Annotated in this window: 49 protein-coding genes (2 of these 49 running past the window's edge); 16 read left to right on the top strand and 33 right to left on the bottom strand. The window is 74.6% G+C overall.

The window, feature by feature from the left end; translation table 11 throughout:
- Both purE and O2W17_RS13430 read right to left on the bottom strand, forming a co-directional pair.
- Window positions 1-142, bottom strand: the 5' portion of a protein-coding gene (gene purE, locus O2W17_RS13435) for a 5-(carboxyamino)imidazole ribonucleotide mutase (RefSeq protein ID WP_331254302.1). Its footprint begins 383 nt before the window's first position; only the first 142 of its 525 coding nucleotides appear in the window; its start codon is at window positions 140-142; its stop codon lies off the left edge, out of view.
- A 16-nt stretch (window positions 143-158) separates the two neighbouring features.
- Window positions 159-1364: a 5-(carboxyamino)imidazole ribonucleotide synthase gene (locus O2W17_RS13430; RefSeq protein WP_269192922.1), complete on the bottom strand. Its 1206-nt coding sequence runs from the start codon at window positions 1362-1364 to the stop codon at window positions 159-161.
- Window positions 1365-1434: 70 nt separating this feature from the next.
- Here O2W17_RS13430 and O2W17_RS13425 point away from each other — a divergent pair, with 70 nt between their 5' ends.
- On the top strand, window positions 1435-1923 hold the full coding sequence (locus O2W17_RS13425) for a GtrA family protein (protein ID WP_269192921.1): 489 nt from the start codon (window positions 1435-1437) through the stop codon (window positions 1921-1923).
- Window positions 1920-2624 carry an acylneuraminate cytidylyltransferase family protein gene (locus O2W17_RS13420; RefSeq protein ID WP_269192920.1) on the top strand — a complete coding sequence of 235 codons (705 nt, stop codon included), beginning with the start codon at window positions 1920-1922 and terminating at the stop codon, window positions 2622-2624. The genes O2W17_RS13425 and O2W17_RS13420 overlap by 4 nt, the downstream gene beginning before the upstream one ends.
- Window positions 2625-2631: 7 nt before the next feature.
- Here O2W17_RS13420 and neuC read toward each other — a convergent pair whose 3' ends face one another.
- Together neuC and O2W17_RS13410 are read right to left on the bottom strand one after the other, a co-directional pair.
- Complete coding sequence (neuC, locus tag O2W17_RS13415; protein ID WP_269192919.1) at window positions 2632-3771, bottom strand: UDP-N-acetylglucosamine 2-epimerase; 1140 nt, start codon at window positions 3769-3771, stop codon at window positions 2632-2634.
- The gene (locus O2W17_RS13410) at window positions 3768-4817 is read right to left on the bottom strand and encodes an N-acetylneuraminate synthase family protein (protein WP_269192918.1); all 1050 of its coding nucleotides are present in this window, start codon (window positions 4815-4817) and stop codon (window positions 3768-3770) included. Before O2W17_RS13410 ends, neuC begins: the two co-directional genes overlap by 4 nt.
- 174 nt (window positions 4818-4991) lie before the next feature.
- Here O2W17_RS13410 and O2W17_RS13405 point away from each other — a divergent pair, with 174 nt between their 5' ends.
- Complete coding sequence (locus O2W17_RS13405; protein WP_269192917.1) at window positions 4992-5657, top strand: hypothetical protein; 666 nt, start codon at window positions 4992-4994, stop codon at window positions 5655-5657.
- A 67-nt stretch (window positions 5658-5724) separates the two neighbouring features.
- Complete coding sequence (locus O2W17_RS13400; protein ID WP_269192916.1) at window positions 5725-6243, top strand: hypothetical protein; 519 nt, start codon at window positions 5725-5727, stop codon at window positions 6241-6243.
- A gap of 64 nt (window positions 6244-6307) precedes the next feature.
- Here O2W17_RS13400 and O2W17_RS13395 read toward each other — a convergent pair whose 3' ends face one another.
- The 5 genes from O2W17_RS13395 to O2W17_RS13375 all read right to left on the bottom strand — a co-directional run bounded on the left by O2W17_RS13395 (window position 6308) and on the right by O2W17_RS13375 (window position 13303).
- Window positions 6308-9268 (bottom strand): AAA family ATPase, encoded by a 2961-nt coding sequence (locus tag O2W17_RS13395; protein WP_269192915.1) that lies wholly within the window; start codon window positions 9266-9268, stop codon window positions 6308-6310.
- Window positions 9265-10413, bottom strand: a complete 1149-nt coding sequence (locus O2W17_RS13390) for an exonuclease SbcCD subunit D (protein WP_269192914.1) — start codon at window positions 10411-10413, stop codon at window positions 9265-9267. Before O2W17_RS13390 ends, O2W17_RS13395 begins: the two co-directional genes overlap by 4 nt.
- Before the next feature lie 77 nt (window positions 10414-10490).
- Window positions 10491-11066, bottom strand: coding sequence for a PH domain-containing protein (locus O2W17_RS13385; RefSeq protein ID WP_269192913.1), 576 nt, complete (start codon window positions 11064-11066; stop codon window positions 10491-10493).
- 31 nt (window positions 11067-11097) lie between these two features.
- Entirely contained in the window at window positions 11098-12414 is a 1317-nt protein-coding gene (locus O2W17_RS13380) for an acyltransferase family protein (RefSeq protein WP_269192912.1), read from the bottom strand.
- 46 nt (window positions 12415-12460) lie between these two features.
- Window positions 12461-13303: a biotin--[acetyl-CoA-carboxylase] ligase gene (locus O2W17_RS13375; protein WP_269192911.1), complete on the bottom strand. Its 843-nt coding sequence runs from the start codon at window positions 13301-13303 to the stop codon at window positions 12461-12463.
- 280 nt (window positions 13304-13583) lie between these two features.
- Between O2W17_RS13375 and O2W17_RS13370 the strand changes: the two genes are divergently transcribed.
- From O2W17_RS13370 to O2W17_RS13355, 4 genes are all read left to right on the top strand, one after another.
- Window positions 13584-15212, top strand: a complete 1629-nt coding sequence (locus O2W17_RS13370) for an acyl-CoA carboxylase subunit beta (RefSeq protein WP_269192910.1) — start codon at window positions 13584-13586, stop codon at window positions 15210-15212.
- Window positions 15209-15544 (top strand): acyl-CoA carboxylase subunit epsilon, encoded by a 336-nt coding sequence (locus O2W17_RS13365; protein WP_269192909.1) that lies wholly within the window; start codon window positions 15209-15211, stop codon window positions 15542-15544. The genes O2W17_RS13370 and O2W17_RS13365 overlap by 4 nt, the downstream gene beginning before the upstream one ends.
- Window positions 15541-16149: a Maf family protein gene (locus tag O2W17_RS13360; protein WP_269192908.1), complete on the top strand. Its 609-nt coding sequence runs from the start codon at window positions 15541-15543 to the stop codon at window positions 16147-16149. The genes O2W17_RS13365 and O2W17_RS13360 overlap by 4 nt, the downstream gene beginning before the upstream one ends.
- Before the next feature lie 80 nt (window positions 16150-16229).
- Window positions 16230-17990, top strand: coding sequence for an acetyl/propionyl/methylcrotonyl-CoA carboxylase subunit alpha (locus tag O2W17_RS13355; protein WP_269192907.1), 1761 nt, complete (start codon window positions 16230-16232; stop codon window positions 17988-17990).
- 64 nt (window positions 17991-18054) lie between these two features.
- Here the strand turns inward: O2W17_RS13355 and O2W17_RS13350 are convergent, their stop codons facing one another.
- The 3 genes from O2W17_RS13350 to O2W17_RS13340 all read right to left on the bottom strand — a co-directional run bounded on the left by O2W17_RS13350 (window position 18055) and on the right by O2W17_RS13340 (window position 23896).
- Complete coding sequence (locus tag O2W17_RS13350; protein WP_269192906.1) at window positions 18055-20400, bottom strand: M66 family metalloprotease; 2346 nt, start codon at window positions 20398-20400, stop codon at window positions 18055-18057.
- 105 nt (window positions 20401-20505) lie between these two features.
- On the bottom strand, window positions 20506-22224 hold the full coding sequence (locus O2W17_RS13345; RefSeq protein WP_269192905.1) for a reprolysin-like metallopeptidase: 1719 nt from the start codon (window positions 22222-22224) through the stop codon (window positions 20506-20508).
- A gap of 268 nt (window positions 22225-22492) precedes the next feature.
- Window positions 22493-23896: an NAD(P)H-quinone dehydrogenase gene (locus O2W17_RS13340; protein WP_269192904.1), complete on the bottom strand. Its 1404-nt coding sequence runs from the start codon at window positions 23894-23896 to the stop codon at window positions 22493-22495.
- 116 nt (window positions 23897-24012) lie between these two features.
- Between O2W17_RS13340 and O2W17_RS13335 the strand changes: the two genes are divergently transcribed.
- The gene (locus O2W17_RS13335; RefSeq protein ID WP_269192903.1) at window positions 24013-24468 is read left to right on the top strand and encodes a gamma-glutamylcyclotransferase family protein; all 456 of its coding nucleotides are present in this window, start codon (window positions 24013-24015) and stop codon (window positions 24466-24468) included.
- Window positions 24469-24483: 15 nt separating this feature from the next.
- Here O2W17_RS13335 and O2W17_RS13330 read toward each other — a convergent pair whose 3' ends face one another.
- From O2W17_RS13330 to O2W17_RS13305, 6 genes are all read right to left on the bottom strand, one after another.
- Window positions 24484-25620: an acyltransferase family protein gene (locus tag O2W17_RS13330; RefSeq protein ID WP_269192902.1), complete on the bottom strand. Its 1137-nt coding sequence runs from the start codon at window positions 25618-25620 to the stop codon at window positions 24484-24486.
- 178 nt (window positions 25621-25798) lie between these two features.
- The gene (gene meaB / locus O2W17_RS13325; protein ID WP_269192901.1) at window positions 25799-26815 is read right to left on the bottom strand and encodes a methylmalonyl Co-A mutase-associated GTPase MeaB; all 1017 of its coding nucleotides are present in this window, start codon (window positions 26813-26815) and stop codon (window positions 25799-25801) included.
- Window positions 26815-29022: a methylmalonyl-CoA mutase gene (gene scpA, locus O2W17_RS13320; RefSeq protein ID WP_269192900.1), complete on the bottom strand. Its 2208-nt coding sequence runs from the start codon at window positions 29020-29022 to the stop codon at window positions 26815-26817. The genes meaB and scpA overlap by 1 nt, the downstream gene beginning before the upstream one ends.
- A complete protein-coding gene (locus tag O2W17_RS13315) occupies window positions 29019-30995 on the bottom strand; it encodes a methylmalonyl-CoA mutase subunit beta (RefSeq protein ID WP_269192899.1) in 1977 nt (658 codons plus the stop codon). The genes scpA and O2W17_RS13315 overlap by 4 nt, the downstream gene beginning before the upstream one ends.
- The gene (locus O2W17_RS13310) at window positions 30992-32281 is read right to left on the bottom strand and encodes an amidohydrolase (RefSeq protein WP_269192898.1); all 1290 of its coding nucleotides are present in this window, start codon (window positions 32279-32281) and stop codon (window positions 30992-30994) included. The genes O2W17_RS13315 and O2W17_RS13310 overlap by 4 nt, the downstream gene beginning before the upstream one ends.
- Entirely contained in the window at window positions 32278-33486 is a 1209-nt protein-coding gene (locus tag O2W17_RS13305) for a glutamate--cysteine ligase (RefSeq protein WP_269192897.1), read from the bottom strand. The genes O2W17_RS13310 and O2W17_RS13305 overlap by 4 nt, the downstream gene beginning before the upstream one ends.
- A gap of 129 nt (window positions 33487-33615) precedes the next feature.
- Between O2W17_RS13305 and O2W17_RS13300 the strand changes: the two genes are divergently transcribed.
- Genes O2W17_RS13300 through O2W17_RS13290 form a run of 3 tightly spaced genes read left to right on the top strand, consistent with a single transcriptional unit; the run spans window position 33616 to window position 36877 of the window.
- Window positions 33616-34425 carry a purine-nucleoside phosphorylase gene (locus O2W17_RS13300; RefSeq protein ID WP_269192896.1) on the top strand — a complete coding sequence of 270 codons (810 nt, stop codon included), beginning with the start codon at window positions 33616-33618 and terminating at the stop codon, window positions 34423-34425.
- Window positions 34422-35249, top strand: a complete 828-nt coding sequence (locus O2W17_RS13295; protein ID WP_269192895.1) for an NAD-dependent epimerase/dehydratase family protein — start codon at window positions 34422-34424, stop codon at window positions 35247-35249. Before O2W17_RS13300 ends, O2W17_RS13295 begins: the two co-directional genes overlap by 4 nt.
- Window positions 35246-36877: a phospho-sugar mutase gene (locus O2W17_RS13290; protein ID WP_269192894.1), complete on the top strand. Its 1632-nt coding sequence runs from the start codon at window positions 35246-35248 to the stop codon at window positions 36875-36877. The genes O2W17_RS13295 and O2W17_RS13290 overlap by 4 nt, the downstream gene beginning before the upstream one ends.
- A 134-nt stretch (window positions 36878-37011) precedes the next feature.
- On the opposite strand, the gene O2W17_RS13285 is transcribed toward O2W17_RS13290, so the two are convergent.
- From O2W17_RS13285 to O2W17_RS13270, 4 genes are all read right to left on the bottom strand, one after another.
- Complete coding sequence (locus tag O2W17_RS13285) at window positions 37012-37431, bottom strand: DUF805 domain-containing protein (RefSeq protein ID WP_269192893.1); 420 nt, start codon at window positions 37429-37431, stop codon at window positions 37012-37014.
- Window positions 37428-38318, bottom strand: coding sequence for a Gfo/Idh/MocA family protein (locus O2W17_RS13280; protein WP_269192892.1), 891 nt, complete (start codon window positions 38316-38318; stop codon window positions 37428-37430). Before O2W17_RS13280 ends, O2W17_RS13285 begins: the two co-directional genes overlap by 4 nt.
- 2 nt (window positions 38319-38320) lie before the next feature.
- The gene (gene upp / locus O2W17_RS13275; RefSeq protein WP_269192891.1) at window positions 38321-38944 is read right to left on the bottom strand and encodes a uracil phosphoribosyltransferase; all 624 of its coding nucleotides are present in this window, start codon (window positions 38942-38944) and stop codon (window positions 38321-38323) included.
- Window positions 38945-39008: 64 nt separating this feature from the next.
- Window positions 39009-40559 carry an HNH endonuclease signature motif containing protein gene (locus tag O2W17_RS13270; RefSeq protein WP_269192890.1) on the bottom strand — a complete coding sequence of 517 codons (1551 nt, stop codon included), beginning with the start codon at window positions 40557-40559 and terminating at the stop codon, window positions 39009-39011.
- 325 nt (window positions 40560-40884) lie between these two features.
- Between O2W17_RS13270 and deoC the strand changes: the two genes are divergently transcribed.
- The 4 genes from deoC to O2W17_RS13250 all read left to right on the top strand — a co-directional run bounded on the left by deoC (window position 40885) and on the right by O2W17_RS13250 (window position 45639).
- On the top strand, window positions 40885-41880 hold the full coding sequence (gene deoC / locus O2W17_RS13265) for a deoxyribose-phosphate aldolase (RefSeq protein ID WP_269192889.1): 996 nt from the start codon (window positions 40885-40887) through the stop codon (window positions 41878-41880).
- 6 nt (window positions 41881-41886) lie between these two features.
- Complete coding sequence (locus O2W17_RS13260) at window positions 41887-43341, top strand: aldehyde dehydrogenase family protein (RefSeq protein ID WP_269192888.1); 1455 nt, start codon at window positions 41887-41889, stop codon at window positions 43339-43341.
- Window positions 43338-44204, top strand: a complete 867-nt coding sequence (locus O2W17_RS13255) for an aldehyde dehydrogenase family protein (RefSeq protein ID WP_269192887.1) — start codon at window positions 43338-43340, stop codon at window positions 44202-44204. Before O2W17_RS13260 ends, O2W17_RS13255 begins: the two co-directional genes overlap by 4 nt.
- A 67-nt stretch (window positions 44205-44271) precedes the next feature.
- Window positions 44272-45639 carry a hypothetical protein gene (locus O2W17_RS13250; RefSeq protein ID WP_269192886.1) on the top strand — a complete coding sequence of 456 codons (1368 nt, stop codon included), beginning with the start codon at window positions 44272-44274 and terminating at the stop codon, window positions 45637-45639.
- Between the two features lie 66 nt (window positions 45640-45705).
- On the opposite strand, the gene O2W17_RS13245 is transcribed toward O2W17_RS13250, so the two are convergent.
- The 11 genes from O2W17_RS13245 to O2W17_RS13195 form a co-directional block, all read right to left on the bottom strand.
- Entirely contained in the window at window positions 45706-47214 is a 1509-nt protein-coding gene (locus tag O2W17_RS13245; RefSeq protein WP_269192885.1) for a DEAD/DEAH box helicase, read from the bottom strand.
- A 244-nt stretch (window positions 47215-47458) separates the two neighbouring features.
- Entirely contained in the window at window positions 47459-48157 is a 699-nt protein-coding gene (locus O2W17_RS13240; RefSeq protein WP_269192884.1) for an MgtC/SapB family protein, read from the bottom strand.
- Window positions 48158-48160: 3 nt separating this feature from the next.
- Window positions 48161-49231 carry an adenosine deaminase gene (locus O2W17_RS13235; protein ID WP_269192883.1) on the bottom strand — a complete coding sequence of 357 codons (1071 nt, stop codon included), beginning with the start codon at window positions 49229-49231 and terminating at the stop codon, window positions 48161-48163.
- 119 nt (window positions 49232-49350) lie between these two features.
- The gene (locus O2W17_RS13230; protein ID WP_269192882.1) at window positions 49351-50163 is read right to left on the bottom strand and encodes an ABC transporter permease; all 813 of its coding nucleotides are present in this window, start codon (window positions 50161-50163) and stop codon (window positions 49351-49353) included.
- Complete coding sequence (locus tag O2W17_RS13225) at window positions 50160-51059, bottom strand: ABC transporter ATP-binding protein (protein ID WP_269192881.1); 900 nt, start codon at window positions 51057-51059, stop codon at window positions 50160-50162. The genes O2W17_RS13230 and O2W17_RS13225 overlap by 4 nt, the downstream gene beginning before the upstream one ends.
- Before the next feature lie 16 nt (window positions 51060-51075).
- Window positions 51076-52362, bottom strand: a complete 1287-nt coding sequence (locus O2W17_RS13220) for a thymidine phosphorylase (protein ID WP_269192880.1) — start codon at window positions 52360-52362, stop codon at window positions 51076-51078.
- The gene (locus O2W17_RS13215; RefSeq protein ID WP_269192879.1) at window positions 52362-52787 is read right to left on the bottom strand and encodes a cytidine deaminase; all 426 of its coding nucleotides are present in this window, start codon (window positions 52785-52787) and stop codon (window positions 52362-52364) included. Before O2W17_RS13215 ends, O2W17_RS13220 begins: the two co-directional genes overlap by 1 nt.
- Complete coding sequence (locus O2W17_RS13210; protein ID WP_269192878.1) at window positions 52787-54067, bottom strand: ABC transporter permease; 1281 nt, start codon at window positions 54065-54067, stop codon at window positions 52787-52789. The genes O2W17_RS13215 and O2W17_RS13210 overlap by 1 nt, the downstream gene beginning before the upstream one ends.
- A complete protein-coding gene (locus O2W17_RS13205; protein WP_269192877.1) occupies window positions 54064-55314 on the bottom strand; it encodes an ABC transporter permease in 1251 nt (416 codons plus the stop codon). Before O2W17_RS13205 ends, O2W17_RS13210 begins: the two co-directional genes overlap by 4 nt.
- Window positions 55311-56891 carry an ABC transporter ATP-binding protein gene (locus O2W17_RS13200; RefSeq protein ID WP_269192876.1) on the bottom strand — a complete coding sequence of 527 codons (1581 nt, stop codon included), beginning with the start codon at window positions 56889-56891 and terminating at the stop codon, window positions 55311-55313. Before O2W17_RS13200 ends, O2W17_RS13205 begins: the two co-directional genes overlap by 4 nt.
- Before the next feature lie 291 nt (window positions 56892-57182).
- Window positions 57183-57671, bottom strand: the end of a protein-coding gene (locus tag O2W17_RS13195; protein WP_269192875.1) for a BMP family lipoprotein. It continues 573 nt past the right edge of the window; 489 of the gene's 1062 nt are visible here — the last part of the coding sequence; its start codon lies beyond the right edge, outside the window; its stop codon occupies window positions 57183-57185.

Here is a 57671-nt window from a genome sequence, read left to right as displayed (position 1 = left end):
GGTGGGCCGAGACGACGTGCGCCTCGTAGCCGATGCCGAACTCCGCCAGCGCCTCGGCGGCCGGCGCCATCATCGGCCAGTCGGAGTCGCTGCCCATCACGATGCCGACGACCGGGTGGTCGGCGGGGACCGGCTGGCTCACGGGGCCTCCTCGGCGCTCAGTGGTCGTGCTCGAAGGCGAAGGCGGGGTCCACGACCCCGTCGGCGAGATAGCGCGCGGCGGCGACCGCCCGGGCCCGCACCTCGGCGACGTCGTCGCCCAGCGCCGTCACGTGCCCGAGCTTGCGGCCCGGGCGCTGGGTCTTGCCGTACCAGTGCAGCTTCACGTCCGGCCAGTGCGCCATGAAGTGGTGCACGCGCTCGTCGAGCGCCGGCCCCGACCAGCCCTCGGCCGCCGCGGCACCACCCAGGACGTTGGCCATCACCGCGACCGGGGCGGTCATCGCCGTCGAGCCCAGCGGGTAGTCGAGGACCGCGCGCAGGTGCTGCTCGAACTGGCTCGTGCGGGCGCCCTCGATGGTCCAGTGGCCGGAGTTGTGCGGGCGCATGGCCAGCTCGTTGACCAGCACGCCGTCCGTGGTCTCGAACAGCTCGACGGCGAGCATGCCCACGACGCCGAGGGAGTCGGCGATCCGCACGGCGAGCTCCTGCGCGGCGGCCGCGCGCTCCTCCGAGAGGCCGGGCGCCGGGGCGACCACCTCGGCGCACACCCCGTCGCGCTGGACGGTCTCCACCACCGGCCACACCGCCACCTGGCCGAACGGCGAGCGGGCCACCTGGGCGGACAGCTCCCGAACCATCGCCACGCGCTGCTCGGCCAGCAGGGTGCCGTGCCGCTCCAGCAGCGCCGTCGCCGCCGCGACGTCCCGCACGACGAAGACGCCCTTGCCGTCGTAGCCGCCGCGCGGGGTCTTCAGGACGACCGGCCACCCGGCGGTGCGGGCGAACTCCTCGACGTCGGCGGCCGAGGACGCCTCCGCCCACGCCGGCTGGGGCTCCCCCGCCTCGGCCAGCGCCCGCCGGAGGACCAGCTTGTCCTGGGCGTGCACCAGTGCCCGCGGGCCGGGCGCGACCCGGGTGCCCGCCGCCTCGAGCGCCGCCAGGTGCTCGGTCGGCACGTGCTCGTGGTCGAAGGTGACGACGGTGGCGCCGTCGGCCACGGCGCGCAGCGCGTCCAGGTCCCGGTGGTCACCGATCCGCACGTCGGTGGCGACGAGCGCGGCCGACTCGTCGGGGCCGGCGGCCAGGACCCGCAGCGACTGGCCGAGGGCGACGGCGGCCTGGTGGGTCATGCGGGCGAGCTGACCGCCGCCGATCATGGCCACCACGGGAAGTCCGGTGTGCGGGTGCAGGGGCGCAGGCATGGTGCCCGAAGGCTAGCCCGGCGCCCGCGCGGCCCGAGCACCGTCCGGGTCCCTCCGTAGACTGGAGCCCGTGGCCTCCCTCGCGCAGCTGCGCCGGCTCCTGCGCGACGGCCCGAGCCGACTGATGCGGGAGCTCGGCGCCTTCGGCGTCGTGGGCGCGGTGTGCTTCCTGGTCGACGTGGGCCTGTTCCAGCTGCTCTACGCCCACGTGGGTCTGGGGGCGGTGACGTCGAAGCTGCTGGCCACCCTGGTCTCGATGACCCTCGCCTTCGTCGGGCACCGGTTCTGGTCGTTCGCCGACCGTGCCCGCACCGGCCTGCGCCGTGAGTACACCCTGTTCGTCGCGGTCAACGCCGCCGCACTGCTCCTGGGCCTGACCATCATCGGCGTCGTCCGCTACCCCCTCGGGCAGGACAGCGCCCTGGTGCTGCAGGGCGCCAACCTCCTCTCCATCGGGCTCGGCACGGTGCTGCGCTTCCTCGCGTACCGGCGGTGGGTGTTCGTGGAGGAGTCCGCGACGCCCCGGGAGCAGCCGCCCGTGGCCGAGCGGGTCCGGTGAGCGTGCCGGCGCCGCCGGGCCGGGCCGTCGCCGTCGTCCCGGCCCGGGCCGGCTCACGTGGCCTGCCGGGGAAGAACCTGATGACGGTCGGGAACGCGTCCCTGGTGGCCCGCGCCGTCCGCAGCGCGCGCGGAGCCGGTATCGAACAGGTCGTCGTCAGCACCGACGGGACCGACATCGCCGAGGAGGCCGAGCGGCTCGGGGCGACGGTCGTCCTCCGGCCGGCGGAGCTGTCGACCGGCAGCAGCCGGACGGTGTCCGCGTTGCTGCACGCGGCCCGGACGCTGGACCTGCCGGACGACACGACGGTCGTCCTGCTCCAGCCGACATCCCCGTTGCGCACCGCCGACGACGTCCGCGCCGTCCTCGAGCGGCACGCCCGGGGCGACGTGCGCACGACCCTCACCGTGACCACCGCCGACCACCATCCCTGGAAGCAGCTGCTGGTGGGGCCGGACGGGTCCGTCCGCCCGGTGCGCACCTGGCCCGATCTCGAGGCTCCGCGGCAGGAGCTCCCCGAGGCGCTGCGGATCAACGGCGCCGTCTACGCCACCGCCCTGGGCGCCATGCGCGCCGCGGACTCGGTGATCGTCCCGGAGGTGGCGGCGGTGCCGATGCCCGTCGAGCGGAGCGCCGACGTGGACACCGTGGCGGACCTCGAACGGGTGCGACGGGCGGCGCGCGAGCTCGGCGAGGACTGAGCGCCGCTCAGCGGTCGGCGAACCGCTTCTGCAGCGGCAACTGCCACACCGCGTCATCCCGCAGCAGGGACACGATGCGCCCGGCTGCCCCCACAGATCCGAAGTGCTCCTCCGGCGGCGTCGGCCCCTGTGCCCGGGCCTGGCGGACGGCAGCCGCGATCTCTCCGGCACGGGCCGCGACGTGCTGCACCGACGTCGCCGGGGACCGGCCGTTCTGCCGGGAGCCCACGTCGACGGCAGGGGTTCCGAGCACCGGCGCCTCCCGGACCCCGCTGCTGGAGTTCCCGACGATCACCTCCGCGTGCCGGAGCAGGGTCAGGTACGCGGGGAACCGCATCGACGGCAGCCGGACGATCCCCGGCCGCCCGTGCAGGCGCTCGAGCGCGGCCCGGACGTCGGGGGTGCCCTCGTCGTTGTTCGGGTCGATCACCACCCAGGAGCCTCCGAGCTCCAGGACGGCGTCCACGAGCTCCTCGGCCTGGCGGCGGTTGGTACCGACCTCGGTGGTGACGGGGTGCATGGCCACGATCCCGTACGGCGGCTCGGGCGTCCCGTACCGTTCGCGCACCGGCCCCAACGGGCTGACCGCCGCGACAGCGAGCGCATCGGCCTCCGGGCTGCCCACGACGAAGATGCGGTCCTCGTCCTCCCCCAGCTGCCGGACCCGGGCGCAGGCCGACTCGTTGGCCACGAAGTGGACGTGCGCCTGCTTGGTCAGCGAGTGCCGGATCGAGTCGTCGATCGTCCCGGAGACCTCGCCGCCCTCCACGTGGGCGACCCGGGTGTTGGTCAGGCTGCCGGCCAGCCCGCCGGCCAGCGCCTCGACGCGGTCCCCGTGCACGAGCACCATGTCGGCGGACTCGGCGAGCAGCAGCCGAGCGATGGAGTTCAAGCTGTTCGCGAGGACCAGCGCCATCGGCTCGTCCTCGACCTGGTTGGGCACGTGGTGGACGCGCCGCAGCCCGGCGCGCTCGATCTCGCGGACCGTGTAGCCGTACCGGTGCAGCAGGTGCATACCGGTGACCACCAGCGAGAAGTCGACGTCGGGAGCGTCCTGCAAGCCGAGGAAGACGTCGCGCATCTTGCCGAAGTCGGCGCGCGTACCGGTGATGCCGATGATGCGGCGGGCCCTGGCCGGCTCGCTCACCCGGCCGCCAGGTCGGCCCAGGACAGCTGCACGTCGGCGGGCAGGTCGCGGGCGGCCACCCGGCCCAGCACCGCGTCGTAGTCGACGGCCTTGAGTTCGCCGGTACCCGGGCGCTTGACCCACACGTTGTCGACGCCGAACGGCTCGCCGGCCGTCACGCGGGCGGTGGTCACCACGCACGCGTACGCGAAGTCGATGGTGGGCTGCTCCTCCGGGAGGATCTCCTTGCGTCCGCCGCGTGCTGCCGCCAGGACGTCCGCACCCTCGACCAGACGGCCGAAGTCGGCCGGCAGGCTGGAGATCGGGATGTCGGGCCCGGGCCAGGACAGGTCCGAGGTGAAGTGGCGCTCCAGGACGTCTGCGCCCACCGCCACCCCGCCGAGGCAGGCGTAGATGGACGTGGTGTGGTCCGACAGTCCGAGCACCGCGTCGGGGAACGCCTCCTGCAGCTCGGTGATCCCGCCGAGGCGCACCTTCTCCGGCGGCGTCGGGTAGAGGCTCGTGCAGTGCATCAGCGCGAAAGGAACGCCGGCGGAGCGGAGCAGCTCGACCGACGGGCGGATCGTGGAGACGTCGTTCATCCCCGTGCTGAGCAGCACCGGCTTGCCGAACGAGGCGATGTGCCGGACCAGTGGGTAGTTGTTGCACTCGCCCGAGCCGATCTTGAAGGCCGGGACGTCGAGACCGGCCAGACGGTCGGCCGCGGCACGGCTGAACGGCGTGGACAGTGCGATCAACCCGCGGTCGTGCGCGTGCGCGAAGACGTCCTTCTCCTCGGCGGCGGAGAGGGCGCAGCGCTGCATCATCGTGTAGATCGACTCGTCGGCGTTCCCCGGGACGACGTCGTTGGGGATCATCTCGTCCTCGACGACGTGCGACTGGAACTTGACGCACTCGACCCCGGCGTCGGCCGCGTCGTCGATCATGCGGTGCATCCGGTCGAGGTCGCCGTCGTGGTTGATGCCGAGTTCGGCGATGACCAGGGGACGGTGCCCGGGCCCGATCGCGCGGGCACCGATCGTCATCTTCGGGGCAGGTGCCGACATGCGCCCCACGGTAGAGGACGCGGACCTCCGGGCACGGACGCCGGGAAACGCCCGGCACACCGTGCCCCGGTGCCACAGCAGGCCCACCCGCCCCGGCCCTCCCGGCAGCGCGGCGGGGGCAGCAGCCGGCGCGCGCACTACGATCGGCCGCGTTCGCGGGAGGGGTGCGACCACATGGGCGAGACGGTGGAGGAACAGCGGCGCAACGATCTGCGCGAGCTCGTGCGCAGCTACGCGCGGGACCCACGCATCCGGTCGATCGCCGTGCTGGGCAACAAGCCGATGCTCCCCTCGCCCGAGCGGGCCGCGGCCGTGGACGGCTGCGACCTGGTGATCCGGGTCAACAGCTTCCGGCTCGACGAGGACGGCGAGCCGCCGAACTACGGCAAGCGGGTCGACGCGGTGTTCTTCCACCGCGGTCTGGTGGCCACGCGCTGGTTCTTCGAGGACTACCAGTACCGGCTGTACCTCCTGGTCGAGCCCGGACGCCTGCACTGGGAGCGCGAGGCGCTTCCGGACTGGTGGCCGAGTGATCTCGGCCAGGTCCACCTGTCCAACGCCGACCTGACGCTGCGGCTGTCGGACGCGCTGGGGCTGGACAGCCTCCGCGACGGCGTGTGGTCCACGACCGGCACCATGGCCGCGTTCTGGGCGCACGACGCCTTTCCCGATGCCCGCGTCGAGCTGGCCGGCTACTCGTTCATCGACGACCCCGGCCAGACCAGCTGGGAGCACGCGTCGGGCAGCGCGACCACCCTCACGCCGGAGCACCGGCTGGCTGCCGAGGCGCAGCTGATGCGTGGTTGGCTGGCCGACGGGCGCACCCGCGTGTGGGCCTGAGCGGATCCACGACGACGTGCCGAGGAGAGTTCAGCGAATGAGGCTGCCGCTGCCGCACAGGATCCGTGTGCGACTCGACCGGGCCCTCCGGTCCCGTGTCGACGAGGGGGTCCGGCCGCTGGTCGAGCGGGAGGACGACCTCTCCCGCCGGCTGGACGCGCTCGCCGCCCGTGTCGACCAGCTGGCCGACCGGGTGGACCGCATCGACCAGCTGCCCGCAGCCCTGGACCTGAAGGCCGCGGCCGTGGACCTGAAGAACGTCTCCGAACGCGTCGACCGGCTGGACGAGGTGACGGGCAGCGCGGAGGACCGGCTGCGGCGCCTCGACGAGCAGGCCACCTGGAACGCCCACCAGATCTCCCGGCTGGCGCCGCAGGCCGCCAGCTTCGAGCAGCGACTGGAACGACAGGCCCGGCCGGTGGTCGTGAACGCCGGTGGGAACGACGAGCTCTCGGAGTCCCGGATGCTGGTCGACGTGGTGCGCGAGGAGCACGCCCGCATCCGCGCTCGCCTGTCGGCCGTCTCCGCGTACGAGGAGCGCATCCGTCGCCTGGAGGACCGCGCCTTCCCGCCGCCGACCGGCTGACGCCCCTCCACCTCGGTGGGGCGTGCCGCCCGTTGCCGGCGGTCGTGGCCCCGCGGCTCCGCTCTCAGCCGGCCAGCCGGGACCCGTTGCGACCCGCGACGACCTCGAGCCGCGTGGGGATGCGGGTGCGCAGCTCCTCCAGGTGGCTGATCACGCCGACCGTGCGCCCGCCCCGGCGCAGCTCGTCGAGCACCGTCATCACCGCGTCCAGCGCCTGCGCGTCGAGGGTGCCGAAGCCCTCGTCGACGAACAGGGTGTCGATGCGCACGCCTCCGGTCTCTGCGGTGACGACGTCGGCGAGACCGAGGGCCAGTGCCAGGGAGGCCATGAAGCTCTCCCCGCCGGAGAGGGTCTTCGTGGGCCGCCGGACACCGGTGTACTCGTCGAAGACGTCCAGCCCCAGCCCGCCCCGGGCGCCGTGCCGGCCCTGCGCGTCGCTGTGCAGGAAGGTGTAGCGGCCGCCGGACATGTCCAGCAGCCGCCGGCTGGCCACCTCGGCCACCTGCTCCAGGCGCGCGGCGAGGACGAACGACTGCAGCCGCATCCGGCGGGTGTTGGCACCTCGGCCGTGGGCGAGGTCGGCGAGCGCGGTCACCTGATCGGCCCAGTCGCGCAGCTCGGCCAGCTCCAGCTCCGCGGCCGTCACCCGGCCGACGAGATCGGCCAGGGACGCCGTGCAGCGCCGCGCCTGCTCCAGCGAGGCCACCGCGTCCTCCCGGCGCCGGGTGACGCCGGCACAGCGGTCCTCCAGCGCGCCGAGATCGGGCTGCGGGGGCAGGTCCGCCAGTTCGGCGTCGGCCAGCCGCCCGCGCAGCACCGCGACCCGCTGGTCGTGCTCGTCCAGCTCCCGGTCCAGCCGGGTGAGGCGGCCGGGCTCGAGGAGGGCGGCCGCGGCGCCGAGCACGTCGTCGAAGCCCGCGGCCCCCGCCCGCTCCTCGGCAGCCCGGCGGGCGGTCCCCGCCTGGGCGCGCGCACGCACGTCCTCGGCCTCGGCGGCGACGACCACCTCGCACCGGTCGGCCGCCACCGACAGCCGTGCGACGCGGGCCGGGAGATCCGGGTCGTCGCCGCGCGCGGCGGTCAGCCGCTCGGACAGGTCGGCCAGCCCCAGGGCGAGCGCCTCGCGCTCGGCGATCCGCGCCCGGCGCTCCTCGCGGTCCGCGGCCAGCCGGGCGGTGGCGGCCTCCCGCTCACCGGTCAGCCGCTGCAGCGCGGCCTCGGCCGCGGCGAGCCCTGCGGCCAGCTCCGCGGCGGCTCGCACGGCGGAGGTCAGGCCGGCGACCCGCTCCGCCTGCTCCGGCACCGGGAGCTCCCCCGCGCGGGCGCGCAGCCCGGCCAGCTCGCGCTCGGCGGCGTCGAGCCGGGCGGTCGCCGTGGCGAGGGCGGTCTCCTCGGCGTCGGCTGCGGCCCGGGCGGCGTCCTCGTCGGCCGCGGTGACCCGCGCCCCGCCGTGCACCGCCGGCCGCGGGTGCTCGGTGGCGCCGCAGACGGGGCAGTCGGCGCCGTCCGCGAGCGCCGCGGCCAGCTCGGCGGCCATCCCGTCGAGCCGCCGGCCGCGCAGGTCCAGCCAGTGCTCGCGGGCGTCGGCCCACGCCTCGCGGCGCACCTGCACGTCCGCGCGCAGGCCCGAGAGCCGGCCCTCCAGCGACGCGGCGGCCCGGGCCGCCTCGAGCGCGCCCTGCGCGGTCTCCAGCGCGCTCCGCTGCCCCGGCAGCGCGGCCGCGGCGGCCCGCGCCCGGGCGAGCCGCTCCTCCTGCTCGGCGAGCCGGGCGGGGAAGCCGGCCAGGACCCCCTCCCCGTCGGCGCAGCGCTCGGCCAGCTCGGCCACGGTGCGGTCCAGAGCGACGACGGCCCGCTCGACGGCCGCCGCCCGCGCCACCTCCGGCAGCAGCGCCCGCGCCTCGGCCGCCTGGTCCCGCAGCTCCCGGGCCAGCGCCGTCGTGGCCTCCCGCCCCTCGGCGACCGGCAGCCAGGCGGTCACTGCCGTCGTCGACGCGACCGCGGCGCGCTCCGCGGCCAGCGCCGCCGCCCCGGCCGCCTGCAGCACGTCGCGCAGCGGCTCGGCCCGGCGGCCGGCGTCCCGCTCGGCGCGCAGGGGCGCGAGCGCCGGCTCCCGCTCGGCCAGCCTCGCCAGCTCCGTCGCGGCCTGGGCCCGCCGGGCGTGCCGCTCCGCCAGGGCCCGGGCGGCCGCCAGCTCGGCGTCGATCGCCGCCACCTCCGCGGCGGCCGCGTCGGCCCGGGCCCCTTGCTCCGCCAACCGCTGGGTCGCCCCCACGCGGACCTTCTCCACCCACGGCACGACCCGGGTGCCCGGACCTGCCCCGACGAGCTCCGGCGCGAGCTCCTCGGGCACGTCGACGTCGGCGATCTGGGCCACCCGGGCGACCAGCGTGCCCAGCTGCGCGCGCTGCGCCGCGGTGCGCTCGCGGGCCGCCGCGCGCTCCTCGGCCAGCCAGTCCTCGGCCCGGGCGAACCGGTCGACGTCGAAGAGCGTGCGCAGCAGCTCGGCCCGGTGCTCGGGCTCGGCGCGCAGGAACCGCGCGAAGTCGCCCTGCGGGAGCAGCACGACCTGGCAGAACTGGTGGACGTCGAGCCCCAGCCGCGTGCGCAGGTGCTCGGAGCCCTCGTCGATCCTCGTGCTGACCGGCTCCCACCCGCCGTCGGTGAGCCGGGAGACCAGCAGCTTCGCCTGCTCGGTGGCCCACCCCTCGCCGCGCTTCTTCGGCCGCTGCTGCTCCGGCCGTCGCACCACCCGCAGCCGCTCCGCGCCCAGGGTGAGCTCGCAGGTGACCTCCGTGCGCGTGGCCGCGTCGGCGTGGTCGCTGCGCAGCCGTTTCTCCTCGCCGCGCGCCCCGGGCACCCGCCCGTAGAGGGCGAACACCACGGCGTCGAGCAGGGTCGTCTTGCCCGCGCCCGTGGGCCCCCAGAGCAGGAACAGCCCGTCCCGGCCGACCTCGTCGAGGTCGACCTCGACCGTGCCGGCGAACGGGCCGAACGCGGTGACCGACAGCCGGTGCAGCCTCATCGGGCCGCCTCCGCGCGGTCCGCGGCACCGAGCGCACGGGCCAGCAGCTCCCGCTCCCCGGCGGTGGCCGGCACGCCGCGCACGTGGCTGACGAACTCGCCGGCGACGTCGAGGGCGCTGCGCCCCTCCATCCGCTCCTGGTAGCTCCCGCCCTCGCCCGCCGTTCCGGCACCCGCCCAGTCCAGGTGGACGCAGAACGGGAAGCGCGCCTGCAGCCGGCGCATGGGGTCGGCCGGGCGGGCCGGGTCGGTGAGGCGGGCGGAGACGAAGTGCTGCTCGGCGGCGGCGTGCGCCGGCTCGGCGAGCAGCTCCTCCAGGGTGCCGGTGAGCACCGAGAGGGGCCGGGGTGTGGGCAGCGGCAGCGCCCGGACGTCGGCCAGGCCCGATGCGTCGAGGTCGACCAGCCAGGCCTGCTTCTGCTGGCCCGCCTCCCCGAACGAGTAGGCCAGCGGGGACCCGCTGTACCGCATCCGCGGGGAGAGCGTCTGCGGCCGGTGCAGGTGCCCGAGGGCGACGTAGTCCACGCCGTCGAAGACCTTCGCCGGCACCAGGTCGACCCCGCCGACGCAGATGTCCCGCTCGCTCTCGCTGGCCACCCCGCCGCCGACGAAGGCGTGCGCGAGCACCACCGACCGGGCCCCCGGCCGCAGGAACAGATCGGCGCGCACGCGGTCCATGGCCTCGCGCAGCACCGCCTCGTGCCCGCGCGCCTCGGGCACGCCCAGCTCGTGGCGGGCCACCTCCGGCTCCAGGTAAGGGATGCCGTACACGGCCACCTCGCCGTGCTCGTCGGCGAGCAGCACCGGCTCGTCCAGCCGCGGCGTGACCGCCCGGACGTGCAGACCGGCCGCGCTGAGCAGGCCGGAGAAGGTGCCGAGCCGGCGTGCCGAGTCGTGGTTGCCCGGGGTGAGGACCACCCGCGCGCCGGTGGCCAGCAGCCGGCCGATGACGCGGTCGAGCACCCCGGTTGCGTCGGCCGAGGGCACCGCGCGGTCGTAGACGTCGCCGGCCACGACGACGACGTCGACCCGCTCCGCGGTGACGACGGCGGCCAGGCCGCCCAGGACCGCCTCCTGCTCGGCGAGCAGGTCCGTGCCGTGCAGGGTGCGGCCGATGTGCCAGTCCGAGGTGTGCAGCAGCCGCATGTCCGCAGAAGGTAGGGAGGGGGTCCGACAGAACCGTTCAGGCGCGCCGTGACGGACCCGTCACATCCGGTGCGCGGTCAGAGCACGCTGGTGGCCCGCCAGCCGTCCGCGGGCGGCCAGCCGTCCTCGCCGCGGAGGTAGCCGGCGTTCTCCTGGGCCCGCCGGTCGGCGTCCTCCTCGATCATCACGTTGATCAGCTGCTGGACGCCGTCGCTGTCGGGGATCTGCCGCAGCACCGTGGCGCCGCCGTCCCCCGCGGTCTCGATCGTCAGCGTGCCGGACCTGATGATCCGCTCCCACAGCGTCTGGGTGTAGGAGACGTCGGTGATCCGGGCGAGCCCGAGGTCGCGGCCGCGGCGGGTCAGGACGCCCTCGCGGAACAGCAGCCGGTGGGTGGTGATGACGTAGTGCGTCGTCCGCCAGCGCAGCAGGGGGACGACGACGAGGAACAGCAGCAGCAGGGCCGCCAGCACCACGATCCCCAGCCGGATCATCCCCTGCTGCGGCCCCGCGGGGACGAGCGCGGCGCCGAACGAGACACCACCGACGACGAGCAGGAAGCACACCACCGGCCAGAAGAGCGTCAGCCAGTGCGGGTGCAGGTGGCGCACGACCTCTTCGTCGTCGGCGAGGAGCTTGTCGGGGTAGGGCACCCTGCCAGGATGACGGAGGCGCCCCCGCCCGTCATGCCTTCGCGGCGTGTGTCGCCGCCCGGGTGCGGGGACGGGCGTCGCCGGGCCGGTCCTCCGACGTCCGGGGGCCGATGATCCGCAGCTTGCGGCGGGCCGGCTCCTCCACCCGCGTGTACAGCAGGTGCGCGAGCACCAGGGCCAGGGGCACCGACAGCACGGTGACGACGGACCCGCCGATGGTGGTGGGGCCGATCACCGCGATGGACAGCATCGCCGTCCAGACGATCTCGAAGACGCAGTAGTGCACCAGGTAGAGGGCGTAGGAGATGCGGCCGCCGTGCACGAGGACCCGCGAGCCCAGCCACCGGCTGCCGCTCCCGCGCGCGAGCGCCAGGGCACCGACCAGCGGCGGGAACAGTACGACCACGACACCCTGGTAGTCGCCCCCCAGCGCGGCGCCCACGCGGTCGGCGACGAACACCGCGACCAGGAGGCAGCCGGCGAGGACGGCGGCCACCTTCTCGGCCACCGGGCCCGAGCGCGGGTTCGTCCCCAGCCGCTGCACCGCCAGGCAGGTGAGTGCGCCGGCCGTGAACCCGGCCGCGATGCGGGCCAGCCACTGGTACTCGAAGCCCGCGGTCCCGGCGACCAGGTTGTGGACGACGAACGGCACCATGCAGAGCAGGGCCAGCGATCCGGTGACCGACGCCGAGGCCCGCCGGAGCCGCCACAGCCCCAGCGCGAGCACCGGGAAGGCGCAGTAGGCCAGCCACTCCGCGCTGACCGACCACCCCGGCCCCACGTACGAGGCGCCCGGGAAGTACGGCCGGTGCCACTGCTGCACCATGAGCAGCTGCTCGACCAGGTGCGGCACGCTCAGCTGCGGCTGGACCGCCTGGAACGACGGGTTGTCGTCGAACCACGACCGGGCCAGCAGCCACCCGCCGAACAGCACGGTCACCAGGGCGAAGGTCGGCCAGATCCGCGTGATCCGCGCCCAGAGGAAGACGTAGGCCTTGCGCGCGGAGAAGGACTGTCCCAGGTGGCCGGTGTAGTTCAGCGTGATGACGAAACCACTGAGCACGAAGAACAGGTCGACCCCGAGCCAGCCTGCGGCCACCACGGGAGCCAGCGGTGCGAGCAGCCCGGTGAAGGTGGGCCCCGGCGCGTAGCTCAGGTGCAGCGCCACCACCAGGATCGAGGCGACGAAGCGCAGGCCGGTGAGCGCCCGGATCTCACCCTTGAGCGGGCTGGTGGGCTCGCTGCTGGGATCCGGGAGCTGCGTCTGCCTGCTCTCCGGACGTTCCGATGGACCGAGCGATCCGCGCCCCCCGGATGCGGGCGTGGCGGGGTCGGCGACCGAATGCATTTCGAAACAGTAACGGGCGGGCGCGCCTCCGCACGGTGACCGACACTCAGGAGGCGCGGACGTGTCGCACGTCCCCGCTGGCGAGCGCCACCGTGCCCCCGGGGCTGTCGACGACCAGCCGGCCGTCCCAGTCGATCGCCCGGGCGGTGCCGACCAGAGCCGAGCCGTCGGGCATGGTCACCTCCACCGTGCGGCCGACGGTCGACGACCACGCCAGGTAGTCCTGCGCCAGCCCGGACACCACCGGATCGCCCAGCGCCTCGACCCAGCCCAGGTAGCGCCGCTCGAGGGCACGCAGGAAGCCCAGCAGCACCGGCGCCCGGTCGACGGTCGCGCCGGTGACCACCGACAGGGACGTCCCGGTCTCCGGGAGCTCGGCGGCCGTGGTCGAGACGTTGAGCCCCACCCCGACGACGACGCCGGCCGGGAGAGTGCCGCCCGCGACCGACTCGGCCAGGATGCCGGCCAGCTTCCGCCCGTCGCCGGCGAGCAGGTCGTTGGGCCACTTCACCGATGCGAGGACACCGCTGACCTCCCGCACCGACTCGGCCAGCGCGACCCCGGTGAGCAGGGGGAGCCAGCCGCGGCGCGCGGCCGGGACGTCCGGGCGCAGCAGGAAGGACACGGTCAGGCCGGCCCGCGGGGGCGAGGTCCACAGCCGGTCGAGGCGACCCCGTCCGGTGACCTGGTGCTCGGCGACGAGGACGGTGCCCTCGGGGGCGTCCTCCGCGGCCGCCGCGGCCAGCGCGGCGTTGGTCGAGCCGATCTCGGCGACGACCTCGACCGACCGCCACAGCCTGCTGTCCCGGCGGAGCGCCGTGTCGAGCGCCCGCGCGTCGAAGGCGGGGCGCTCCAGGTCCGACCAGCGGGAGGAGGGGGCATCGGGCACCCGATCACGCTAGCCACCGGTGCCCGGCGGCGCTGTCCGGCCCGGTCCGCCGCCCACCCGGACGGCGGACCGTCGGACTCCAGCGGGAGAGCCGGCCGGTGGCTCCCCTACGCTACGGAACCCGGAGCCCCGGCACGTCGGGGCCGGCACACGGGCACGGCACGGACGCGAGGGCCTTCCGGGCAACCGCGGGGCAGGACACGTGACCGGCCGGGTGGGTCACGGACGAGCAGACCAGCGGCGCGCGGACGCGGCCGAGGGGCGCCAGCGAGGAGGACACGTGAGCGCGGCTGAACTGGAGAGCGCCGGGGAGCACGTCCCCGACGACGTCGACATCCACACGACGGCCGGGAAGCTCGCCGACTTCGAGCGACGGGTGCAGGAGGCCCAGCACGCGGGCTCCGAGCGAGCCGTGGAGAAGCAGCACGCCGCGGGCAAGATGACCGCCCGCGAGCGGATCGACGCGCTGCTGGACCCGGGCTCGTTCACCGAGTTCGACGAGTTCGCCCGGCACCGGTCGACGAACTTCGGGATGGCCGACAAGCGCCCCTTCGGCGACGGCGTCGTCACCGGGTACGGCACGGTCGACGGCCGCCCGGTGGCGATCTTCTCCCAGGACGTGACCGTCTTCGGCGGGAGCCTCGGCGAGGTCTACGGCGAGAAGATCGTCAAGGTCCAGGACTTCGCCATCCAGGACGGCTGCCCCGTCATCGGCATCAACGAGGGCGGCGGGGCGCGCATCCAGGAGGGCGTGGTCTCCCTCGGCCTCTACGGCGAGATCTTCCGGCGCAACGTGCACGCCTCCGGCGTCATCCCGCAGATCTCGCTGGTCATGGGGCCGGCGGCCGGCGGGCACGTCTACTCCCCCGCGCTCACCGACTTCATCGTCATGGTCGACAAGACCAGCCAGATGTTCATCACCGGCCCCGACGTCGTGAAGACCGTGACCGGCGAGGACGTCTCCCTCGAGGAGCTCGGTGGTGCGCGCACGCACAACACCAAGTCCGGTGTCGCGCACTACCTGGCCGAGGACGAGGCCGACGCCCTCGACTACGTCAAGGCGCTGCTGTCCTACCTCCCCAGCAACAACCTCGACCCGCTGCCGGCGCTCGAGACGCCGCCGGTGGAGACCGTGCTGCCGGACGCGCTGACCGACGAGGACCTCGAGCTCGACACCTTCGTCCCCGACTCGGCGAACACGCCCTACGACATGCACACCGTCATCGAGCACGTCCTCGACGACGGCGAGTTCCTCGAGGTGCAACCGCTGTTCGCGCCGAACATCCTGATCGGCTTCGGCCGGGTCGAGGGCCGGCCGGTCGGGGTCGTGGCCAACCAGCCCACCCAGTTCGCCGGCACCCTGGACATCGACGCCAGCGAGAAGGCGGCGCGGTTCGTCCGCACCTGCGACGCCTTCAACATCCCGGTGCTCACCTTCGTCGACGTCCCGGGCTTCCTGCCCGGCACCTCGCAGGAGTGGGAGGGCATCATCCGCCGCGGCGCCAAGCTGATCTACGCCTACGCCGAGGCGACCGTCCCCAAGGTCACGGTCATCACCCGCAAGGCCTACGGCGGCGCCTACGACGTCATGGGCTCCAAGCACCTCGGCGCGGACGTGAACCTCGCCTGGCCGACGGCGCAGATCGCCGTGGTCGGCGCGCAGGGCGCGGTCGGCATCCTCTACCGCAAGGAACTGGCCGCGGCCGACGACCCGGACACCCGCCGCGCGGAGCTGATCTCGGAGTACGAGGACACCCTCGCCAACCCCTACATCGCCGCCGACCGCGGCTACGTCGACGCGGTCATCCCGCCGTCGCACACCCGCGTGCAGGTGACCAAGGCGCTGCGCGTGCTGGCCAACAAGCGCCAGACGCTGCCCGCGAAGAAGCACGGGAACATCCCGCTATGACACTGCGACCCTCCGGGCCGCACCGCGGCCAGTTGCCGTCCCCCGGCGGCGACGAGCGCCTCCGTCCCGCCTACGCGGACCCCTCCGGGGCCCACTCGGCGCGACCGGACCAGGAGCCGTCCCCCGCTTCACCACCGCTGCTGCGCGTCGTCAAGGGCGAGCCGACGGCGGAGGAGCTGGCTGCGCTGACCGTCGTGGTCGCGGCGATGTCGCAGCGCCGGGAGCGCCGCCGGCCGACGCCGGTGGGCGCCTGGGCCTCCTACGCCGACGGCCACCGGGGTGCCCTCGCGCACGGCCACGGCGGCTGGCGCGCAGCCGGGCGGTTCGCATGAGCGCCGACCGCCGGCTGGTGCTGGCGTCGGCCTCGCCGGCCCGGCTGTCCCTGCTGCGGCAGGCCGGTCTGTCGCCCGAGGTCGTGGTGAGCGACGTCGACGAATCCTCCTACTCCGCCCCGCGCGTGGCCGAGCAGGTCGCCCTGCTCGCCGCCGCCAAGGCCGCCGCCGTCGCCAAGCAGGAGACCGACGCCCTGGTCATCGGGGCGGACTCGCTGCTGGAGTTCGCCGGGAAGCCGCAGGGCAAGCCGGCCGACGCCGCCGAGGCGCGCGACCGCTGGCGGCGCATGGCCGGGCGCTCCGGCGTCCTGCACACCGGCCAGGCGCTGTTCGACGTCCGGGACGGCGCCGTCGTCAGCCGGGACATCGCGGTGGCCTCGACCGTCGTCTACTTCGCCGAGCCCACGCCGCCGGAGGTCGAGGCCTACCTCGCCACCGGGGAGCCGCTGGCCGTGGCGGGCGCGTTCACCCTCGACGGGCTCGGCGCCCCGTTCGTGCGCCGGGTCGAGGGCGATCCGGCGGCCGTGGTGGGGTTGTCGCTGACGGTCCTGCGGACCCAGCTGGCCAAACGCGGCCTGGCCATCACCGACCTATGGCGCCGCTGAGCAGCACCGAGGTCCCGATCGACCGCGCCCACGCGGTACCGACAACAGTTCGACCGGCCCACAGAAGAGGGAGAGCTCCGGTGCAGAAGGTCCTGATCGCCAACCGTGGCGAGATCGCGGTCCGGGTGGCCCGCGCGTGCAAGGACGCGGGTCTGACCAGCGTGGCGGTCTACGCCGAGCCCGACCGGGACGCGCTGCACGTGCGCGTCGCCGACGAGGCCTTCGCCCTGGGCGGCACGACGCCGGGCGACTCCTACCTGGTGATCGACAAGATCCTCGACGCGGCGAAGCAGTCCGGCGCGGACGCCATCCACCCCGGCTACGGCTTCCTGTCGGAGAACGCCGACTTCGCCCAGGCCGTTCTCGACGCCGGGCTGACCTGGATCGGGCCGTCGCCCCAGGCGATCATCGACCTCGGTGACAAGGTCGCGGCCCGGCACATCGCCACCAAGGCCGGCGCCCCCCTGGTGCCCGGCACCAAGGACCCGGTCGGGGGCGCCGACGAGGTCCTCGCCTTCGCCGAGGAGCACGGCCTCCCCGTCGCGATCAAGGCGGCGTTCGGCGGTGGCGGGCGCGGGCTCAAGGTGGCCCGCACCATGGAGGAGATCCCCGAGCTGTTCGACTCCGCCGTCCGCGAGGCGGTGTCGGCCTTCGGCCGCGGCGAGTGCTTCGTCGAGCGGTTCCTCGACAAGCCCCGCCACGTCGAGGCCCAGGTCCTCGCCGACACCCACGGCAACGTGATCGTCGTCGGCACCCGTGACTGCTCGCTGCAGCGGCGCAACCAGAAGCTGGTCGAGGAGGCCCCGGCGCCGTTCCTCACCGAGGAGCAGCGGGAGCGCATCCACTCCTCGGCCAAGGCCATCTGCGCCGAGGCCGGCTACCACGGTGCCGGCACCGTCGAGTACCTGGTCGGCACCGACGGCTCGATCTCCTTCCTCGAGGTCAACACCCGCCTGCAGGTCGAGCACCCGGTCTCCGAGGAGACCTCGGGCATCGACCTGGTCCGCCAGCAGTTCCGCATCGCCGACGGGCTCCCGCTGGAGATCACCGAAGACCCGGAGCCGCGCGGCCACAGCATCGAGTTCCGGATCAACGCCGAGGACGCCGGCCGCAACTTCATGCCGGCCCCCGGTCCGGTGGACCGGCTGGAGATCCCGCAGGGGCCGGGCGTGCGCTGGGACTCCGGCGTCGAGACCGGCGGCGAGGTCGCCGGGGCGTTCGACTCCATGCTCGCCAAGCTGATCGTCACCGGCGCCACCCGCGAGGAGGCGCTGCAGCGGGCCCGGCGCGCGCTGGACGAGCTGGTGGTCGAGGGCATGCCCACGGTCGTCCCGTTCCACCGCGCGGTCGTCCGCGACGAGGCCTTCACCACCGAGCCCTTCACGGTGCACACCCGGTGGATCGAGACCGAGTGGGACAACCAGGTCCAGCCCTACGACGCCGCCCCGTCCGAGCCGGACGAGGCCGGCCCGCGGCAGACGGTCGTGGTCGAGGTCGGCGGCCGCCGGCTCGAGGTGTCCCTGCCGGCCGGCCTGGCCGCCGGCGGCGGCGCGACGCCCGGTGCGGCCGCCAAGCCACGCAAGCGCGGCGGCGGCGGGGGCGGCGCGGCCGCCTCGGGGAACTCCCTCACCTCCCCCATGCAGGGCACCATCGTCAAGGTCGCCGTCGAGGACGGCGCCACCGTGGCGGCCGGCGACCTCGTCGTCGTGCTCGAGGCGATGAAGATGGAGCAGCCGATCACCGCGCACAAGGCCGGCACGGTCTCCGGCCTGTCGGCCGAGGTCGGCGCCTCGGTCACCAGCGGTGCGGTGATCTGCACCATCGCGGACGCCGCGGGATAGCCGGCCGAATGCGACAGGGCCCGCCACCGGCGTCGTCGGTGGCGGGCCCTCGTGCATCCGCGGCTCAGCCGGTGTGGATGGTCCCGCCCTGGAACCGCTGGTAGCACCCGGAGCGCCCGGGCACGCACATGACGTCGGAGAGCGGGTATCCCAGCGCGCCCGCCTCGTACCCCTGGGCGGCCCAGCGCCCCCACAGCTCGCCCTGGACGATCCAGGCCCCGGTGGCCCCGGACCAGTACACGCCACCGCCCTGGTAGATCTGGTAGCAGCCGCCGTTGCGCAACCCGCAGGTCACGTCGGTCATCGGGTAGCCCAGCCGGCCGCTCTCGTAGCCCATCGCCGCCCAGCGGTCCCACAGGAAGCCGCTCACCGCGCGGGCACCCGTGGCCGGGGACCAGTAGAGGGCACCCCGCTGGTAGAGCTGGTAGCACCCACCGTCGCGCAGCCCGCACCGCACGTCGCCGGCCGGGTAGCCGAGCCAGCCGGCCTCGTAGCCCAGCGAGGCCCACCGTCCCCACAGGAACCCGCTCACGGCCTGGGCGCCCGTGGCCGACGACCAGTACAGAGCCCCACCCTGGTAGCGCTGATAGCACCCGCCGTCCTTGAGCCCGCAGAGCACGTCGCTGGCCGGGTAGCCCAGCCAGCCGGCCTCGTAGCCCAGCGAGGCCCACCGTCCCCACAGGAACCCGCTGACCGCGCGGACGCCGGTCGCGGCGGACCCGTAGAGCCCGCCGCCCTGGAACACCTGGTAGCAGCCGCCGTCCTTGAGTCCGCAGAGCACGTCGGTCTTCGGGTAGCCCAACCACCCGCGCTCCTGGCCCAGCGCACCCCATCGCGCGCCGATGTCGCCCTGCACGACCCGCGCACCCGTGGCCGCGGACCAGTAGATCGACCCCTGCGCGAACGTCTGCTGACAGCCGCCGTCGCGCAACCCGCACCGCTCCGTGGACAGCGGCGCCCCGAGCCGGCCGGTCTCGCCACCCAGCGACGCGTACCGGACCGCGATCGGGCTGTCCGCCGAGGGCCCGTCGGCCGCGGTGCGCACGGTGACCGTCGCATCCGTCGACGAGGTGCTGGTGACACCGACGGTGAGCCCCTCGCCGAGGAACATCCGGCTCCCGGCCGGCAGCACGGTCGCCACGTCCCCGTCCCAGTTCGCCTGGGCGGCCGGGGTGCCGTCGAGGAGCAACGAGGTGTCGCTGTTCGGTCCGGGACCGTCCCGCCGGACGAGGACACCTGGCTGCAGGCCGTAGTTCGCGCGGGGGTCGGACAGCCAGGTGTCGCGGCCCGTGGCGGTGCGGTACTCGACCCAGTAGCGCGTGGTGCCCGTGGTCAGCGAGAGCACGCGCAGCCCGCTCCGGCCACCCATCGGGGCGAGCGTGAACGTGCCACCGGTGCCGGTCGAGGACACCGACCGCTGCGCCGACGACGGCAGCAGACCCAGTCGGGCGGCGTGCGGGGCGTTGAGCGAGCCGACCTGGTGCCACGAGATGCCCATGACGTCGTACAGGTCCTCGTACGCCACCGTCCGGCACGGCGCAGATTCCGGCGAGGCATCGCACTGCACCGCCGACGAGTGCCCGAGGCCGAAGTTGTGCCCCAGCTCGTGGGCGAGCACCGAGGTGGCGATGGCCTGCACGTACACCAGGCCGCCCGCACCGATGCCCGAGCCGACCGTCCCCAGCCCGTAGCCGCAGTCCGGTGTACCGGACGGCACGTAGAGCAGCAGGTGCTTCCCCGGTCCACTGGTCCAGCCGACGGCGGCGGCCGCCTCGTTCCACAACTGGAAGGGGGCGGCGCACCCGGCCGTCGTGGTGATCCAGTCGTGGCTGCCGGTTACCGCCACGGTGACACCGCCGTCGCTCTGCTCGTTCCAGAACTGCCGTGCCGGGCCGTCGACCGCGGCGACGACGTCGGCCAGCAGCCGCCCGTCGCGCGGCGCGCCCCCGGGCTGGACCATCACCACGGTGACGCCGTTGGTGTGCGGCACGGTCGTCACCGCGGGCTCCGGAGGGGCGACCACCTCGGCGCTGACGACCTCGCGGGCGGGCTCCAGGCCCTGTTCCACCGTGGCCTCATCCCGGATCTCACCACCGACGGTCACCTCGACGGTCGCACCCAGCTCGATGTCAGCGACGTCGTCGGTGGGGACTCGGACCGACTCGCCGTCGGCGACGTCGATCCAACTCAGCAGCCCGACGTCGGCGTGCCCGGCCTCGTGCTCGGCCTGGTGCTCGGCGGGCTCGGGATCGGCCCAGGCCTGGACCAGCTCCCCGACGACGACGTCACCGGCGGTCGCGGGCCGGTCCTCGGCACGCACCGACGGAACGGTGACCATGCCGAGCAGCACGGCGGCCACGGTGACGACGACGGCCGGTCGCAGTGACCAGCCCCCAGGGGTAGCACGCACGGCGGGACTCCAAGACGAAGGGGACTGTTCCCTGCATCGGCACCCGCCGTGCAGAACTGGACCGTGCGCGGCCGATCGCTGCCGGGTGCACCCGTCCGGGTGCGCTCAGCGCCCGCGGGCGCGGCGCACAGCCTGGAGCAGCAGCAGCGTGGCGCCGGCGAGCACGGATTCAGCGACGGGCAGCAGGAGCCCGCCGAGGAACCCGGAGCTGTCGGCGACCGGATCGAGCGCGACGCCGGCGCGAGGCACGCTGAGCCCGTCGACCGGCGCCCAGTACGGCGGTGCCTGCGGCGCGACGGCGGCCGCCTCGGGGGCCGGCGCGGGCGTACCGGTCAGGGTGCCGCGGCGCTCCCGGACCGAGTTGCCGGCCGGGCTCGCGGATCCGCCGACCGCCTGGCCGGCGGCGGGCTCCGGTGCCGGCACCACGTCGACCACCGCCGCACCCCCATCGACGCTGCGCACCGTGACGGTGAAATCTCCCCCGGAGAGCACGAGGGGCGCGCCCACCGGGACGGCGGACTGCAGGTCGGCGTCCCAGCCGGCCGCCGGGCTCGGCGTGCCGTCCAGGAGGAGCGAGGTGTCCGGGAAGCGGCCGGCCCGGTGGAGCAGCACCCCGGTGTCGAGCCGGTACACGTTGTCGCCGGTGGCCAGCCAGCCGTCGCGCCCGGTCGCGGCCCGCAGCTCCAGCCAGTAGGCGGTTCCCTCGGCGTCGACCAGCCGGAGGGCCCGGACGCCGGTGCGGCCGGCCACCGGGGCCAGCGTCACGCTGGTGGCGGCCTCCCCCACCTGCACGGTCCGCTCCGCGTCGCCGGTTAGCACGCCCAGCGCCGAGGCCTGGGGGGCGTTGAGCGACCCGAGCTGCGCCCAGGACGCGCCCATCACGTCGTAGTAGTCACGGTAGCCCGAGATCCGGCAGGAAACCGCCTCGACCGCGCCGTCGCACTGCGCCGACGAGGAGTGGCCGAGGCCGAAGTTGTGCCCGAGCTCGTGGGCGATGACGGACGCCGACGTGTCCCGCACGTAGAGCCGCCCACCGGACGCCGGGGCCGCACCCACCTCGGCGAGGGCGTACGAGCACGCCGGCCGGGTCGCGGCCTCGCCGCTCAGGCGCAGGAGCAGGTGCCTGCCGGGCCCGGGGACGAAGCCGACCGCCGCTGCCGCCTCGTTCCACATCGCCGCGGGGTCCTCGCAGCCGGCCACCGTCGACAGCCAGTCGCGGGAGTCGGTGACGCCGAGCGTGATCGCGCCGCCGGTCTGCTCCGACCAGAACCGGGCGACGGAGCCGTTCACCGTGGCGACGACGTCGCGCAGCAGGGTGTCGTCGGGGCTGGTGCCCGCCGGGGCCACCAGGACGACGGTCACCTCGTTGGTCAGGCCGCCGCGGGGCGCGGGGCCCGGCTCCGGAGCCGTGGACGGCGGGGGCGCGAGCACGTCGCTGTCCAGCACCTCGCGGGCCCCGTCGTACCCGTCGTCGCTGGCCCCGTCCTCGACCGTCGCACCGACGGTCAGCTCGACCGTGGCGCCCGCCGGCAGGTCGGCCACCTGCTCGGCGGGGATGCGGACGGCGCCCTCGCCGGTCTGCACCCAGCTGAGCCGGCCGTCGTCGGCATCGGTGTGTTCGGCAGCCTGGGCGGCGGCACCGCTCTCACCGTCGGTGACCACGTGCAGGAGCTCGCCGACCACGGTGGTGCTCGTGTCGGCCGCCGCGACGCCGGGAACCGCCACAGCGCCGACGACGCATGCGGTGAGGACACCCTTGAGCGCGCGAGAGCCCAGCAGACGACGGTGGCCGCGGGGACGACGGGAGTCGTGGTCAGCAGACATCGACTCCTGCATCGGCGGGCCGACGCCGGGTCGGCACCGGGGAGCCGATGTTGAGCCGAGCTCCCGTCACACCCGCCGCAGGCGCCCCGGGCCTCCCCGGGGCACCACCTCAGGCGAGGTCATCCGCCTGCCTCCGCGCCCCGGTCCGCTCCTCGCTCGTCCCTCGCTGCGATGCTCCCGCGGCTGTCGTCAGGCGAGGTGATCTCCCGACTCCGCGCCCCGGTCCGCTCCTCGCTCGTCCCTCGCTGCGATGCTCCCGCGGCTGTCGTCAGGCGAGGTCGTCGGCGCCCATCAGGCGGCGCCCCGCCTCGGTGATCGAGCCCGACAGCGACGGGTAGATCGCGAAGGTCTGCGCAAGGTCGTCGACCGTCAGCCCCTTGGTCACCGCCAGCGCGATCGGCAGGATCAGCTCGGAGGCGCCCGGGGCCACCACCACACCGCCCATGATCACGCCGGTGGAGCGGCGGGCGAACAGCTTCACGAAGCCGTCGTGCAGATCGCCCATCTTCGCCCGCGCGTTCGTGGCCAGCGGCAGCCGCACCGCCTCGACGTCGACGCTCTCCGCGAGCGCCTTCTCCTGCACGCCGACGGTGGCGATCTCCGGATGGGTGAAGACGTTGGCGGCGACCGTCTTGAGCTTGATCGGCGCGACCGCCTCGCCCAGGGCGTGCCACATCGCGATCCGGCCCTGCATGGCGGCCACGGAGGCCAGCTGGAAGACGCCCGTGACGTCGCCGGCGGCGTAGATGCCCGGCACCGAGGTGCGCGAGACCCGGTCGACGACGACGTGCCCGGCCTCGGTGACCTGGACGCCGTGGGACTCCAGGTTGAGCCCGGCGGTGTTCGGCACGGTGCCGACCGTCATCAGGGCGTGCGAGGCCTCGACGCAGCGCCCGTCGGTGAGCTCGACGGCGATGCCCTTCTCGGTCCGCCGGACCCCGGCCGCCCGGCCGCGCTCCAGGCGGCCACCGCGGGACTGGAAGACCTGCTCGAGCACCTCGGCGGCGTCGGAGTCCTCACCGGGCAGCACCCGGTCGCGGGAGGAGACGAGGGTGACCGGGACACCGGCCTCCAGGTAGCCGGAGGCGAACTCCGCGCCGGTGACCCCGGAGCCGACGACGACCAGGTGCTCGGGCGGCTCCTGCAGGTCGTAGACGTCGCGCCAGTCGAGGATCCGCTCGCCGTCGGGCTCGGCTCCGGGCAGCACCCGCGGGTCGGCGCCGGTGGCGATGAGGACGACGTCGCCCTCGATCTCGTCCACGACCTCGCCGTCGGCGTCGAGGATCTCCACCTCGTGCGCGGCCAGACCGGGCTCGTCGTCGGCCAGCCGGGCCTGGCCGGAGATGATCCGGACGCCCTCCGCTTCGAGGCGGGCGTGGATGTCGGCCGACTGCGCCATGGCCAGGTTCTTCACCCGCTGGTTGGCCGCGGGCAGGTCGAGGCTCACCGTGGCGAGCTCGGCGCCGTGCACGCCGAGGACGGCGGAGTCGCGCACCGACGTCATCGCGCCGGCGGCGGCGATGAGGGTCTTGGAGGGCACGCAGTCGGTGAGCACGCTGGCCCCGCCGATGCCGTCGCGCTCGATGACGGTGACCTCGGCGCCGAGCTGCGCGGCGACCAGCGCCGCCTCGTAACCGGCCGGGCCACCACCGATGATGACGATGCGGGTCATGGGGTCCATCTTTCGTCGCCGAGCGGTCCGTCGGAGTCCATTGTCCCCGGTGCCGGTCCGGTACTGCGCCACCGCCCGTCCCCGGCCTGCCGGGCGCCCCGGTTAGTCTCGCCCGGATGGCCCTCTACGCCGCCTACGGGTCGAACATGGACCCCGCCCAGATGCTGCGCCGCTGCCCGTCGTCCCCGCACACCGGCACCGGCTGGATCCGCGGCTGGCGGCTCACCTTCGGCGGCGAGGAGCTGGGCTGGGAGGGGGCGCTGGCGACCCTGGTGCCCACCGGCGACGACGTGCCGGGCGTCTTCGTCGCGCTCTACGACCTGACCGAGGCCGACGTGCGGGCCCTGGACGCGTGGGAGGGCGCCGACTCCGGCCTCTACCGCCGGGTGCACCTGCGGGTGCACACCCTCGGCGGCGACGTCGTCGCCTACGTCTACGTGCTCGACGCCTTCGAGGGCGGGCTGCCCTCGGCGCGCCACCTCGGGGCGATGGCCGACGCCGCCGAGGCCGCCGGCGCACCCGACGACTACGTCCGCGAGCTGCGCGTCCGCGACTGCCGCACGACCTTCTGACGCCGGTCGGCCGGCTCAGCGCGACGCGACGCGACTGCCCTCCCCGGCGGGCTCGGCCGTCGGCAGCGCACGGGAGCTCGGGCGCAGGTCGCGCTCGAGCGCCTGCCGCAGCCACGGTCCCAACGGGCGTTCCACCCACCGGTGCACCAGGTAGGCGCCGCAGAGCGCCACGAGGACGGTGGCCACCAGGACGAGGTGGGCAGGCAGGATCGGCTCGAGCCGGGAGATGAGCGCCCAGCCCGGGTACTCGTGCACCAGGTACAGGGGGTAGGTCAGGGCTCCGGCCGTGCCGAGCCAGCGCCACTGCACCCGGGAGATCCGCGTCATCGTGGCTGCGACGACCGCGGCGACGCACAGCAGCAGGAGCAGCGAGATGCCGCGGGCGGAGACACCGGCTCCGGCCACCGCCGCCGACCACGGGACGTAGTAGGTGATCGACACCCATAGCGCGAAGGCGGTGTTGGCGGCGAACAGCAGCCCGACGGTGGCGCTCCAGCCCTCGCGGTGGGCCAGATGGAGCAGGATGCCGATGCAGAAGAACGGCGCGGCGTTCGGTTCCAGGAGGGCGACGAGGAAGCGGGCGTCGGCCTGGGCCGCCATCATCCCGACCACCGGCCACGCCAGGCACAGCGCGAGGAGCCGCTCGCGGGTGATACCGACCAGGAGGAGCAGCCCGAGCAGCAGGTAGAACTTCAGCTCCACCCAGAGCGTCCAGTACACGCCGTCCAGGTGCGCGGCGCCGAACGCCGCCTGGAACATGGTCAGGTTCAGCGCCACGCCGGAGGGCCCGAGCTCCCCCCATACGGGGAACAGGTGCTGGTGCAGGTACACGACCGCGGCGGTGAGCAGGACCGCGGCCCAGTACGCGGGGAAGAGGCGCCCGGCGCGGGAGGCGACGAACGCGGGCAGCGGCCGCCCCCAGGCCGTCATGAGCACCACGAAGCCGCTGATCATGAAGAACAGGTAGGGCCCGAAGCCTCCGTAGAGCGTCACCCGGCTCAGCAGCGGGAAGACCTCCCGCACGCTGCTCCCCCAGGCCGGGCCGTCCCTGCCGGTGAAGTGGAAGAGGACGACTGCCATCGCCGCGACGAATCGCAGCCCGTCCAACGCCCACAGCCGCTCGCGTGCTGCACCCGTCCGCACCGTGTCCACTGCTGTCCTCCTCCGGCACACCGCGCGTCCTCACGATGAGCACGCCCGACGTGACGTCCCGGAGTGAGGATCGCCGCACCGCCAGACCTGAGCAAACCGCCGGGCGCACGGGTGGTGCCGCCGGTGCCGGAGGGGAAGCGGTGCGGCCGTGAGGCGGAGCGGGGCCGTCGCCCGGCGGTCACACCGGGCGCGCGGCGTTCGTCTCGTCCGGCGCGGCCAGGAAGGTGTCCAGGATCCGGCGGGCGGCCAGGGCGGGGGTGAGCTCGCCGGCCAGCACCGCCTTCTCCAGGTCGGGCACGGAGGTGCGCACGCCCGGGTGCGCCCGCAGCGAGTGCTCGAGGCCGTCCCGCACCAGCTGCCAGGTCCAGCGCACCTGCTGGGCGCGCCGTCGCTCGTCGAAGGCCCCGGAGAGCTTCGCCCGCTCCTGGTGCTCGACGAGCTTGGCCCAGACCTCGTCCATGCCCTCGCCGGTGAGCCCGGCGCAGGTCAGCACCGGCACGTCCCAGGGCTCCCCGCGCCCGCGCAGCATCCGGATCGCGGAGGAGAGCTCGCGCGCGGCCTTGCGGGCGTCGGCGGCAGCCGGGCCGTCGGCCTTGTTCACGGCGATGACGTCGGCGATCTCCAGGATGCCGCGCTTGATCCCCTGCAGCTGGTCACCGGTGCGCGCGATGGTCAGGAACAGGAACGAGTCGACCATCTCGGCGACGGTGATCTCCGACTGGCCGACGCCGACGGTCTCCACCAGGACGACGTCGTAGCCGGCCGCCTCCACGACGACCATCGACTCGCGGGTCGCCTGCGCGACCCCGCCGAGCGTGCCGGAGGTGGGCGAGGGCCGGATGAACGCGTGCTCGTCGACGGCCAGCCGGGCCATGCGCGTCTTGTCGCCCAGGATCGAGCCGCCCGACCGGGCCGACGACGGGTCGACGGCGAGCACCGCGACCCTGGACCCGCCGGCCGTCAGGTCCACCCCGAGCTGGTCGATGAAGGTCGACTTCCCGACGCCGGGCACCCCGCTGATGCCGACCCGGCGCGCTCCCCCGGCGTGCGGGAGCAGCTCGACCAGCAGCTCCTGCGCCCGCTCGCGGTGGTCGGCCCGGCGCGACTCGACGAGGGTGATGGCGCGCGCCATCACCCGCCGGTCGCCGGCCAGCACCCCTTCGGCGAGGGCCGGTACGTCGATCTCCCGCGGCATCAGTGACCGAGGCGGTCGGACAGCGTCCGCAGCAGCTCCTGCGCCGCCTCGGCGATGACCGTGCCGGGCGGGAAGACCGCAGCGGCGCCCATCTCCTTGAGGGTCGGCACGTCGTCGGGCGGGATGACGCCGCCGACGACGATCAGCACGTCGTCGGCACCGAGCCCGGCCAGCGCGTCGCGCAGCGCCGGCACCAGCGTGAGGTGGCCGGCGGCCAGCGACGAGACGCCGACGACGTGCACGTCGGCCTCCACCGCCTGCCGGGCGACCTCGTCCGGCGTCTGGAACAGCGGGCCCACGTCGACGTCGAAGCCGAGGTCGGCGAACGCCGTGGCGATGACCTTCTGCCCGCGGTCGTGCCCGTCCTGACCCATCTTGGCCACCAGGATGCGGGGGCGCCGGCCCTCGGCCTCGGCGAACTCCTCGGCCAGCCGCCGCGTCTCCTCCATCGGCCCGGATGCTCCTGCCTCGTCGCGGTAGACGCCGGAGATGGTGCGCACCTGGCCGGCGTGCCGCCCGTAGACGGCCTCGAGGGCGTCGGAGATCTCCCCGACGGTCGCCTTGGCCCGCGCGGCGTCGACGGCGAGCTTCAGCAGGTTGGTGTCGAGGTCGTTGCCGCGGCGCCCCTCGGCGGCGGCCCGGGCGGCGTCGGTGAGCCGGCCCAGCGCCTCGGTCACCGCGCGGCCGTCCCGGTCGCCCCGCAGCTGCTCTAGCTTGGCCTTCTGCTGGGCGAGCACGTCGGCGTTGTCGACCTTGAGCACCTCGATGGCCTCGTCGGCGTCGACCCGGTACTTGTTCACGCCGATGACCGGCTGGCGGCCGGAGTCGATCCGCGCCTGGGTGCGGGCGGCGGCCTCCTCGATGCGCAGCTTCGGGATGCCGTCGTCGATGGCCTGGGCCATGCCGCCGTGCTCGGCGACCTCCTGGATGTGCGCCCAGGCGCGGCGGGCCAGGTCGTAGGTGAGCTTCTCGACGTAGGCCGACCCGCCCCACGGGTCGACGACGCGGGTGGTGCCCGACTCCTGCTGCAGCATCAGCTGGGTGTTGCGGGCGATGCGCGCGGAGAAGTCGGTGGGCAGGGCCAGGGCCTCGTCGAGCGCATTGGTGTGCAGCGACTGGGTGTGGCCCTGGGTGGCGGCCATCGCCTCCAGGCAGGTGCGGACGACGTTGTTGTAGACGTCCTGCGCGGTCAGCGACCAGCCCGAGGTCTGCGAGTGGGTGCGCAGCGACAGCGACTTCGGGTTCGTCGCCCCGGCCTCCCTCACCAGCTTCGCCCACAGCAGGCGCCCGGCCCGCAGCTTCGCCACCTCCATGAAGAAGTTCATGCCGATGGCCCAGAAGAAGGACAGGCGGGGGGCGAACGCGTCGACGTCCATCCCGGCGGCCTGGCCGGCCTTCAGGTACTCGACGCCGTCGGCCAGCGTGTAGGCCAGCTCCAGGTCGGCCGTCGCGCCGGCCTCCTGGATGTGGTAGCCGGAGATCGAGATGGAGTTGAACCGCGGCATCCGCTGCGAGGTGAACGCGAAGATGTCGCTGATGATCTGCATCGAGGGCTTGGGCGGGTAGATGTAGGTGTTCCGCACCATGAACTCTTTGAGGATGTCGTTCTGGATGGTCCCGGTCAGCTGCTCCGGGGCCACCCCCTGCTCCTCGGCCGCGACGATGTAGAGCGCGAGCACGGGCAGCACGGCGCCGTTCATCGTCATGGACACCGACATCTTGTCCAGCGGGATGCCGTCGAACAGCTGCCGCATGTCCAGGATCGAGTCGATCGCGACGCCTGCCATGCCGACGTCGCCGGGCACCCGCGGGTGGTCGGAGTCGTAGCCGCGGTGGGTGGGCAGGTCGAAGGCGATCGACAGCCCCTTCTGGCCGGCGGCGAGGTTGCGCCGGTAGAAGGCGTTGGACTCCGTGGCGGTGGAGAAGCCCGCGTACTGGCGGACCGTCCACGGCTGCGTCGTGTACATCGTCGGGTAGGGGCCGCGCAGGAACGGCGGCAGCCCGGGCAGGGTCTCGAGGAAGTCCAGGTCGGCCAGGTCGGCCGGCGTGTACAGCGGCGGGACGGGGATGCCCTCGGGGGTCTCCCAGGTCGCCTCCGCCACGCTGCGGCCGGTCGCCTCCTCGAACGCCTTCGCCCAGTCATCGGCCGAGGACCCGGCGGACGGGGTGCCCAGCTCGACGGAACCGAAGTCGGGGATGCCGCTCATGCCTGCACTCCTTCGAGACCCAGCTCGGCGTGCACCGCGCGCAGCGCCGCGAGGGCGTCGCACCCGGCGAAGACGTATCCGTCGACCCCGTCCACGGCGAGGTCCGGCTTGCCGGCCAGCCACACCTGCGTGGCGCCGGCGGCCCTGAGCTCCGCCGCGAGCGCGGCGGCCCCGGACGCGTAGTCCTTGTCGGTGCCGCAGATGCAGGCCACCGTCGTACCCGCCTCGCCGAGACCGCTCGCGCCGTCCCCGGCCGGTGTGGCCAGCCCGCCGGCCTGGAGGAGGTTGCCGGCGAACGTGGCGCGCGCGGTGTGCCGGGCGATCGGGCCGATCGTGGCGAGGTAGACGGCGGGCCGCTCCCTGCCCGTCGACGACATGGCCGCGTCGGCGGCGTCGCGCAGCGCCTCGAACTCCTGCGCCGCGCGCACCCGGGGCAGGCCGCCGGTGGCCGGCAGGATCTCCGCCGCCGGCTGCCGCTGGGGCAGCTTCTCGGCGAGGTTGGGGAACTCGCTCACGCCGGTGAGCGCGTCGGCGCGGGTGGCCAGCCGCTTCGCGCGCGCGTCCCAGGCCTGCGCGATCCGGTCCCGCACCAGGCCCGAGGCCAGGGCGGCGGGCAGCCCGCCGGCCCGCTCGATCTCGGTGAACCAGTCCCAGGCGGCGCGGGCCAGGGAGTCGGTCAGCGACTCGACGTACCAGGAGCCGCCGGCCGGGTCGAGGACGCGGGCGAGGTGGCCCTCCTCCACCAGCAGGCTCTGGGTGTTGCGGGCGATCCGGCGGGAGAAGGAGTCGGGCAGGCCCAGCGCGGCGTCGAACGGCTGCACCGTGACGGCGTCCGCGCCGCCCACCCCGGCGGCGAAGCAGGCGACCGTGGTGCGCAGCATGTTGACCCAGGGGTCGCGCCTGGTCGTCATCACCGACGAGGTGACCGCGTGCTGGTGCTGGCCGCGCAGCTCCGCGGACACGCCGCTGACCTCGCCGACCCGGTCCCAGAGCCGGCGGGCGGCCCGCAGCGCGGCGATGGTCGTGAACTGGTCGGCGGAGGCGGAGTAGCGGAACTCCAGCGCGGCGACCGCCTCGTCGACGCCAAGCCCCGGGTGGGTGGGCGAAGACCCGGTCAGCGCCCGCAGGTAGGCGACCCCGGCGGCCAGCGAGCAGCCCAGCTCCTCGACCACGGAGGCGCCGGCGTCGGCGAAGACCGTGCCGTCGACGACGACGGTGCGCAGGCCGGGATGGGCGGCGGCGCGGCGGGCGACGTCGGCCAGCCCGGAGAGGTCCTGCTCCTCGCCGGAGGCGGCCTGGACGCCGAGCGGGTCCAGGCCCAGCGACCCGCCGGGCGCCAGATCGGTGCGCCCGTCGACGAGGGCGAGGAACGCCTCGGCCGCCGCGAGCCCGCCCTGCACGGTGACCGGGGCCAGGTCGAGGTAGACGTCGGAGAGCACCTCGCCCAGGGAGTCGACGGGGATCGCGCCGTCGCCGACCACCAGCCACAGCGAGGTGACGCCGTTCTCCAGGTCGGCGGCGATCGCCTCCTTCGTGACGGCGACGTCAGGGTGCGCGTGCCGCTGGCGGATGTCCCACCCGCCGGGCGCGCCCCCCGCGGCCCCGCCGGCGGCGGTGACCTCGGCCGATCCGGCCGGGCCGCCGGACGGGCGGGAACCGCGCACGAAGGGCGCCAGGCCGGGCTGGCCGACCGCGGCCGGGAGGTCGCCGGCGTCCTCGGCGGTGTACAGCGGGGCGACGGTGACGCCGGGGGCGACCGGGCGGCGCAGCGCGTCCTCGACCGGATCAGGGAGGTCCTCGCGGCCGGCCTTGCGCAGCACGCCGGCGACCAGGTCGCGCCACTGGTCGCGGGTCACCGCGTCGAACTCGCCCGCGAGCGCCAGGGCTTCGGGCACCTCGTGCTCGGCCGGCACCTCGGCGTCGGCCGGTTCGCTCGGCTGACCGCTGCTGGTCCGCTGGTCGGTGGAACTCATCCTCGGTGGGTCTCCTCGACAGGGGGTCGGGCTGAAGTGTCTCCGGGCGCCGGTCGGCGCGTGCGAGGGGGTGGCTGCGGGCCGGTCGAGGACGCCTCCGCGTCGGCCTCCAGCGCGAGCAGCGCGGTGCGGGCCAGCAGCCGCACGCCGACCCCGATGGCCCGCTCGTCGACGTCGAAGGTGCCCCGGTGCAGGTCGTAGGGCGCCCCGCCCCCGTGGGTGCCCAGCCGGGCCAGCGCGATCGGCATGACGTCGGCGAACCAGCCGAAGTCCTCCCCGCCCATGCTCTGCGGCGAGAGGACCAGGTGCTCCGCGCCGACGGTGCCGAGCGCGGCCGACCGCAGGAGCGCCACGGAGCGGGGATCGTTGACCACGGGCGGCACGCCCCGGATGTAGTCGACGCCGACCTCCGCGCCCGTCGTCGCGGCCACCCGCTCCACCAGCGAGCGCAGCAGCTCCTCGGCGCCCTTCCACGCATCGCGGTCGAGCACCCGCACCGTGCCGCGCAGCGTGCCGCGCTGCGGGATGGCGTTGGCGGCCACCCCGGCGTTCACCGCCCCCCAGACCAGCGACATCCCGACGCGGGGGTCGACCTGCCGGGACAGCAGCGAGGGCAGGTCGGTGATCAGCCGGCCCAGGGCGTCGACCAGGTCGACGGTGAGCTGCGGCCGGGCCGTGTGCCCACCCGGCCCGGTGAGGGTGACGTCCATGCGGTCGCACGCGGCGGTGATCGAGCCGGTGCGCAACCCGACCTTCCCGGCCGGCACCGACGGGTCGCAGTGCAGGGCGAAGGCGCGCGAGGCGCCGTCGAGGACACCCGAGGCGACCACCTCGGTGGCGCCGCCGGGCACCGTCTCCTCGGCGGGCTGGAACACGCACCGCACCCGGCCGGGCAGTCCGTCGAGCTCGGCGAGGGCCAGCGCCACGCCCAGGACGACCGTGGTGTGCACGTCGTGCCCGCAGGCGTGGCAGAGCCCCTCGCGGGTGGATGCGTAGGGCACGTCCTTCAGATCGGCCAGCGGCAGCGCGTCGATGTCGGCGCGCAGCACCACGACCGGCCCCTCACCGGTGCCGACCTCGCAGACCAGGCCCGTGCCGGTGGGCAGCCGGCGCGGGCGCAGCCCGGCCGCGCGCAGCCGCTGCTCGACGAACGACGTCGTCTCGAACTCGGCGAAGGCTAGCTCCGGGTGGGCGTGCAGGTGCCGCCGGATCGACACGAGCTCGGGGTGGTGGGTCCCGACCCAGTCGTCGACGGCCGTGGCCAGCTTCTCGACGACCGGGTTCATGCGGCGTGCCCGCCCGCGCACTCCGCCGGCCCGGGCACGGGGCCGTCGGGGCGTCCCGCCGGGCCGCGCGCCGGGAGGCCGTCGCGCAGCTCCGCCAGCAGGCCGTCGACGACGGGCGCGAGCGCACCGTCGTGCTCCAGGGCCACGGCCCGCTGCCGCTGGTAGGAGGCGCCGACCTCCAGCACGCGCAGCACGTCGGCGAGCTCCGCCTCGCAGGAGAGGCGCTTGGCGGTGGGCATCAGCTCCTCCACCAGCTCGGCGATCGCCTGGCGCACCGGCCGCACGGCGAAGTGCTCGTCGACGATGATCTCGGCGTCCAGCCCGTAGCGGGCCGCGCGCCACTTGTTCTCCCGGGCCACCCACTCCTCGGGTCGGGGCAGGGTGTAGCCGCGGTCGAGCTGGGTGTCGAACTGCTCGACCAGGCACTGCGCGAGGGCGGCGACCGCGCCCACCTCGTCGAGCGTGGGCAGCCCGTCGCAGATCCGCAGCTCCACGGTGCCGAAGTCGGGGTGCGGGCGGATGTCCCACCACACCTCGCGGACGCTCTCGATGCTCTTCGTGGAGATCAGCGTCTCCATGTACTCCTCGAACTCGTCCCACCCGGCGAGCTGGAAGGGCAGCCCGGCCGTGGGCATCCCCTCGAAGACCTTGGTGCGGGCCGACGCCAGCCCGGTGTCGCAGCCGACCCAGAACGGCGAGGACGACGACAGCGCCAGGAAGTGCGGCACGTACTGGCACAGCGCGTTGACGATCGGGATGACCTTCTCCGGCGCGCGGACGCCGACGTGCACGTGGACGCCGAAGATCTGCATCCGCCGGGCCAGCCACTGCATGCGCTCGACCAGTTCCTGGTAGCGCTCCTTGGGCGAGATCTCCTGGGTCTGCCAGTCGGTGAACGGGTGCGTGCCGGCGCACAGCACGCCGAGGCCGCGCTGGTCGGCCTGGGCGACGACCTCGGCGAGGGTGCCCGCCAGGTCGGCCTTCGCCTCGCTCACGGTGGTGCAGACGCCGGTGATGATCTCGATGGTCGACTGCAGCAGCTCGTGTTTTGCCTTGGGGTGCTCCTCGGCGCCCTCGGGCCGGATCGCCTCGAGGATCTCGACGGCGCCGGGCGCGAGCTCGCGGGTCTCGCGGTCGACGAGCTGCAGCTCCCACTCCACACCGAGGCTGGCGCGTTCCGAGCTACGGAAGGGGATCTCCACCATCGGGAGTCTAGGGACGATGCCCCTGCCCCACCCCCCGAGTCGGCGTCCGGTGGACACGATCACCCGTGCGGTGGGCCCCGCCCGCGCCGGGGATCCGCCGTCGTCGGGGTCCTGCGCTAGCGTCCCCGCGTGAGCCAGCCTCCCGGAACCGATCCGCAGACCCTCGCCACCCGCGCCGCAGACGAGCTGGTCCGCGCCGTCGGCGGGCCGCACGACGTGGCCGTCGTCATGGGCTCGGGCTGGGCGCCCGCGGCCGACGCCTTCGGCGAGGCGGACGCCGCCGTGGCGATCGGCGACCTCCCCGGCTTCGCGGCCCCGACGGCGGTCGGGCACGGCGGTCAGGTCCGCTCGGTGCGGGTGGGCGACCGCAAGGTCCTGCTCTTCCTCGGCCGCACCCACTACTACGAGGGCCGCGGCGTGGACCCGGTCGTCCACGGCGTGCGCACCGCCGCCGCCGCCGGCGTGCGGACGGTGATCCTCACCAACGCCGCCGGCGGGCTCGCCCCGGAGCACCGGGTCGGCCAGGCGGTGATCATCTCCGACCACCTGAACCTGACCGCGCGGTCGCCGCTGGTGGGCGCGCACTTCGTCGACCTCACCGACCTCTACTCCGCCCGGCTGCGCGCGCTGGCCCGCGAGCTCGACCCGGGCCTCGCCGAGGGCGTCTACGCGGCGCTGCCCGGGCCGCACTACGAGACCCCCGCCGAGATCCGGATGCTCCGCACGCTCGGCGCCGACCTCGTCGGCATGTCGACCGCGCTCGAGGCGATCGCCGCGCACGCGGCCGGGCTGGAGGTCTTCGGCCTCTCGCTGGTCACCAACGCCGCCGCCGGGGTCACCGGCGAGAAGCTCGACGCCGACGAGGTCATCACCGCCGGTCGGGCGGCCGCGGGCCGGCTCGGGGAGTTCCTGGTGGAGCTCATCGGGCGGCTGCCGTGACCGGCGACGGCGGCCCCGTCCTCGTCACCGGCGCCGCCGGCCGGATCGGCACGGTGCTCCGGGCCGGGCTGCCCGAGCGCGGCTGGGCGGTGCGCTCGCTGGACGTCGTGCCGGTGTCCGAGCCCCGCCCGGGCGAGGAGCACCTGGTCGCCGACGTCACCGACCTCGGCGCGATGACCGGGGCCGCCCGGGGCGCCTCGGCCGTCGTCCACCTGGCCGGCATCTCCGGCGAGTCGACCTGGGCGGCGATCTCGCACGCGAACATCGAGGGCACCTACTGCGCGCTCGAGGCCGCCCGGCTGGCCGGTGTGCCCCGCGTGGTCCTGGCCAGCAGCAACCACGCCTCCGGCTACACGGAGCGGCCCGCCGACGCGCTGCTGCGCGAGGCCGACGCGCCGCCCCGGCCGGACACCTACTACGGCGTCTCGAAGGTGGCGATGGAGGCCCTGGGCTCGCTGTACGTCGACCGGTACGGCCTCGACGTCGTCTGCCTGCGGATCGGCAGCGCCTTCGCCGAGCCGACGACGACCCGGCAGCTGTCCACCTGGCTCTCCCCCGCCGACACCGTGTCGCTGGTCGACGCCGCGCTCTCCGCGCCGTCCCCCGGCTTCTCGGTGGTGTGGGGCGTCTCCGACAACACCCGTCGCTGGTGGGACCTCTCGGCCGCCGAGGCGCTGGGGTACCGGTCCGCCGACGACGCCGAGCGCTACGCCGGTGCGCTGATCGAGGTGCACGGCGAACCCGACCTCGCCGACCCGGTGCACGGCCGCGTGGGCGGCGAGTACACGACGGCTGCGTTCGACGCGGAGAACTTCCCGGCATGACCGACGAGCTGCTCGCCACCGCACGGGCCTGGGCCGACGCCGATCCGCACGCGGGCGACCGCGCCGAGATCGAGGCGCTGATCGCGGCGGGGGACCTGGCAGAGCTGGGCCGCCGCTTCGCCGGGCCGCTCACCTTCGGGACGGCGGGGCTGCGCGGTCCGCTGCGGGCCGGGCCGGCGGGGATGAACGCCGCTGTGGTGCTCCGCGCCGCGGCCGGGGTGGGCCGGCACCTGCTGGACACCGGGCACGGCGGCGGGACCGTCGTGATCGGGTTCGACGCACGGCGGCGCTCCGACGAGTTCGCCGGCCTCTCGGCCCAGGTGCTCTCCGGGCTCGGCTTCCGGGTGCGGGTGATGGCGCGACCGCTGCCCACCCCGGTGCTCGCCTTCGCCGTCCGGCACCTCGGCGCGGCGGCCGGGGTGATGGTCACCGCGAGCCACAACCCGCCCGACGACAACGGCTACAAGCTCTACCTGGAGCAGGGGGCCCAGCTGGTCCCGCCGGCGGACCGGGAGATCGAGGCGGCGATCGCCGCCGTCGGCCCGGCGCGGGAGATCGCGCTCGCCGGCGGTCACGGGATCCTGGGTGACGACGTCCTCACCGATTACGTGACCGCGGTGGTGCGGGCGCTCGACCCCGAGCGGGTCCCGGCCGCCGACCGCGCCGCGCTGACCGTCGCCTACACCGCTCTGCACGGGGTGGGCGCATCGACGACCCGGCTGGTGTTCGCCGCGGCTGGCTTCGCGGAACCGGCCAGCGTGCCCGAGCAGGACGCGCCCGACCCGGCGTTCCCGACGGTCTCCTTCCCGAACCCGGAGGAGCCCGGCGCGGTCGACCTGCTGCTGGCCCTGGCCGAGCAGGTGGGCGCCGACGTGGCGATCGCCGAGGACCCCGACGCCGACCGCTGCTCGGTGGTGTGCCTCGGCCGGCAGCTCACCGGCGACGAGGTGGGCGCGCTGCTGGCCGACTGGCTGCTGCGCCGCGGCGTGCGCGGGACGTACGCGTCGTCGCTGGTCAGCGGCTCGCTGATGCACGCGATCGCCGAGGCCTCCGGGGCACCGTCGGAGGAGACCCCGACCGGGTTCAAGTGGATCATGCGGGCCGGGTCGCCGGCGGCGCCGCTGGTGTACGGCTACGAGGAGGCGCTGGGCTACTCGGTGGCGCCGGACGTCGTCCGGGACAAGGACGGCATCTCGGCCGCCCTGGCCGTGGCCCTGCTGGCGGCGGAGCTCAAGGCCGGCGGGCGCACCCTGCTGGACCGGCTCGACGAGCTGGCGGACGAGCACGGGCTGTTCGTCACCGGGCAGCTGTCGGTGCGGGTGGAGGACCTCTCGGTCATCTCCGACGCCATGTCCCGGCTGCGGTCGGCGCCCCCGGCCGCGCTGCTGGGCCGGCCGGTGGAGTTCGCCGACCTCGCCGGGGGCTCCCCGCCGGTGGACGCCGTCCGGCTGCTCGGCGACGGCGTGCGGGTGATCGTGCGGCCCAGCGGCACGGAGCCGAAGCTCAAGGCGTACCTGGAGACCGTCGTCCCGGTGCACGACGACGCCGGCCTCATCGCCGCCCGCGGGCGGGGAGCCGACGAGCTCGACCAGCTGCGCGCGGAGATGTCTGCGGCCCTGGGCCTCTAGCGCTGCCCCGGGCGCCACCCGGGGCGCCGCTCTGGGGTGCTCCTCGCGCTCCCGGGGGCCTGCAGGACTGCACGAGCACGAGCAACGCCCCGGGAGCGGAGCGCCGGGCGTCCGCGGCCGATCCGCTCGCCGCCTCAGGCCGGCGGCGGGCCGTAGCGGTTCGGGTACGGGTGGCCGCGCAGGAAACCGACCGTGACCAGCAGGACCAGCCAGCCGATCCCCGGCAGCAGGTTCCACAGCAGCCACCACGCGGAGTGGTCCCGGTCGTGCAGCCTGGTGACCATGGCGGCGACGTTGGGCACGAGCAGCACCAGCGCGGCGATCGCGGTGACCGGTCCGCCGGAGTCGGGGAACGGCCACAGGAGGTCGAAGCCCTCGCCCCGCTCCAGGCGCGGGTAGCTGTCGGGGAACCAGGTCGCGTCGATGTGGTTGGCGACCAGGCCCAGGAGGGCGAGCACGAGCACGTAGTGCACCCACCACACCCGCCTCGGGATCCGCCCCGTCGGCAGGAACCAGTCCGCCGGGCCGGTCCGCGCTGCCGTCGGCGCGGTCATCCGCCGACCGGCTCGCGGCAGCCCGAGGACAGCGCGCGCTGCGCCGCGGCGAGGACGGCGACGACGTCACGCCCGAAGGCGACGTCGCACGGGTGGGTCCCGCCGGTCATCGCCGCGGCGCCCAGCTCGTCCACGGCCACCCGGAACGCATCCACCGGGGCATCGACGTCGGGCAGCAGCACCAGCCGTCCGGCGTCGCCGTGCACGTAGAACTCGATGCCGGTCGACATGGGGGCGACCGTGTGCGACAGCGTGATGGTCGAGGCGGTGCCCGACTCGTGGGTGAGCACCAGGTGCACGGTGTCCATGAGGCCGGCGCCGGCCTGCACCGCCGCCACCGGTCCGAGCGCCGGCAGCAGCACCGAGAGCGCGTGCGGGCCGATGTCCCAGAGCGCGCCGCGTTCCTGCCGCCAGGGGGAGGCGGCGAACGGCGTCCCCGCCAGGGAGGACAGCCACGACCCGGCACCGCCGGCCAGCCGGGTGCGCGCGGCCTGGGTCAGCCACGTCGACGTCGCCGCCTGGAAGCGGAAGGTGAAGAACACCACCGAGGCGACGCCGGCGCCGCGCACGGCATCGACCACGCGGTCGGCCCCGGCCACGTCGAGCGCGATCGGCTTCTCCAGCAGCAGGTGCTTGCCGGCCTCGGCTGCGCGCAGCGCGAGCGGCGCCTGCACGTCGGGCGGGAGGGCGATCGCGACGGCGTCGACGTCGGCCAGCAGGGCGTCCACGTCCGCGTAGCCGGGAACCTCGAACTCGGCGCCCAGCGCCTTCGCCTTGGCGACGTCGCGACCCCACACGCCCACCAGCTCGGCGGACGGGTGGTCGGCGAGCGCGGTCGCGTGCACGGCCTGCGCCCAGTGGCCGGTGCCGAGCACCCCGAAGCGCACGGTCAGACCGCGCCGAACTGGCGGTCGCCGGCGTCGCCCAGCCCCGGGACGATGTAGGCCTTGTCGTTGAGGCCCTCGTCGATGCTGGCGGTGAACACCCGCAGCGGCAGGCCGCTCTCCTCCAGCCGGCGGATGCCGTCCGGCGCAGCGAGCGCGCACAGCACGGTGATCGACGTCGTGCCGCGGGCGGTGAGCAGCTCGCAGCAGTGCACCAGCGAGCCGCCGGTGGCCAGCATCGGGTCGAGGACGAAGACGTCGCGCCCGACCAGCGTCTCCGGCAGCGAGGCCATGTAGGCCTCGGGCTGGAAGGTCTCCTCGTTGCGGGCCAGCCCGACGAAGCCCATCTGCGACTCGGGCAGCATCCCGTGCGCGGTGTCGGCCATGCCCAGTCCGGCCCGGAGGACGGGGACGATCAGCGGCGGTGCGGCCAGCCGGAAGCCCGTCGTCGCCGTGACCGGGGTGGTGATGTGCTCCTCGGCCACCTCCAGGTCACGGGTGGCCTCGTAGACGAGCATCTGGGTGAGCTCGCGCAGGGCGGCCCGGAACATGGCGTTGTCCGTGCGCTCGTCCCGCATGCGGGTCAGGCGGGCACGGGCGAGCGGGTGGTCGACGACGGTGAGCTGCACGGGCAGCACCGTAGCGGCCGGGCCCGATGTGCGGCTCGGCGCCGCCCGTCCGCAGGTCCACCGCTCATGCCGCGACGAGCACCTCGCCGCGGGCTTCGGCCTCGAGTCGCCGCCGCAGGTCACGGTTCCCCATGAGCACGCCCACCACGTAGGCCATGTCCATGCGTTCCCCGTTGACGTGCATCGCGTCGGGCAGTGCGGGCGGTCCGTCCGGGAACAGCAAGGAGGCCAGACCCCCGGCAACCCCCGGCACCGGCTCCGCCGCCCCGCCGGCCGGCCGCGACGCCTCTGCCGCAGGAGCCGGCCGACGGGCGGCGAGCTCGTCGATGGGCTGGACGCCCACGAACGCATCCGGTGCCGGTGCCATGCCGTCACCGGCGAGGCCGTGCGCGAAGGCGGCATCCGCAGGGCCCCACACCCGCCGGCCGTCCGGCGCCACGGCGATCAGCCGTCCCTCGCGCCGCGCGAGGACCAGGCCCAGGTCGTGCACGAGGCCGTGGTCGACGTCGCAGAGCAGCACCATGTTCGCGATGTCGGTGCCACCGCCGAACAGCCAGTGCCGCATGTGGTGGGCGTGCAGCCGTTCGATCCTCGTCTCGGTGCACCCCGGCCGGGCGCAGCCGCCGTCGCGCCGCAGCAGTGCACGACGCTGCGCGGGGGTCGCCAGGCGGCGCCGGCGTCCGACGCCGAGCACCTCGCGGCCGCTCTCGAGCATCGTCACGACGGTCGACTCGCAGAGCATCCGCCGGACCTGCGCCGGGTGCAGCGCGGGACCGCCCTCGAGGTAGGCCTGCCCGGCCGCGGCGTCGTCGGCGACGACGGCCGCGTCCACGTGCACGACGACCTCGCGACGTGGTGGGTCACCCGGCCGCCGGTCGAGGTGGGCGGCCGCTCCGGCGAGCCGCCCGACCGCCGCGCAGCGCCGGGCCGCGGTCCGCTCCCGGGCACAGGCGACCTCGTCGCGCTCGTCCTCCTCGTGCGGGTCCACCGACACCGTCTCCGCGCCCGACGCGGGCTCCGCACCCGACGCCGGAGGAACGCCGGCGGACCGTTTCGCCTCGGCGCGGTCACGGCGGGCCTCGCGCTCGGCGATCGAGTCGACCGCCGTCAGGAACCGAGCACCCTCCTCGGCGTCCATGCGCATCCGCACGACGAGCATGCCGTCGTCGTCCCACCAGTGCTGGAACTGACGCTTCAGCGCGATGGTGTCCGGATCGACGCGGTCGGCCCGGCGCCAGGAGCGGACCAGCCGCTCGGTCTGCGACGCCGTCGCCTCCAGCGCCAGCTCGAGGAGGGACTGCTCGGTGTCGGGGTCCGCGATGCGGGTGAGCGCCCGCGCCTTGGAGTAGGACAGCCGCCCCTCGGCGAACGCCGCGGAGATCAGCGGGAGATCGTCCAGAGCGCGGGCGACCCGGACGTGCTCCCGGGCCGTGCCCGGCGACATCCCGCACTGCCAGGCCAGCCAGTGGGCGCAGGAGGCGATGCCGACCGCGTGCCAGCCCTCCCGCCGGTCGAACTCCGCGACCAGCCGCAGCCAGGCGGCGGTCGCCGCCGCCAGCCGCACCGCGCCGGACGTGATCGCACGCGCCAGCTCGGGCAGGGACGTCTCGGTCACGGTCGCCTCCTTCGAATGCGTGTTCGAAAGCTATCCGGGAGGGGTGACAGTTCCCCGGCGATCGAGGCGTCGCCGCGGGAACGCCTCAGGAGCAGCGAGTCAGGCGCCGACGCGCGGCGGAGCGGAGGCGCCGGACGTTCCCGCGGGAACGTCGGGACCCGGTGCCGCGGCGGCGTTCCCCGACCTCGGGCGCCGGCCGAGGGCGACCGGTGAGACGTTCCCGCGGGAACGCCGGTGCGGGACGCAGGCGACGGCACACCAGGCGAACCGCTCCGGCGGGTGAGCAGTGTCGGCCTCCCGGGCGGAGCAGGGGAGAATGACGGGCATGACCCACGTGCTCGATCCCGGCGCGCTGTCGGACGACGCCCGGGCGCTGGCCGCGCCGACGCCTCCCTACGACGACGTCACGCGCTCCGACTCGGCGTTCCGCGCCTTCCTCCACGGCCTGCCCGGCGTCGACCAGGTCGGTGCGGAGGCCCGGGTGGCGCAGCTGGGCACCCGCTCGATCAAGACGACGTCGAAGGCCTGGGCCATCGACACCGCGATCTCGATGGTCGACCTCACCACCCTCGAGGGCGCCGACACCCCCGGCAAGGTCCGCAGCCTGGCCGCCAAGGCGAGGCGGCCCGACCCGTCCGACCCGACGACCCCGCAGGTCGCCGCGGTCTGCGTCTACGGCGACCTCGCCGGCGTGGCCCGGGACGCCCTCGGGGACAGCGGCATCCACGTCGCCGCCGTCGCCACCGCGTTCCCGAGCGGCCGCGCCAGCCGGGCGGTGAAGATCGCCGACGTGCAGGACGCCGTCGCCAACGGCGCCGACGAGATCGACATGGTCATCGACCGGGGCGCCTTCCTCAGCGGCCGCTACCTCGACGTCTACGAGGAGATCGTGGCGGTGAAGGAGGCGTGCGGCGACGCGCACCTCAAGGTGATCCTGGAGACCGGGGAGCTGGTCACCCTCGACAACGTCCGCCGGGCCAGCTGGATCGCGATGCTCGCCGGTGGCGACTTCATCAAGACCTCGACCGGCAAGGTGAGCCCTGCCGCCACCCTCCCGGTCGGCCTGGTGATGCTGGAGGCGGTCCGCGACTTCCGCGCCGCCACCGGCCGCCAGGTGGGCTTCAAGCCGGCCGGCGGCATCCGGACGACGAAGGACGCGATCAAGCACCTGGTGCTGATCAACGAGACCGTCGGCCCCGACTGGCTGGACCCCGACTGGTTCCGCTTCGGCGCCTCCAGCCTGCTCAACGACCTCCTCCTGCAGCGGCAGAAGCTGCGCACCGGCCACTACTCCGGCCCCGACTACGTCACGGTGGACTGACCGACGATGACCAGCAGCACCCGCGCCCCCTTCGAGTACGCCCCGGCCCCCGAGTCGCGGTCGATCGTCACCATCGCCCCCTCGTACGGCCTGTTCGTCGACGGCGAGTTCGTCGACGGCTCCGGCGAACCGCTGAAGACGGTGAACCCGGCCACCGAGGAGGTGCTCACCGAGGTCGCCACCGGCACCTCCGCCGACGTCGACCGCGCGGTGCGCGCCGCCCGGAAGGCGTTCGAGAAGACCTGGGGGCCGATGCGCCCCGCCGACCGCGGCAAGTACCTGTTCCGCATCGCGCGGCTGCTGCAGGAGCGCGCCCGCGAGTTCGCCGTCCTGGAGTCGCTGGACAACGGCAAGCCGATCCGGGAGTCCCGCGACGTCGACGTCCCCCTGGCCGCCGCGCACTTCTTCTACCACGCGGGGTGGGCCGACAAGCTCGAGCACGCGGGCCTCGGGCCGGACCCCCGCCCCCTCGGCGTGGCCGGTCAGGTCATCCCCTGGAACTTCCCCTTGCTGATGCTGGCCTGGAAGGTCGCCCCCGCACTGGCCACCGGCAACACGGTCGTGCTCAAGCCGGCCGAGACGACGCCGCTCACGGCGCTGCTGTTCGCCGAGGTCTGCCGGCAGGCCGACCTGCCGCCGGGCGTGGTCAACATCGTCACCGGCGCCGGGGAGACCGGCCGGGCGGTCGTCGAGCACGAGGACGTCGACAAGGTCGCGTTCACCGGCTCCACCGAGGTGGGCCGGTCGATCGCCCGCGCCGTCGCCGGGACGCAGAAGAAGCTGACCCTGGAGCTCGGCGGCAAGGCGGCCAACATCGTCTTCGACGACGCCCCGATCGACCAGGCCGTCGAGGGCATCGTCCAGGGGATCTTCTTCAACCAGGGGCACGTCTGCTGCGCGGGCTCCCGGCTGCTGGTCCAGGAGTCGATCCACGACGAGGTCATCGCGAGCCTGCAGCGGCGGATCGGCACCCTGCGCGTCGGCGACCCGCTGGACAAGAACACCGACATCGGCGCGATCAACTCGGCCGAGCAGCTCGCCCGCATCCGGGAGCTGTCCGACATCGGCGAGGCCGAGGGCGCCCAGCGCTGGCAGCCGGCCTGCGAGCTGCCCGAGCGCGGCTACTGGTTCCCGCCGACGGTCTTCACCGACGTCTCCCCCGCGCACCGCATCGCCCGCGACGAGGTCTTCGGGCCGGTGCTGTCCGTGCTGACGTTCCGCACGCCCGACGAGGCCGTCGCGAAGGCGAACAACACCACCTACGGCCTGTCGGCCGGCATCTGGAGCGAGAAGGGGTCGCGGATCCTGAAGATCGCCGATCAGCTGCGCGCCGGTGTGGTCTGGGCCAACACGTTCAACAAGTTCGACCCGACGTCGCCGTTCGGCGGCTACAAGCAGTCCGGCTACGGCCGCGAGGGCGGCCGCCACGGCCTGGCCGCGTACCTGGAGAGCACCCGATGAGCGACCGTCTGGCCGTCCGCAAGACCTACAAGCTGTACGTGGGCGGCGCCTTCCCGCGTTCGGAGAGCGGCCGCACCTACGAGGTGACCGACGCCCGCGGCCACTTCCTCGGCAACGTCGCCCGGGCCTCCCGCAAGGACGCCCGCGACGCCGTCGTCGCCGCGCGCGGCGCCTTCGCCAGGTGGTCGGGTGCCACCGCCTACAACCGCGGCCAGGTGCTCTACCGCGTGGCGGAGGTGATGGAGGGCCGGCACGTGCAGTTCTGCGAGGAGGTCTCCGCCGCCGAGGGTCTGTCGGGCTCCAAGGCCCGGGCCGCCGTCGACGCCGCCATCGACCGCTGGGTCTGGTACGCGGGCTGGACCGACAAGCTGGCCGCGGTCCTGGGCAGCGCGAACCCGGTCGCCGGGCCGTACTTCGACTTCTCTCTGCCCGAGCCCTCCGGCGTCGTCGCCGTGCTGGCCCCGCAGCAGTCGAGCCTGCTCGGCCTGGTCAGCGTGCTGGCCCCGGTGCTGGCCACGGGCAACACCGCCGTCGTCGTCACCTCGGCGGAGCGGCCGATCCCGGCGGTCACCCTCGGCGAGGTGCTGGCGACCAGCGACGTCCCCGGCGGCGTGGTCAACCTGCTCACCGGCGACGCCGAGGAGCTGGGCCCCTGGCTGGCCGAGCACGCCGACGTCGACGGCATCGACCTCACCGGCGCCCCCGCGAGCCGGGCCATGGAGTTCGAGCGGGAGGCCGCCGGCACGATCAAGCGCGTCGTCCGGCCCCCGGCGACCGAGCCGGACTGGACCGCCGATCCGGGCCTGTCCCGCATGACCCCCTTCCTGGAGACGAAGACCGTCTGGCACCCCATCGGCATCTGATCCGACCCCGCCGGGGCCCTGCGCCACCCCGAGGTGCGCCGCTTGCCCGGCAGGGCAGGATGGTCGGGTGGCCAGGCCCAGCATCGTCCCCATCGCACTGACCCTCGACGACCGCACGGGGTACACCCTGTGGGCTCCGCCGTGGGAGGAGGACGGCGAGGAGTGGCAGGCGTTCCTCGGCACGACCGAGGGTGACGTGGCCACCGTGCACCTCTTCCCGACGCCGGCGAAGCTCGCCGCGTTCTGCCGCACCAGCACCGACCACGACCTCGCCGACCACCCGGTGTGGCCGGTCGTCGCCGGGCTCGGCGCCGCCGACCTGACCCCCGACGACGACCACCGCTACGACCTTGACGGCGTGTACGACATCGCCGCGGAGAACCCCGACCGGTGGGCGGTGGAGGAGCTGGCCGCGACCGTCGACATCGTCAGCCGGCTGGCCGAGTGCCTGGACACCAGCGACGAGGACGACGACGAGCAGTTCGAGGCCGTCGCCGAGCTCGCCGGCAAACCGGAGATCGGCTCCCTCGGCCTGGGCGAGGAGGCCTTCGCCGGTCGCTCCGGCGAGGACGCGTGGATCGGCGTCGGCAGCGTCCTCGACGAGCTGTGGGAGGACGTCGTCGAGGAGCTCTCCGAGCACCTTGACTGGACCGGCGGGGGCACCGCCACGGTCCAGGAGTACCCGTCGGCCTCCGAGGCGGCCGAGGAGGACACCGGCCCCGGCATCCCCGAGGACGACGAGGACGACGACCAGGTGGCCGGGGCCCGGCCCGCCCGCACCGCACCCACCGGCTCGACCGCCGCCTCGGCGGCCGCCGGGGGCGGGGTGCGCACCATCGCGCGGGTCGGCCGGGTCACCGCCTCCCCCGCCGCGGTCGCCGAGGCCGCGGAGTTCTGGGAGGCCGTCGGGATCCTGCCGGTCGAGGTCGTCGTCCCCGAGGGCGCCGGGGTGACCCTGCGCTGCTACGTGGAGGACGTCGCCCGCTTCCTGGGCCGGGACGGCGAGGTGTTCGTCTTCGACACCCCGGCCGACCTGGCGCGGTTCTGCGCGAGCGGCGAGCGGCACGACCTCACCGAGATCGCGTCGTGGCCCGAGGTCGCCGACACCGACACCCTGCCGCTGCCGGCCGAGCAGGACCGCTACGACCTCACCGAGCTCTCCGAGGTCCTGACCGAGGTCGCCGACGGCGCCGCGGGCCTGGTCCCCCACCGGGCGCTGGCGCAGCCGGTCGAGGGCGTGCGCGACCTCGCCGAGTACGCCGGCCTGTCCCGGGTCGAGGAGCTCCTCGCCCCGACGGCGCCCCTGGGCCAGGCGGTCGCCCGCGCGGACCGGCAGCCCGAGGCGCCGCTGGCCGCCCCCGACGCCGCGCAGCTGCGCCCGGAGTGGGACGAGGTCGTCACCGCGGTGAGCGGCGCCCTGGTCTTCCGCGACTGAGCTGGGGACGACGGCGGCCCGCCCCGGGATTCCGGGACGGGCCGCCGTCGTAGGTGGTGCGGGTGGTCAGCCCTGGCGCGGGGGACGCGCGGAGCGCTCACCGGTGAACCGGCGCTCGCCACCGGGCCGACCCGAGCGCTCGCCGCCGCCGGAGCGGTTGCGGTCGCCGTAGGACCGGCGCGGGCCGCCACGCGAACCGCCGGGGCGGTCACCCTCGCGACGCGGGCGGCCACCGGGGCCACCGCCGCCGCGGCGCATGTCGCGCTGGGTGCGCTCCTTGGGCTCGACCGGGATGCCGGCGGCGACCAGGTCGATGATCGGCTGGTCGCCCGGACGGGTCCGGTCGAGCGGCGGGTCGACCTTCGCGGTGCGGAACCGTCGCTTGGCCTGGCCGACCTGGTCGGGCAGCAGCAGCGAGACGACGACACCAGCGGCTCCGGCGCGGGCCGTGCGGCCCGAGCGGTGCAGGTAGGTCTTGGCGTCCGTCGGCGGGTCGTAGTGCAGCACCAGCGAGACGTCGTCGACGTGGATGCCGCGGGCGGCGACGTCGGTGGCGACCAGGACCGGCGAGCGGGCGTCGGTGAACTCCTCCAGCGCACGCTTGCGCGCCGCCTGGGGAAGCCCGCCGTGGATCGCCTCGGCCTTGATCCCGGCGGCCTTCAGGTTCTCGGCCAGCCGGTCCACACCCAGCTGGGTGCGGGCGAAGATGATCGTGCGGCCGGGGCGGCCGGCGAGCTCGGTGGCCACCTGCAGCTTGTCGCGGAACGCCAGGGTGAAGGCCAGGTGCTCGGCCGGCGGGGCCTCGCCGCCGGGGCGGACGACCTCGTGCCGGGCCGGGTTCTTGAGGTAGCGGCGGACCAGGCTGTCGACCTCGCCGTCCAGGGTGGCCGAGAACAGCAGCCGCTGGGCGTCGCGGTCGGTCTGGTCGAGCAGCTCCTTGACGACCGGGAGGAAGCCCAGGTCGGCCATGAAGTCGGCCTCGTCGAGGACGGTGATGACGACCTCGGAGAGGGTCACCTCGCCCTGGCTGATCAGGTCCTGCAGCCGGCCCGGGGTGGCGATGACGACGTCGACGCCACGACGGAGCTGCTGGATCTGGCGGTACATCGGCGCACCGCCGTAGACGGCGATGAGCTGGACACCGCTGGTCTGGCCGAGGGGCGCCAGCGCGTCGTGCACCTGCTGGGCCAGCTCGCGGGTCGGCACGAGGACCAGCCCGCGCGGCGCGCGGCGGCCGTTCTTGACCTCCTGGCCCACGCGGGCCAGCAGCGGCAGGCCGAAGGCCAGGGTCTTGCCCGAGCCGGTGGCCGCCTTGCCCAGCACGTCCCGCCCGGCGAGCGCGTCGGGCAGCGCGGAGGTCTGGATGGCGAAGGGGCGGTGGATGCCGCGCCGCTCGAGCGCGGTCACCAGCGGCTGGGGCAGACCCAGCTGGTGGAAGGTCGGGCCGGTCGGGGCCTCGACGGGCTGCTCGGCCGCGGTGTCCGCGACGGCGTTCTCGATGACGTTCTCAGTGGTGTTCTGACCAGCGTTCTCGGTCGTGCTCGACTCGAACGAAGCAGGGTGGACCAAAGTCATGCGGGGTGGGGCTCCGATACTGCTCGGAGCGCGTCCCGTGAAAGAGGAAGAGCACCGTCACGTACCGGCGTCCTCACTTGGCGATCGTCTGCGCCCAGAAGTGGAACGCGGGATCTGCACGGATGCGCTCGTGCCCGGACAAACCGTCCGGGAGGATGACCGGCCTTGTGCCGGTACCTCTACGGTAGCAGCGAAGATCGCGGAGCTGTTCCCGCGACCGGGGGTGACGGACCCCACGCCGCGGTCAGTCGGCCTCCTCGTCGGAGTCACCGGCGCTGACCGCGAGCACGCCGTCGAGGTCGGCGAGCTCCACCGCGAGCCGGGTCACCGGGCCGGTGCCCTCCACGGAGAGCCGCACGGTCGCCTGCCGCGTCGCGGTGCCGCGGGCGCCGTCGTCGGCAGCCGTGGACAGGTCGCGCACGGTGAACCCGCGCTGCGTGCACTCGGCCAGCGCCCGGCGGAGCACCCCCTCGCCGTCCCGGTAGGTGACCACCAGGGAGTGCACCCGCGTGATCCGGCCGGACAGCCGGCGGGCGAGCGGGGTGAACCCGTAGGAGACGAGGAAGTGCGCGGCGGTCGCGACGACGGCGAAGAGCCACAGCCCCGCGCCGGCCGCCATCCCCACGGCGGCGGTCAGCCAGACGATCGCCGCCGTCGTCAGCCCGCGGACCGCGTCGCGGCGGACGAAGATGAGCCCGCCGCCGATGAACCCGAGGCCGGAGACCACCTGCGCCGCCACCCGGGAGTCACCGAACTGCGCCTGGCTGATGACCATGAACAGCGCCGCGGCGAACCCGACGACGGTGAGCGTCCGCAGCCCCGCCGCCTTGTGCCGGAGCTCACGCTCGAGACCGATGAGCGCGGACAGCACGAACGCGACCCCGAGGTCACCGACCTGCGCCCAGGTCTGACCGGTGGGCTCGGCGGCGAGCAGGAGGGACACGGATCAGCCGAGCAGCGCCGCGTAGCCGGGCCGCACGACGTCGTCGAGCAGCCGCTTGCGGTCGTCGTCGGGCAGGAACGCGCCGGCCAGGGCCCGCTCGGTCACCGTCCTGACGTCGTCCCAGGTCCAGCCGAACGTCGTCGCCACGTCGGTGACCTCGCTGGTCACCGACACCCCGCTCATCAGCCGGTTGTCGGTGTTGAGGGTGACGGCGAAACCGAGCCGGTGCAGCCGGTCCACCGGGTGGTCGGCCAGCGAGGCGTAGGCGCCGGTCTGCACGTTCGACGACGGCGCGATCTCCAGGACCACCTGCCGGTCGCGCACCCGCTCCGCCACCGGCCCCAGCGTCCCGTCCGCGCCCACCTCGTTGGCGATCCGCACGCCGTGGCCCAGCCGCTCGGCACGTGCGCCGTCGAGCGCCGCGACGATGCTGTCGATCCCGGCGGCCTCGCCGGCGTGCACGGTGCGGTGCGCCCCCGCCCGGTCGAGGACCGCGAGAGCGGACGGGATGCGGTCCGGCGGGAAGCCGATCTCCGGGCCGGCCAGGTCGAAGCCGACGACACCCGCGTCGCGGTAGCGCACCACCAGGCCGGCGACCTCGTCCCACCGGTCGTCCTGCCGCATGGCGCACAGCAGGGTGCCGATCCGGATCGGCGTCCCCGCGGCCGCCGCCTCGCGGCTGCCCTGCGCGTACCCGTCGAGCATGGCCTCGACGGCCGCCTCCAGCGGCATCCCGGGGCTGAGCAGCTCCGGAGCCATCCGCACCTCGGCGTACACCACGCCGTCCGCGGCGAGGTCCTGCGCGCACTCCCGGGCCACCCGCTGGACGGCGTCGGGGGTCTGCATGACGCCGACGGTGTGGGCGAAGGTCTCCAGGTACTGGACCAGCGAGCCGGAGTCCGCGGCCTCCCGGAACCAGCGGCCCAGGCTCCCGGCGTCGGACGCGGGGAGTGCGCGGTAGCCGAGCTGGTCGGCCAGTTCCAGCACCGTCTGCGGTCGGAGCCCGCCGTCGAGGTGGTCGTGGAGCAGCACCTTCGGGGCACGGCGGACGTTCTCGGCGTCGAGCGGAGCCATGGCGCCAACGCTACGGGTCACGCCGAGTGGGCCCCGGAGGGGTCCGCGCAGGGGTAACTCAGCGGCTCATCGCCGCCGGGACGGCTCCTGGCCGCGGTGTCGTCCGGAGGACGACGATGTCATCGGTCCTGCCAGCGGAAGGTCCGGACGCACAGGAGCAGGCCGACGACGCACCAGAGGCCGAGCACGATCGCGACCGTGCCCAGCTCCCAGGATCCGGCCGGTTCGCGGGCGGCCAGGGAGTCCGGCAGGAACACCGACCGCAGCCCCTGGGCCAGCCACTTGACCGGGAAGACCGCCGCGACGTCCTGCAGCCAGCCGGGCACCTGGTCGAAGGGCATGAAGACGCCGGAGACGAACTCCAGGACCAGGGCGATCGGGGTCACCGTCGCCGACGCCGACCGCGAGTTGCGGGCCAGCGAGGAGACGGCGATGCCCAGCAGCGTGCACGCGGCCGCGCCGAGCACGGTGACCCAGATGAAGGTCAGCCAGTCGCTGCCCGACGGGAGGGAGATGCCGAACACGAGGACGCCGACGAGCAGCAGGATCACGATGGTCGCCAGCGTCACGGCGACGACCTGCGCGACCTTGCCGACGAAGTAGGCCGACTTCGGCATCGGGGTGCCGGCCAGGGCCTTGAGCGTGCCGTCGGACCGCTCACCGGCGATGTGGATCGCCATGTTCTGCAGGCTCGCCCCGACGATGCCCGCGGTGATGACCCCGGCCATGAAGTACTGCGGGAAGTCGACGCCGGCCCCGAGGTCGTAGTCGAGCACCGCACCGAGACCCAGCAGCAGGATCACCGGGAACAGCAGGGTGAACACGACCGACTCGCGCTGCCGGAAGAACTCCTTGAGCTCCACCCCGGCCCGCGTGCGGCAGACCCGCCCGGTGGAGGGGAGGGCGGTGCGCTCGGGCGCGGCGGCGGTCACGAGCGGTCCCCGATCATCTTCAGGTAGACGTCCTCGAGCGTCGGCCGGCTCACCGCGAGGTCGGGCACCTCGCCGGGGAAGCGCGCGGCGAGCTCGGCGACGAACGCGGTCGGCGTGGTGGTCTCGGCGGTCCGCCGGGCGCCGTCCTCGGTCCAGCTGACGACGGCGGGCGCGGTGCCGCGGCCGCCGAGGGCGGTGGGGACGGCGACCTCGGCGAGCTGCCCGCGGGCGAGAACGCCGACCCGGTCGGCCAGCTCCTCGGCCTCGTCGAGGTAGTGGGTGGTGAGCAGCATGGTGGTGCCGAGCTCGCGCAGCGACCGGATGAGCGACCAGAACTGGCGGCGCGCCTCCGGGTCGAACCCGGTCGTCGGCTCGTCGAGGAAGAGCAGCCGGGGCCGGCCCACGATGCCCAGCGCCACGTCCAGCCGACGCCGCTGCCCACCCGACAGCGTCCGGCCGCGGGCACCGGCCTTGTCGGTGAGGCCGACCAGCTCGAGCACCTCGTCGGGGTCGCGGGGGTCGGCGAAGTAGGACGCCTGCGCGGTCAGCAGCTCCCGCACCGACAGCTGGCTGTCCCCGGCGCCGGACTGCAGCACGATGCCGAGGTCGGCCTTCCAGCGGCGCCCGCCCTTCGCCGGGTCGACCCCGAGCACGCGCACCTCACCGCCGTCGCGCCCGCGGTAGCCCTCGCAGATCTCGACCGTCGTCGTCTTGCCGGCGCCGTTGGGGCCGAGCAGCGCGAAGATCTCGCCGCGCCGGATGTCGAGGTCCAGCCCGTCGACGGCGGCCCGCTCCCCGTAGCGCTTGACCAGCCCGCGGATGGAGATGGCGGCCTCGGGATCGAGCGGGGAGGCCGGCTGCTGCGGCGCTGCCGCCGCCGCCGTCGTTCGGGTCACGGGAGACCAGTGTCCCCTACGACCCTGCGGTGATGCGGTCGAGGACCAGCGGCAGCGGCTCGTCGTCGGTGTCGACGCCGACGGCGCCCTCCAGCGCGGCCAGCGCCCGCGGGATCCGGTCGGCGTCGTCGGTCTGCAGCTCCAGCAGCGGCTGGCCCGCGGTCACCCGCTCCCCCACCCCGGCGGTCCAGACGATGCCGGCGGCGGCCTGCACCGGGTCCTCCTTGCGGGCCCGCCCGGCGCCCAGCCGCCACGCGGCGACGCCGAGGGAGTACGCGTCGAGCCGGGTGAGGGTGCCGGTGGCCGGTGCGGTCACCACGTGCGTCTCGGCCGGCCGCGGCAGCGGGGCGTCGGGGTCGCCGCCCTGGGCGGTGATCATCCGCCGCCACACGTCCATGGCCCGGCCGTCCTGCAGCGCCTCGGCGGGGTCGACGTCGTCCCGCCCGACGCCGGTGAGCATCTCCCGGGCCAGCGCGAGGGTCAGCTCGACGACGTCGTCCGGCCCACCGCCGGCGAGCACCTCGACCGACTCGGCCACCTCGACCGCGTTGCCCGCGGCCCGGCCCAGCGGCCGGTCCATCGCCGTCACCAGGGCGACGGTGCGGACGCCGGCCGCCTCGCCGAGCCCGACCATCGTGCGGGCCAGCTCGCGGGAGGCCTCGGCGTCCTTCATGAACGCGCCCGAGCCGGTCTTCACGTCCAGCACCAGCGCGTCGGCGCCCTCGGCGATCTTCTTGCTCATGATCGAGCTGGCGATCAGCGGGATGGACTCGACGGTCCCGGTGACGTCGCGCAGCGCGTAGAGCAGCTTGTCCGCCGGGGCCAGGTCGTGGCCGGCCGCGCAGATGACGGCGCCCACGTCGCGCAGCTGCGCGAGGTAGGCCTCCTCGTGCACGTCGGCGCGCCACCCCGGGATGGCCTCGAGCTTGTCCAGCGTGCCGCCGGTGTGCCCGAGGCCACGGCCTGACAGCTGCGGCACGGCCACCCCGCAGGCGGCGACGAGGGGCGCCAGCGGCAGGGTGATCTTGTCGCCGACCCCTCCCGTGGAGTGCTTGTCGGCGGTCGGCCGGCCGAGCGAGGAGAGGTCCTTGCGCTCGCCGGAGTCGATCATCGCCTGCGTCCAGGCGGCGAGCTCGCCCGCGGCCATGCCGCGGAAGAACACCGCCATGAGCAGCGCGCTCATCTGCTCGTCGGGCACCGCGCCCCGGGTGTAGGCGTCCACCACCCAGCGGATCTGCTCGGGCGAGAGCTCGACGCCGTCCCGCTTCGCGCGGATGACGTCGATCGCGTCGTGCGCGGCCATCAGCCCTGCCCCCGCTCGGCCGCAGCAACGAGGTCCTCGGGCCCGAAGGCGTCGGGCAGCACCTCGCGCATCGGGACGATGCCGAGCGACACCGTCTCGATGAGCATGTCGGCGCCGCCGTGCTCCCACAGCAGCTGCCGGCAGCGGCCGCAGGGCATGAGCGGCTGCCCGTCCCCGCCGACGCAGGCCACCGCCACCAGCCGGCCACCGCCGGTGCGGGCGAGGTCGCTGACCATGCCGCACTCGGCGCACAGCGCCAGCCCGTAGGAGGCGTTCTCGACGTTGCAGCCGGTGACGACGCGGCCGTCGTCCACCAGCCCGGCGACGCCCACCGGGAACTGGGAGTACGGCGCGTAGGCGCGGGTCATGGCCTCGCGGGCCGCGGCCCGCAGGGCGTCCCAGTCGGGCTCGGGCAGGGCAGCCACTAGTGCTCTCCTCGTCGGTAGACCAGACCGTCCGCCTTCGGCATGCGCAATCGCTGGGAGGCCAGCGAGAGCACCAGGAGGGTGGTCAGGTGCGGGGTGAAGGAGACCAGGCCCGGCGCCAGCTCGTCGATGGTGAGGAACCCGGTGAGCGCGACGCCCGCGAAGACGGCCGCCGTCACCGCCTGCACGAGCTTCCGGCGGGTGGCCTGCCAGACGGCTGCCGCGGCGAGCACGACCGCCAGGAGCAGGAACAGCGCGACGACCGCGCTGCGGCTGCGCAGCTGCAGGGCGTCGGCGAAGCCGAACAGCCCGGCGCCGGCGGCCAGGCCACCGGGCCGCCAGTTGCCGAAGATCAGCGCCGCCAGGCCGATGAAGCCGCGCCCGTTGGTCTGCCCCTCCCGGTAGATGCCGGCGATGAACACCAGGAAGACGCCGCCCAGGCCGGCCAGCGCACCGGAGATGATGACCGCGATGTACTTCATCCGGTACACCGCGACGCCGAGGGAGTCCGCGGCCGCCGGGTTCTCACCGCAGGAGCGGAGCCGGAGACCGAAGGCCGTGCGCCAGAGCACGAGGTACGAGATCGGGATGAGCAGCACGGCCAGGATTGTGGTGGGGCCGACCCCGCTGGTCAGGCCGCGCAGGATCCCGGCGAGGTCGCTGAGCAGGAACCAGTTGAGCTGCTCGAGGTCGCCGAGCAGGTCCGGCCCCGAGGACAGCACCGGCAGGGACACCTCCGGCGGCCGGCCGGACAGCGCGGGTGACTGGGTGACCCCGCCCCCGGCCGCGTTGTCGCTGTACAGCAGTTCGGAGAGGAAGCGCACGAGACCGGCGGCGAGGATGTTGATCGCCACACCGGACACGACGTGGTCCACGCCGAAGGTCACCGTCGCCACGGCGTGCAGCAGCCCACCCAGCGCGCCGAACAGCATGCCGCCGACGACGGCGGCTTGCCAGCCCCACTGGTAGCCGCAGAAGCCGGCTCCCCAGGTGCCCAGGGTCATCATGCCGTCCAGGCCGATGTTGACCACGCCGGCCCGCTCCGCGAAGAGCCCGCCGAGCGCCGCCAGGCCGATGGGGACGGCGAGGATGAGGGCCGCCGAGATCGTGGAGGAGGAGGTGAGCGACTGCTCCCCGCTGATCACCCGGACGGCGGAGACCAGCACGAGGGCGCCGACCAGCAGCAGGGTGATCCGGCGGGCGCGGCTGCCCCCGAGGAAGAACTCGCCGATCGGACCGCGGCCGGCCGTCGTCGCGCGCGTCGAGACGGTGGTGCTCATGCTCCGGCCCCCCGGTGGTCGTCGGCCTGCCCGGCGCCGGCGGTGCGGCTGACCCCGGCCCCCGTGCCCTGCACGGCCGTCCCGGCGGGGGCGCCGCCACCACCCGCCGACTGCCCGGTGCTCGTGCTCCCGTCCCCGGGAGCGGCGGCGTCGGAGGCCGCCCCGCCGCGTTCGGCCGAGCGACGGGCGATCCGCCGGGCCACCTCGTTGGCGATGACGACGGCGAGCACGATCGTCCCCTGGATGATCGTGATGACCGACGCCGGCAGCCCCTCGATCTGCAGGGGCACCAGCGCGCGATCGAGGAAGGAGAACAGCAGGGCCGCGAAGGCGATGCCGAGCGGGTTGTTCCGCCCGAGCAGCGCGACGGCGATGCCCAGGAAGCCCAGCCCGGCGGTGAAGTCGGTCGTGTACGAGCGGGTGGCGCCGAGCAGGTCCGGCAGGCCGATGAGCCCGGCGACCGCGCCGGAGAGCAGCATCGTCTTGAGGACCATCGCCCGGGCGTTGACACCGCTGGCGCTGGCCGCCGACGGCGAGAGCCCGCTGGCCCGGAGGTCGAACCCGAAGCGGGTGCGGTCGAGGAGCACCGCGAGCGCGATCCCGACGACGACCGCCACCACGAGGAAGCCGTAGAGCTGGCGCGGCGGGTCGGCGAGGCCGAGCAGGCCGAAGATCCCGTTGAGGCCGGGCATCCAGCCCGACTCCGGGATCTCCGCGGTGCTGATGATCGAGGCGCCCGGCTCGCTGCCCCGGAACGGCCCGGTGAGCAGGAACGACGCGATGCCGAGGGCGATGAAGTTCAGCATGATCGAGCTGATGACCTCGCTGACCCCCCGCGTGACCTTCAGGACCGCGACGATGCCGGCCCAGAAGGCGCCGACCACCACCGCCACCCCGACGATCAGGAGCAGGTGCAGCGGGCCGGGCAGCGTCACGGCGGCGCCGGCGGCCGCGGCGACGATGGTGGCCAGCCGGTACTGGCCCTCGACGCCGATGTTGAACAGGCCCATCCGGAAGGCGACCGCCACCGCGAGCCCGGCCAGGAACAGCGGGACGGCGCGGTTGAGGATCACCACGACGGCGGTCATCTGCTGCGAGGGCGTGTCCCCGAGGTCGAACATCACGCGGAAGACCTCGAACGGGTCCACCTGCAGCACCGCCATGACCACGCCGGAGATGACGACGGCGACGAGGACGGCGAACACGGGGACCCCGACCGTGGGCCCGAGCCGGCGGAGCAGGGTCATGCCGCACCCCCGATCCGCGCGCCGGTCATGTACCCGCCGAGCTCCTCGGGGGTGACCCGCGCGGGATCGAGGGTGGCGACCAGCCGGCCGCGCAGCATGACCTGCAGCGTGTCGGAGAGCCCGATCAGCTCGTCGAGGTCGGCCGAGATCAGCAGGATCCCCATCCCTTCCGCGCGGGCGTCCTTGAGCAGCTCCCAGATGACGGCCTGGGCGCCCACGTCGACCCCCCGGGTCGGGTGCGCCGCCACGAGCAGCCGCGGCGCGGCGCTCATCTCGCGGCCGACGATCAGCTTCTGCTGGTTCCCGCCCGACAGCGCGACCGCGAGCGCGTCCGGCCCGGGGGCGCGGACGTCGTACTCGCGCATGATCCGCGCCGTGTCCGTGCGGGCGCCGCGGCGGTCGATGAACGGGCCCTTCACCGCCGGCGGCCGGGTCTGGTGCCCGAGGATCCGGTTCTCCCACAGCGTCGCGTCGAGCAGCATGCCCTGGCGGTGCCGGTCCTCGGGGATGAACCCGATGCCGGCCTCGCGCCGGGCCCGGGTGCTCCAGCCGGTCACGTCGTCGTCCCCGAGCACGAGGGTCCCGGCCGTCGGCTGGCGCAGCCCCATGATCGCGTCGACGAGCTCGGCCTGGCCGTTGCCCTCGACCCCGGCGATGCCGACGACCTCGCCCTCGCGGACGGTGAGCGTGGCCCCGTCGACGACCGGACGGCCGACGGCGGACATGACGGTGACGTCGCGGACCTGCAGCACCGGGCGGTCGCGGACCGTGGAGGCCCGGGTTTCCGGGGAGGGGAGCTCCGACCCGACCATGAGCTCGGCCAGCTGGTGGCTGGTGGTGGTCTTCGGGTCGGCCTCGCCGACGGTGGTGCCGCGCCTGATGACGGTGATCGCGTCGGCGACCTTCCGGACCTCGTCCAGCTTGTGCGAGATGAAGATGACGGTCAGGCCCTCGCGGGTGAGCTCGGCCAGGTTGCCGAACAGCTCGTCGACCTCCTGCGGCACCAGCACGGCGGTGGGCTCGTCGAGGATGAGGGTCGTCGCCCCGCGGTAGAGCACCTTGGCGATCTCGACCCGCTGCCGCGCGCCGACGCCGAGGTTCTCGACGAGCTCGTCGGGGTCGAGGCCGAGGGAGTACCGGTCGGAGATCTCGCGGATCCGGCGGCGGGCCTCCGCGCGGTCGAGCCGGCCACCGCGGGTGGGCTCGCTGCCGAGGACGATGTTCTCCAGCACGGTGAAGTTGTCCGCGAGCATGAAGTGCTGGTGCACCATGCCGATGCCCGCCTCGATGGCGTCGGCCGGGCTCTTGAGCCGGACCTCACGACCGTGCAGCAGGATCTGGCCCTCGTCGGGACGGTGCATGCCGTAGAGCGTCTTCATCAGCGTGGACTTGCCCGCGCCGTTCTCGCCCACGATGGCGTGCACCTCACCGCGGCGGACCCGGAGCTCGATGTCCTTGTTGGCGACCACGCCGGGGAAGCGCTTGGTGATGCCGCGCAGCTCCACCGCGTACGGGGCGCCCTCGGGCCCCGCTCCCGCGCCCGGCGCGGTGCCGCCGGTCGCTCCTGTTGCGGCCATGGTGGCCTCTCCCTCGTGTGCGGCCACGGGTGCGCGGCGCACGTCTGCTCTGGTCCGGCGCCGACGACGGTCGGTCGTCGCGCCTCGACGTCGTCCCCGGCCCGGCCCGGTCCGGGACGCGCCGCGGACGACGTGCCGCATGATGTCGCACCTGCCGGGCCGAGGGGAGACCGGCCCCGCGCCACCGGGTGCGGCACCCCGGCGCGACGACGGCGGGCCCGGGTGCGACCCGGGCCCGCCGTCGGTGCCCACGAGAGGCGCGGGGTCGCCGGAGCGGCCCCGCGCCCGGCGTCACGGGGTCGTCGGGACCTCGATCTCGCCGCCGATGATCTGCTGGCGGTAGTCGTCGATGACGTCCTGGATGTCGTCGATGAACCCGCCGCTGGTGGACAGGCCGACGCCCTCGCTCTCCAGGTCGTACACCTGGTTCTCGCCGCCGGCGACGTCACCCTCGGCGTAGTCGCCGATGAACTGCTCCACGGCGTTGTCGACCCGCTTCAGCATCGAGGTCATGATCACGGCCTGCAGGGCCGGGTCGTCGACCGTCTGGTACTGGTCGGAGTCGACGCCGATGGCCCGGCCACCGGAGGCGGCAGCGGCCTGGAACACGCCGATGCCCGAGCCACCGGCGGCGTGGTAGACGATGTCCGCGCCGGCGTCGTACATGCCCTGCGCGACGATCTGCCCACGGGCCGGGTCGTTGAAGCCGGAGAAGTCACCGGCCGGCGAGATGTACTGCGAGTCGACCTGGATCGCCGGGTCGACCGCCTCGACACCCGC

This window comes from Blastococcus sp. VKM Ac-2987, from assembly GCF_026967805.1.
Taxonomy (GTDB): domain Bacteria; phylum Actinomycetota; class Actinomycetes; order Mycobacteriales; family Geodermatophilaceae; genus Blastococcus.
The sequence above is the reverse complement of the archived record's forward strand: the minus strand, read 5'-3'. Positions and strand labels throughout refer to the sequence as shown.

What these genes read in the sequence shown, in the direction of transcription:
- O2W17_RS13205 (WP_269192877.1), bottom strand. Translation starts at nt 55,314, where the DNA reads ATGACCCTGCTCCGCCGGCTCGGGCCCACGGTCGGGGTCCCCGTGTTC.
- O2W17_RS13410 (WP_269192918.1), bottom strand. Translation starts at nt 4,817, where the DNA reads ATGTCGGCACCTGCCCCGAAGATGACGATCGGTGCCCGCGCGATCGGG.
- O2W17_RS13305 (WP_269192897.1), bottom strand. Translation starts at nt 33,486, where the DNA reads ATGGTGGAGATCCCCTTCCGTAGCTCGGAACGCGCCAGCCTCGGTGTG.
- O2W17_RS13315 (WP_269192899.1), bottom strand. Translation starts at nt 30,995, where the DNA reads ATGAGTTCCACCGACCAGCGGACCAGCAGCGGTCAGCCGAGCGAACCG.
- O2W17_RS13220 (WP_269192880.1), bottom strand. Translation starts at nt 52,362, where the DNA reads ATGGCCGCGCACGACGCGATCGACGTCATCCGCGCGAAGCGGGACGGC.
- O2W17_RS13260 (WP_269192888.1), top strand. Translation starts at nt 41,887, where the DNA reads ATGACCAGCAGCACCCGCGCCCCCTTCGAGTACGCCCCGGCCCCCGAG.
- O2W17_RS13285 (WP_269192893.1), bottom strand. Translation starts at nt 37,431, where the DNA reads ATGACCGCGCCGACGGCAGCGCGGACCGGCCCGGCGGACTGGTTCCTG.
- O2W17_RS13380 (WP_269192912.1), bottom strand. Translation starts at nt 12,414, where the DNA reads ATGCATTCGGTCGCCGACCCCGCCACGCCCGCATCCGGGGGGCGCGGA.
- O2W17_RS13395 (WP_269192915.1), bottom strand. Translation starts at nt 9,268, where the DNA reads ATGAGGCTGCACCGGCTGTCGGTCACCGCGTTCGGCCCGTTCGCCGGC.
- O2W17_RS13255 (WP_269192887.1), top strand. Translation starts at nt 43,338, where the DNA reads ATGAGCGACCGTCTGGCCGTCCGCAAGACCTACAAGCTGTACGTGGGC.
- O2W17_RS13360 (WP_269192908.1), top strand. Translation starts at nt 15,541, where the DNA reads ATGAGCGCCGACCGCCGGCTGGTGCTGGCGTCGGCCTCGCCGGCCCGG.
- O2W17_RS13365 (WP_269192909.1), top strand. Translation starts at nt 15,209, where the DNA reads ATGACACTGCGACCCTCCGGGCCGCACCGCGGCCAGTTGCCGTCCCCC.
- O2W17_RS13310 (WP_269192898.1), bottom strand. Translation starts at nt 32,281, where the DNA reads ATGAACCCGGTCGTCGAGAAGCTGGCCACGGCCGTCGACGACTGGGTC.
- O2W17_RS13390 (WP_269192914.1), bottom strand. Translation starts at nt 10,413, where the DNA reads ATGCGGCTGCTGCACACCTCGGACTGGCACATCGGCCGCACCCTGCAC.
- O2W17_RS13200 (WP_269192876.1), bottom strand. Translation starts at nt 56,891, where the DNA reads ATGGCCGCAACAGGAGCGACCGGCGGCACCGCGCCGGGCGCGGGAGCG.
- scpA (WP_269192900.1), bottom strand. Translation starts at nt 29,022, where the DNA reads ATGAGCGGCATCCCCGACTTCGGTTCCGTCGAGCTGGGCACCCCGTCC.
- O2W17_RS13210 (WP_269192878.1), bottom strand. Translation starts at nt 54,067, where the DNA reads ATGAGCACCACCGTCTCGACGCGCGCGACGACGGCCGGCCGCGGTCCG.
- O2W17_RS13335 (WP_269192903.1), top strand. Translation starts at nt 24,013, where the DNA reads ATGGCCCTCTACGCCGCCTACGGGTCGAACATGGACCCCGCCCAGATG.
- O2W17_RS13430 (WP_269192922.1), bottom strand. Translation starts at nt 1,364, where the DNA reads ATGCCTGCGCCCCTGCACCCGCACACCGGACTTCCCGTGGTGGCCATG.
- O2W17_RS13345 (WP_269192905.1), bottom strand. Translation starts at nt 22,224, where the DNA reads ATGTCTGCTGACCACGACTCCCGTCGTCCCCGCGGCCACCGTCGTCTG.
- meaB (WP_269192901.1), bottom strand. Translation starts at nt 26,815, where the DNA reads ATGCCGCGGGAGATCGACGTACCGGCCCTCGCCGAAGGGGTGCTGGCC.
- O2W17_RS13290 (WP_269192894.1), top strand. Translation starts at nt 35,246, where the DNA reads ATGACCGACGAGCTGCTCGCCACCGCACGGGCCTGGGCCGACGCCGAT.
- O2W17_RS13405 (WP_269192917.1), top strand. Translation starts at nt 4,992, where the DNA reads ATGGGCGAGACGGTGGAGGAACAGCGGCGCAACGATCTGCGCGAGCTC.
- deoC (WP_269192889.1), top strand. Translation starts at nt 40,885, where the DNA reads ATGACCCACGTGCTCGATCCCGGCGCGCTGTCGGACGACGCCCGGGCG.
- O2W17_RS13245 (WP_269192885.1), bottom strand. Translation starts at nt 47,214, where the DNA reads ATGACTTTGGTCCACCCTGCTTCGTTCGAGTCGAGCACGACCGAGAAC.
- O2W17_RS13235 (WP_269192883.1), bottom strand. Translation starts at nt 49,231, where the DNA reads ATGGCTCCGCTCGACGCCGAGAACGTCCGCCGTGCCCCGAAGGTGCTG.
- O2W17_RS13340 (WP_269192904.1), bottom strand. Translation starts at nt 23,896, where the DNA reads ATGACCCGCATCGTCATCATCGGTGGTGGCCCGGCCGGTTACGAGGCG.